The organism is Soonwooa sp. T0.1_25 (genome assembly GCF_057652215.1).
Window position 1 is genome coordinate 230,686 of sequence record NZ_JBYFBZ010000004.1, and the last position, 57,671, is coordinate 288,356.

Below are 57,671 nucleotides of genomic sequence, written 5' to 3' on the forward strand. Positions count from 1 at the left end.
CTCCCGACGCTTTTCCTCGGAAATTTCCAAAAATTGATTTTACAAATTGTTGTGCAAAACGAAGATCAAAGTCGTTCATCTCGGCAGTCATATCTAGCGTTGGTGATTTGGTATTATTGTCTACAGTACCTGTTACATGTAAATTATTACTACCAAACAATTCGCTAGATTTTGCTTGTATATCGATATCCAAAACATTAGGACGAGTGCTCTTGGTCGCATTAATAACGAAATTACCCATCGCTTCACCATTCATAAAGATATCTTCAACTTTAAGATCTATTAAAGGCTCAAGGTTTTTATCATTCATTTTGATCTTGATAGATCCGTTAGCTGTCCCTTTAATATCAAGATTATTATCGCTGTCGCCAGATGACGTTAGCGCCAGAATTTTACCAATGTCAAAATTGCTAACTTCAGCATCAGCATCGAAATCTTTAGCTGATTTAAAAATAGCATCTTTCACCAACAACGAGCTGTCATCGGAATAAACCCTTAGATTATGAACCTGAAAATCTTTCTCCTTTAATCGATAAGTTATCGAATGGTCTAACTCTGGACTTGTATCAATACTCCAAGCGACATTATTAATTTTAACCTCAGTCGGCTCAAATCTAAAGACATAATCGCCACGAGGATTGGTCGTTTGGTTAAGATTGACTGCGTACTCCTTTAATTTATCATCTGCTTCTTCATCTAAAGTCCCTAACTTGAAATTAGTCGCGATATGAAGTTTTTGATTATTCTCATTGTTGGCTTTTAATTGTAAATCCTTAATAACATTTTTATTGTATTCAGCTCTTTTAACAGAAGCCAAAACTTGTTGTTCAAGATTTGCGGTATTAACTCGAAGTCGAAGGCTGTCGACCATCGCGCTATCAATTGTTTTTTTAAGTTCGGGTTTATAATGTTCGTCGGTTTCTGCCAAGAATTTCTCTGCTTCGGTTAGCTCTTCTTGCTTGGTCATGATATATTTGATGTACGGCGCATCTGCATCCAAGACCAAATCATTAGTTGCGCCTTGATAATTTCCTTTAACTAAAGCACCTTGCGGAATTTTTAGTTCAGGCATAAAAAAAGCAACCAAACCTTGTTTAACATCGAAATCAAAATTAAAATACTGACCGTTGTAAGTCTTACGCGGTGGATTACCAACCAAAACTTTATTAATACTATTGGTCACCATCTTGCCAATATCTTCAAGATTGAAACGCCCTTCTACTCGACCATTAACAGCTCCAGGAGCATCCACAGAGACAATGCGATTCCCGTTTTCGAAAAAGGCTTTGATATCCGACGTTGGTAACACCAATTTTTGTTTTGATGATACTAAAGTCAAATTTTTAACATTAGCATCTAGGTTAAGATCATTAAGATCTGTCATAGCAATTTTCCCATCGATGTAACCGCTAACACTGTTCATATCACCAGCTGCAACACCAAAATGTTTAAGATCTACATATTGTAAATCTGCGATGATATCCGCTTTTAACCGTTTGGTAGAAAAATCAACAAGACCTTTAACTTTAGCTTTCGCGTGTGGGTCGTTAACATTTACCAAGCCGTTGTAAGTTTTACGATCTAGAACACCATCCAACACAACATTTGTGATATTTTTCCCCATCAACTCAATACGAGCAATCTCGGATTTAGTACGCAAATGCATGGTGTTGATATCAAAACTTCGTCCATCCACATTGAACTTCCCCGTAACTAGACCAACTTGTTTATTCTTTGTAAAAGCTGTTACATTAAGATCTTTAACATCAAAGTAACCACGATAACGAGGCATTTTTCCACTATAATCTGTAAGATAAAAATTCTTGATTTTCGCTTGTCCAATACCTGTAATAGCTTCACCATTGGCATAGATTTCTTCGGGCTTTGCGCTAATCGCACCTTTGTATTTTAGACGTCCAAAATCATCAGCAATATTTCCTAAACTTTTAGCAATAAAACTCGGCAACATTGCTTTAAGACCTTTATAAGTCATATCTGCGTCGAGTTGATCACTTTCTATAAGGAATTTTTTATTGAGAACTTCAGAAATTTTTAAACTTTTAGAATGCAAATTAACGTCCTGCGATCGCACTTGGAAGTTTTGCAAATGCATCTTATTAAGTGGACCAGTCATTGTCCCCGACATATTAATCGGCGTATAGTTATCCCAATTGGTTACAAAATAACTAAGGTCATAACCACTCAATTGACTTCCTGGTTTAAACTCCAAATCCCAATTAACTTTATCGCCAAAATCTGCAAAACCTGTTTTTGGATCAAGGTTAAGCGTGACGCCGCCCATTAATAAAGAATGGTCGGTATTGAAAACTAAATCCGATAATTTTAAATGTTTTTTAGTGATTTCGAAATTGGTGGAAAATTGGTCAATAACATGCTCTTTCCCCCAACGTTTAGTAATTAACGAAAACTTCCCAATATCGGCTTTAACGTCCGAACCATCAATATTTACCTCTTTAGAATGAAGATAAATATTGCGAGCATCTAACCAACGACCTTCTTCACCTGGATGATTTTCGTTAACAATACTTGCTTTACCATTGATGATATCGACTACCATTTTCATTTTGAACTTTTTGTTCGGATCCGATGGTTTATCACTACTAAAATTATCGATATAACGGATAAAATTACTGATGCTATCACCTTTATAGGTTATAACTTTGATGTCTGGTTCGATTAAAGCTACTTTATTAAATTTAAGATCACTCGTGTTAAAAGCCAAGGCAAACCAATCCGAATTCGCTTGAATTTCTTTAGCTTTCACGAATTCAAAATCCTTGTAATCGTTCATTCTAACGCCCTTCAATCGGACATCACCAAAGAAGTTAACGTCTACATCATCGATTTTAAGTTTCATTTTAAAATCGTTGTTCAGAAGTTCTATTGCTTGACTAGCAATATAACGTTTGGTAACAGGAAGATTAATTGCGATAAAAATCAACAGTACAAGTCCGAGTATCGTTAAAATAAGGTAAAGAGGAATTCTTACCCAAAGCGAACTTTTATGCTTCTTGATAACCTGCTCCGTTTTTTCCGGATTTGGTTGATTTGTGTTTTGTTTATTTTCTAACTTTGCCATTCTTATGAGCGAAACAATTATTTTAGGAATTGAGTCATCTTGCGACGACACTTCTGCTGCAATTATCAAAGGAAATCAAATTTTATCCAACATTGCTGCCAACCAAACTATTCATAATGAATATGGTGGCGTTGTGCCGGAGTTGGCTTCCAGAGCGCATCAGCAAAACATAATTCCAGTGGTTACAAAGTCTTTTTCAAAAGCAAATATACAACAAAATGATATTTGCGCCATAGGTTTTACACGAGGACCAGGACTTTTGGGTTCACTTTTGGTCGGAACGTCCTTTGCTAAATCTTTAGCAATGAGTCTTAATGTGCCTTTAATAGAGGTTAACCACCTACAAGCGCACATCTTGGCGCACTTTATCGAAGATGCCAATCCACAACCGCCGAAATTTCCATTTTTGTGTTTGACGGTTAGTGGCGGACATACGATGATCGTTTTGGTGAAGGATTATTTCGATATGGAAATCATCGGAAAAACTATTGACGATGCGGCTGGAGAAGCTTTTGATAAAATCGGAAAAATATTTGACCTCGATTATCCTGCAGGACCAATTATTGATAAACTTGCAAAAGAGGGAAATCCCAACGCGTTTGAGTTTAACAAGCCAAAACTAGACAATTACGATTATTCTTTTAGCGGTATTAAAACTTCGGTTTTATATTTTATTCAAAAAGAGGTTAAGAAAAATCCAAATTTTATCCAAGAGAATCTAAAGGATCTTTGTGCATCGATTCAAAAAGCGATTATTGAAATCTTAATGAAGAAATTGGAGAAAGCAGCAAAAGACCTTAACATCACAGAAGTTGCGATTGCTGGTGGCGTATCTGCAAATTCGGCTTTGCGCGAAGCAATGCAAGCGAATCATGAAAGACTAGGTTGGAACATCTACATCCCAAAATTTGAATACACAACGGACAACGCTGCGATGATCGCGATGGTTGCTAAGCTCAAATACGAACGTGGCGAATTCACGGATCTTCGTACAACCTCAACGTCAAAGTATGATTTGTAAGATTTTAGAAATTTGATTAAATAAAAAACACCATAAAATGAAACTTTTCTACGGCGACATATTTCCTAAAATAAAAATCAACGAAGAAGAACAGCAACACATCACAAAAGTGCTTCGTATAAAAGAAGGTGAAGAAATCTACTTGACGGATGGATTGGGAAATTTAGCTTTTGGAACTTTAAAATTAGAAGGTAAAAAAGCCAGTTTGGATATTATCGAAATTAAAGAAAAACAAACCGAGTTTTCGCCGAAACTTCATATTGCCATTGCACCAACTAAAAATATTGACCGCATCGAATTCTTTATTGAAAAGGCGACGGAAATGGGCATTTCGGAGATTACACTCATCAACACTGAAAAAACTGAGCGTAAAAATCTTAATATCGACAAACTTAGAAAGCAAAGTATTGCAGCGTCTAAACAGAGTTTGAGATTTCACTTCCCAATTGTAAATGATTTGACGAAGTTTTCTGATTTTATAAAAACTTTAAATCCTGAAACAACTTTCGTTGCCCATTGTCACGAAAATTTAGAAAGAATGGATTTAACGACAATCCAAAATTCTAATTTACAAGAACTTACATTTCTTATTGGTCCAGAAGGTGACTTCTCTGAAAGAGAAATCCAAATGCTGGCTGACAACAACATCAAAGCGGTTAGCCTTGGTCAACAAAGACTTCGAACCGAAACTGCTGGTGTTTTCGTTGCCGCTTGGAATTACTCTGTTATGTAATTTACAAGTTATTTTTAAGATATTGTTCTAAAATCTGTGGTCCGCTTTTAATAGAATTAACCGCCCAATTAATCTTAGTTTCGAGAAGTTTATCACCTGTCAATTTGTAGTCAATATTAGACTTTATTAATTTTTGTTTTAGATCGTACATACAGATTGCAGCAGCAACAGACACATTAAAACTTTGTGTAAAACCATACATTGGGATGGCTAAAGTTTCGTCTGAAAAATCCAAAAGTTCGTCTGTGGTGCCTTCCCATTCTGTCCCGAAAACCAAAGCCAAAGGCTCGTTAGGTTGATAATCGGGAAGCATCGTCGCATTACGCTCCGGCGACACCGCTACGATCTTATAACCGCGATCTCTGACTTTCTCTAATGATGAAATTTCGCGAGGCATTTTTTCAACTTGCACCCAAGTGTCTGCGCCTTTTGTAACACGAAGATTGGGATCAAAGATATTTTCTTTTTCTAAAGCGACAACTTTATGAAATCCACACGCCTCCACCGAACGAAGAATTGCAGCGGCATTCCTGAACTGATAAACATCCTCAACAACTGGCAAAATAAAATCGGAACTTTCGGCTGAAAAGTGCTCAATTTTTTGAAGGCGTTCGTCTGTTAAAAACCGTTGTAAATACTGATAAGTCGCTTCTAAATTCATCATGCAAAAATAGGATTTTTTAATATTAAAATTAAACCAAAAAAAAGCGAAACCTTTCGATTTCGCTTTTAATATAAATAGTTAAGACTATTTCTTATTTTTTTGTTGTTGCTTTTGTTGCTCTTGCGCTTGCTCCATCATCTCTCTCATACGTTTTTGGAAACGGCCTTCAGGTTTTGGTGCTTTTTGCTTGTTCTCTTGGATCTGAGCATGAATTTTCTTCTCATCCAAAATCACATATTTAATCACCAAAATGATAATGATGTTAATCGCGTTTGACACAAAATAATACCAAGAAAGACCAGATGCAGATGTATTCAAGAAGAATAAGAATGTTACTGGGAAAATGTACATTAACACCTTCATATTCGGCATACCTTCTTGTTGTGGTTGTTGCATGTTACCTGCTGTCATCATTGTATAAATTAAGATAACGATGGTACAGGCCAATGCGAAAATACTTAAATGATCTCCTAAGAAAGGAATACTAAATGGCAATTTAATTAGATCATCATAAGCTGTTAAATCTTCCGCAAACCAGAAACTTTTCCCACGAAGATCGATCATGTTCGGGAAGAAACGGAATAACGCATAGAACAACGGAACTTGCACCAATGCTGGAAGACATCCCGCCAATTGGTTAACGCCAGCTTTTCGGTAGACCGCCATGGTCTCTTGTTGCTTCTTCATTGGGTCAGCATCTTTGTACTTTTTATTAACCTCATCAATCTCTGGACGAATGACCTTCATCATGGCACTCAGCTTATGTTGCTTGTACATTACTGGTGAAAGTATTAATTTAACAATAATCGTCATGATAAAAATCGCCCAACCAGCTGCAATCCCCCAAGATGAAATAAGGTTATACATCGGCATGAAAACATGTCTGTTAAGTGATCCAATAAATGACCAACCTAACGGCAAAATTTCATCAAAGTTTTTATTGTAAGATTTTAATAAAGGCAAATCTAATGGCATAAAATACCATGTAAAGTCTTGGTTAAATTCTCCACCTGTAAAGGCAACTTGACCATCGTAAGTGAATTTTTTAAGATATTCTCCAGTTTCAATGTTGTCTTGATAGCCTTTAGATTGGGTAAAACCATGTTGCGCTTCGATAACTGCTGCGAAGAATTGTTGCTTAATACCAATCCAATTAAGCGTTTCTTTAGTTTCGTCCATTTCAGAACGTGCATCATAATCGTAAGCTTTATAATTGTCAAAAGCATAAGTAAACTCTGTATGCGTTTGTTCTTGTGCACGACCTTTCTCGGATTCTCTAACATTGTAATCCCATTTGAAAGTCGCATTTTTATCCGAAGTTAATTGGGATAAACCTTGCGTTCTTACTTTAAAATCTAAAGTATATTTTGGACTTAATGTATAGATAAACTGAATCGTTGCACCACCAAGTTGGCTTGTCAATGTTACAGTATTTCCTGTTACGCTTGGTGTAAATACTAGATCTTTTGTATTAACAATTTTGCCAGCTTTATCTTTAAACTCAAAACCATATTCAGCATTTTTGTTACTAAAAAGGTAAAGAGGTTTGTTTTTATTTTTGCCGTCGTAAGCGTTGTACTGGTTAAGTCTAACAGAAGACACTTGTCCACCGAGGCTAGAAAACTCTAGGCTAAGCTCATCATTTTTAAGATTAACTTTTTGTATAGCGTTGGGCGTAACATTTACGTTAAGCCCGGTTGCAGCATTAGCTTTAGCCGCCGTTGTTTGCTCAGTTTTTTTAGCTTGATTGGCGATGTTCTCCTGTTCTGTTGAGGCTTGTCTATTTTGGAAATAGAGCATAAAACCTATCAAAAGAAGAGAGAGTACACCGAAGCTAATTAACTGATTTTTGTCCAGTCCGTTGTTCTGTTGCATTAGTAATAATTTGAAAATTCTGAATTCGAAATCCGAAAATTTCTAGCTCTTTTTAATTAAATTTTAAGAGGACAAAAATAAGATTTATTTTTCAGATAACTACTTTTAGCTGACTAATCTTTATCATCCTGATAATAAGACGAATGACCTAAAAAAAACTTTAGGTCACTCGTTAATTTTATTTCTTTTTCTTGCTTGCTGCTGTTATCAGCGCTTTGAATAATGGATGCGGTGTTGCGACCGTCGACTTATATTCTGGATGATATTGGACACCAACATAGAAAGGATGCTCTTTTAACTCGATGGTTTCGGCAAGTCCCGTTTCAGGATTTTGACCAGAAATGATCATATCTTTATCCTCGAATTCTTTTTTGTAATCAGAATTGAATTCATAACGATGTCTGTGTCTTTCAGAAATTGTTTTAGCACCGTAGATTTCAGCTAATTTAGAATTCGGTTTTAAGGCACACTTCCAAGCGCCAAGACGCATTGTTCCGCCTTTGTCAACAACATTTTTCTGTTCTTCCATAATCGAAATAACTGGATCAACTGTCGCTGTATCAAATTCGGTACTGTTAGCTTTTGCGTGTCCAAGAACGTTACGAGCAAATTCAACAGTCATAATCTGCATTCCCAAACAAATTCCTAAAGTCGGAATATTGTTAACACGTGCGTATTCTGCTGCTAAGATTTTTCCTTCGATACCGCGATCGCCAAAACCTGGAGCGATCAACATACCGTCGATATCTTTAAACGTTTCTTGCAAATTATCTTCCGTCAAATCGCCACTGTAGACCCATTTAACATTAACATCGGTTTCCAAATCGGCACCTGCGTGGATAAAAGCTTCTGCAATCGATTTGTAAGAATCCTGAAGCGATACATACTTCCCTACCAAAGCGATATTAACGCTACGTTTCGGGTTTTTATATTTTTTAAGGAAAGTTTTCCAATCTTTAAGATCGGCTTCTTTATTATAAGGAAGATTCAATTCTTTAAGAACAACCTCATCGAAGTTTTGCTTTTGTAAATCAACTGGCACTTCGTAGATTGTGTCCATATCTTTACATTCGATCACGTTTTCTAAAGCTACGTTACAGAATTGTGCCAACTTTGCACGCAAATCTTTCGGGATTTTATGCTCTGTACGACATACCAAAACATCTGCTTGGATACCGCTTTCCATCAATTGACGAACCGAGTGCTGCGACGGTTTTGTTTTTAACTCACCACTTGCCGCCAAATATGGTAACAATGTTAAATGAATCACCATCGAATTATTTTTGCCCAATTCCCATTGCAATTGTCTTACACTTTCTATGTACGGCAAAGACTCGATATCTCCAACAGTTCCACCAATTTCGGTGATGATGATGTCGTAATTTTTCTTTGCTAAAATCTTAACACGACGTTTAATCTCGTTCGTGATGTGCGGAATAACTTGCACCGTTTTACCAAGAAATTCGCCACGACGCTCTTTTTCGATAACCGTTTGATAGATTTTTCCAGTTGTCACCGAGTTGTTTTGACTTGTTTGGCTGTCAAGAAAACGCTCGTAGTGTCCAAGGTCAAGATCGGTTTCGGCACCATCTTCCGTCACATAACATTCACCATGCTCATACGGATTAAGTGTTCCGGGATCTATATTAATGTAAGGATCAAGTTTTTGGATAGTAACGCTAAAACCTCGTGATTTCAACAAAAGTCCCAAAGAAGCAGAGACAATTCCTTTACCCAGTGAAGAAGTAACACCGCCTGTTACAAAGATGTACTTCGTTTCTTTTTTACTCATTAGATTAGGTTTGTGCAAAGTTAAAGCATACGGACTAGAAAAGCAATTTTAGACTTCTTAAATATTTAATAATTTTAGAGTCAGTTTAGAATTTTAATGAAGTTTTTTAGTCTTACTTCTAAACAGTCTTTGCTAAATTTTGATGCTCTTTCACTCTAATTTTTCATTTCATATTTTTGATTTAGCCCGCTAAACCTTTAAATATGAATCAAAAAATATATCTCAAAATAGCTATGAAAATTTTAGCAATAAAATTTAAACAGACTCTTTGTAATGTCTTACTTTAGCCACAAATTTTAAAAGATGAATTTTGACATCCAATCGGACAAAATAATTTCCGAAAGCTTTCTTAATATTGGAAAAATGACTTTTCTAGAAGCTGCACATTTTGTTCAAAATATGGATTATAAAAGGAATCTTGACAAAAATAATATGCTTGCAGTTCTTAATGATAATTTTGGAACTTGTAGCACTAAACATGCTTTGTTAAAACGTTTGGCGGACGAAAATCAAAAATTCGACTTTCAATTAATTTTAGGAATTTTTAAAATGAACGCTGACAATGCGCCACAAATTAAAGAAGTCTTGGAGCAACATCAACTCGATTACATTCCTGAAGCGCACAATTATCTAAAATTGAATCATCAAATTCTTGACTTTACAAGTCGAACTTGGCGTAAAGAAAACTTTGAATCTCAACTTTTAAAAGAAATCGAAATTCAGCCTGAGCAAATCACACATTTTAAAGTTAAATACCATCAAAACTTCCTAAAAGATTGACTCGACCAACATCCCAAAATCCCCTATTCTATGGACGAAATTTGGAAAATTCGCGAAGATTGTATTTTGGCTTTATCGAGAGATTGATTTGATTTTACAACATCCAAAATTTTAAATGAAAAAGTTCCAGCGGCGGCGCATCTTCGATGCGCCGCCACTGGAACTCCCAAATCCTACCAATAAAAAGTTCGTCCATTAACTACGGTTTCCGTTCCACCAGGATAAAAGTCATCCATTTTTGGCAACGGAATTTTCTTTTTCAAGCTTCGCGACCAAGATTTTGACGCGTTCAATTTTTCATCAGAACTAAGTTCAGATTTATAAGACGCAACAATATCGCCCGTAGAAAGGTTGTAATCGAACTTTCCAAAATAATCTTGTGGCGCACCAAAACCAACCATAGCCCCAATCAAATACCAATCGCCATTCTGAAAACGATAACGATGCGTATAAGACCATTTATCTCGACTTCCCCCAAAGTGCTGCACAACGATGGCTTTATTTTTAATAAAGATTCCATCAAACGGATTACCCATCATTCCGCCACTATCAGAGGACATAATCGCAGAAAAATTCTGATGCCACAATTTCCATTTTTCGTTGTCTTTTTTATAAATTGCTAAAACCTGTTGACCATCGCCATCGCCATCACTAGAAGGAGTTTCGTAGACGGCAACCGCTTCATCTTGCTCATCATCATTCAGATTTCCGTAGGCTATCTCTTTTAGCGTCCAATATTTAGGTGTAAAATCCTCGACTTTACCATGCTTTTCATTAGGAATTTCCAATGCATAATTTCCCGCTTTTACAGCTTCGTCACGCTCTTTTTTTTCTTTTTCAATCTTCTCTGCATAAATTGGAACACTCGTTAAATACTTGGTTGCACGTTCATCAAAAGTTGGTAATTTTTCGGGAGAAAATTCAGAAGGAGAATTATAATATTTAATTTCTCTAATAATATGTTCGACAAGTTTATTCTTTTTGGGGATTCCTTTTTCGACTTCTTGCCAGTATTTTTTAGATTCAATCCAATTTCCTTTTTCATCATAAACATAATCCCAAGTATAAATATCAAGTGGATTTCCTGTATATTCGATAGTTTGCTTAAAAACTGGCTCGCCTTTTTTATTAAATTTATTCACAAATTTGGTCGACTTTTCTGTTCCCAACATGTGGTATTGTTGCGTGATACGTTCGGTAAAATCGGCATTATAAATGTATTCTGTTCTATTTTCTAAATCTTTGTCATTAACCCAATTTTCCCAAAGCGGAAAACCTTTGTCATTATAACTGAAATTAGCAGTTCGTCCTTCCACATAATAACCATCAATCTGATAAGGAAGATATTGATCACCAAAAGCGCGGTAGTAAGACTTTCGAGCATATCGTACAGGCATATCAACAACATATTTATCTTTAAAAAAAGTATAGGTATCCACCGTCGAAAGCAAAGAATCGCTGCTGTAATTAATTAAATCAACTTTAAGAAAATCTGCCTTAATCTCCTTTTTATAATTCATCAAACTTTGGAAACGAAGCTTATTCTTTCCATTAATTTCGTAAGCCAATTCGTAGTCCAAATAATTCTTTTTGTCGTAACGAAGCCACGAATAATCTATTGAAGTATCATTATTTGTCTTGTTGGTTTTAAGAATTAAATTCCCATTAGTTTCGTAATAAAAACTGGATTGATAAATAGTGCCATTATAGTAAGTTTCATTAAAAAATATTTTGCCGTCAGGTTGATATTTAATCAATGAAATAGGAAGAAAATTTTTGTTCTGAATTTTCTTAACTAGGTTTGAAACGTAACTCGTTTTCTCGGAAGTATAGACTTTAATCGAGGAAATTAAAAATGGTGACTTAACGATGGTGTCCGCTTTTGCTTGCCGAATACTAGAATTTTTAATTTCTTTATTAAAAAACTTTGCATCAACAATCTGAGATTTAACAAGAAAAAACTGCAAAACAACTAAAAGCAAAATATATTTTTTCATCCTTAAACTTTGTCTTACTAAAATAAAAAAAACACCCGAAATGAGTGTTTTAATATGTTTAAAAATTTGAAATCTATAATTTCTATATTGAGAAAAAGTTTTTGAAAATAAAATTCTATTCTCGATACAATTTTTCTACATTTAATTTCGAAAAATTACTCGAACTGACGAATTTTATTTCAAAATGCATTACAGGTAAAACTTAGTGAATATGCTTTTCAGCGTGGTAAGAACTACGCACTAGCGGCGAACTTTCCACATGACGAAAACCTAATTCTTTTGCAAAAGCACCAAACTCATCAAACTCTTCTGGCGTGATAAATCTTTTTACTGGCAAATGCTTTTTAGTTGGCTGCAGATATTGTCCCAAAGTAATCACATCAACATTAGCGTTTCTGATGTCTTCGATGGTTTGGAAAACTTCATCTTTTGTTTCGCCAAGACCAAGCATTACACCAGTTTTGGTGCGGCGTTGTCCAGCTTCTTTCAGATAACGCAAAACATCCAAACTTCTCTCATATTTCGCTTGGATACGCACTTCACGGGTTAAACGTTTCACCGTTTCCATATTGTGCGAAATAACTTCTGGCGCAACCTCCACCAATCTGTCCAAATGTTTTGTAATCCCTTGGAAATCCGGAATTAAAGTTTCCATGGTAGTTCCTGGAGAAATACGACGAACGGCATTCACCGTTTCGCCCCAAAGAATTGAACCCATATCTTTAAGATCATCGCGATCAACCGAAGTCAAAACCGCATGTTTAATCTTCATCAATTTGATAGAACGCGCTACTTTCTCAGGTTCGTCCCAGTTAACATCCAAAGGTTTTCCAGTTTTAACACCGCAAAAACCACAAGAACGCGTACAGATATTTCCTAAAATCATAAAAGTCGCTGTCCCTTCGCCCCAACATTCGCCCATATTGGGACAACTTCCACTTTGACAAATGGTATTCAATTTATATTTATCAACCAAGTTTCTAAGCTCACGATAATTTTTACCAGTTGGCAATTTTACGCGAATCCATTTTGGTTTTTGTGTTGTGGTATCTGTCGTTAATACATCGTTACTCATTATACAACTCGTTACTTTTTAATAATTCTGCCAAGACTTTTTTTGCCCGCATAATGCGCACTTTGGTATTGGCAACTGATAGGTTAAGCTCTTCAGCTATTTCTTTAATACTTTTCTCTTCAAAAAATCGAAGTCTAATAATATCCTGATAATTGACATCCATCGAGGCAACAATTTTTAGAATTTCGTCATTTTCTTCCTCCGATATCAAAAGCTCTTCTGGTGATTTTGCAAAGTGATTTTTAACCTCATCCAAAGAGTCGCTAGCATCGGTATTTTCGCGGCTTTTCTTTCTCCAAAAATCAATAACCGTATTTTGAGCAATGGTCAAAATCCAAGTTTTGAATTGAAAATTAGGATCGTACATATCCAACTTTGACAAGACTTTCGAAAAAACATGAACAGTAATTTCGTCGGCATCATTTTCGTCCTGAACTTTCTTCATCACGAAAGAAAAAACATCCACCCAAAAGAGATTAATCAAATGCGTTTGCGCTTTTTGATCTTTATCTTTGGCTTTCTTTACTAATTCTATTAATGCTTCTTTTTTCATTTAGAGATAAGCAAAGATACGAATTAATACTTCTAAAAAAATGATATCGTATTGATAGATTGAGACAATAATTCGACGTTTTTAATTAAGTTTTGGAATCAGAATTTAGCTTAATTTAATAAATAACTTTTTCGTTTTTAATGTATTGTTGGTAGGCTTGCTCGTGGCGTTCTTTTTTATTCCATTTGTATTGATGCGTCCAATAAGCCACTTTCATGGATAAAATCCCCAATCCTGCACCAAACAAAACATCCGAGATATAATGTTTGTTATTCACCATTCTAAAAACACCAACTGTACTTGCAACGCCGTAAGCTGCATAAGGCATCCACGGAAAACGACCTTTGTATTCTTCGCTCAAAAAAGTCGCTGCTGCGAAAGCTTGCGCTGTATGGCCAGACGGAAAAGATTGACTATTAGAACTGTCAGGTCGATTCTCGTGTATAAGACTTTTCATCACAAAAACGGAGCCTAAAGTGAGAACTTCTCCTTTTATCACAATCGCCGTTCGGTTACCCAAATCGGTTTTAGATTTAACACCGAAAGCATCCAAAGCATAAGCTGTAACAATCGGCGAAAATTGTAAAAAATCATCCAAATGCGAGGTGAAGTTTAATAAATGTTCATTCCGTTCTTCAACAATTTCACTATTGAGCGATTCTAAACTTTTACTACCAAAAGCAACGCCAGCAAGCATCAAACCAGCTGGTACGTATAATTTGTTTATTTTAAAACTTTGTCTATCACTTGGTAACGAGTTCGTTTCTTTAGCAAAATCCAAACTATCAACTTGTTGTGCAAAAGCAAGATTAATACAACAAAAAATCAGTATTAAAATCTTAATTCTTCTTATCATCGGACGCATTAATTAATAAACAAATTTAGTTTTCATTTTTAAATAAAACTTTGAAACAATCATGAAAATTATTTTTGAAAATGAATTTTAATACTATTTTAATATAAGAAGATTTAAAATTAACAACTGTTTAATAATCATTATTTTACAAGAAATAAAACTATAGGAAATCATTTATTTTAAATCAAAAAATTCACAATTCTCAATAATAAATTCGAATAGGACGTTTCTATGATTTAATTAGCATTTCTTTAACACCGAATCGACACGAATTTCATTAATTTTGTAAGCTTTTTTAAAATCACTAATAAACGACTTATGAAATTTTATAAATATCAAGGAACCGGCAACGATTTTGTCATGATAGATAACCGTAATCTGAGTTTCCCCAAAGAGAATACAAAACTGGTTGAACAGCTGTGTGACAGACGTTTTGGGATCGGTGGCGACGGACTTATCCTGTTAGAAAATGACGAGCAATACGACTTCAAAATGGTGTATTACAATTCTGACGGTAACGAAAGTACGATGTGTGGTAACGGCGGAAGATGCATTGTGGCATTCGCGCATTTCTTGGATATTTTTGAAGATAAAACAAAATTTGACGCTATCGACGGCATGCACGAAGCCGAAATAAAAAACGGTGTTGTAAAACTAAAAATGATTGATGTCGAAAAAATCTTTGCCGACGAAGAAGATTTTGTGTTAAACACTGGATCTCCGCATTATATCAAATATGTTGACGATGTAGAAAACTATGATGTTTATCATAACGGTAACAAAATAAGAAATAATGAGACTTATTACAAAGAAGGCATCAATGTTAATTTCGTCACAGAACTCCCTGAAAACAAGCTATTTGTAAGAACCTACGAACGTGGTGTGGAAAACGAAACTTTCAGTTGTGGAACGGGTGTTACAGCAGCGGCTTTAACTTTTATGAAAAAGAAACATCTAAGCTCTGTGCCTGTTAAAGTACTTGGTGGCAATTTGAAAATCTACGCCGAAGAAGAAAACGGTGCTTTCAAAAATATTTGGTTAGAAGGCCCAGCAAAACAAGTTTTTACAGGAACAATAGAAATCTAAATTGTATATGAAAAAAATAGTAGCAATCATTTTCATCGCAATTCTTGCAATTGGTGCTTATTTTGGGTTTAGATTTTATTCCAAAAATTACGGTAACAACGTTGCTAAAGAAGGGTTTGTTTTAATCCCTCACAATGCACCGATGAAGCAAGTGATGGATTCTATTCGTCCGTATTTATCAAATGTTGAAAGTTTTGAAGCGGTTGCTAATGACAAAGCTTTAGCGGAAAACATCAAAGCTGGTCGCTACGAAATAAAATCTGGCACCAACAACTCTGACCTTGTCAATATGATTAAAGCTGGTAACCAAACACCAAATAATTTTAGAATTAAAGATTTTGATGACGTGTATCAAATGATTGGTCGCGTTAGCAGAAAAACGGAATTAGATTCTGCACGTTTTGCAAAAGACCTAAATGCAATAGCCGTTGAGAAAGGTTTTAACAATGCTGAAGATCTTAAGAAATTCTTTTTTAATGACACTTATCAATTCTTTTGGACAGTGACGCCTAAAGAGTTTTTTGACAAATTTAATACAGATTATAACGAATTTTGGAATGCCGATCGTGTTGCAAAAGAAAAACAATCGGGCTTGTCAAGAGACCAAATTTATGCTTTAGCTTCTATCGTTTATAAAGAATCTGGTGGTAAAAAAGATGAGCAAAAAACAATTGCTGGACTTTATCTTAACCGTTACAAAAAAGGCATGAAATTGCAAAGTGATCCAACCGTAATCTATGCGATTAACAAAGCGAGCAATTTTACAAAACAGATAAAACGCGTCTATTATAAAGATCTAAGAGCGCCATCGCCTTACAACACTTACGCCAATGCGGGAATTCCTCCAGGTCCGATTTGTATTGTTGACAAAAACTCTTTGGACGCGGTTCTTAATGCAGAACAAAATAATTACATCTATATGTGTGCGGATCCAGCGAAGTTTGGGTTTCACAAATTCACGGATAATGATGTAGAGCACGCTAAAAATGCAAAAGCCTACCAAGATTGGCTGAATGCAAAACAGATAAAATAATCCTTCTTGAGTCAAAATTTGATTCAGAAAAAAAAGAAATTATGATAAAAACAGAAATCAGAAACATTATTCAGAGAAGAACTTTAGGACTTGTGTTTGTCCTTGGAGCAGCCTCTATGGCATTTGCACAACAGCAACCAAGCGCAACGCAACAAAAATTTTCTGTCACGGGTAATGTCCAAGACAATGCGAAAAGCGGAATTGGCTACGCCTCGTTAACATTCAAAAACAAACAAACAACGCAACTAAGCGATGCAGTTCTGGCGGATGTGAATGGTAATTTTAAAATCGAATTAGCTGCAGGAAGTTACGACGTAACAATCGAAGCTATTGATTTTAAAACTAAAACACAAACAATTCAGATTGCTAAATCAGGTGCGATTCCTGCTTTTGTGATCCAAGGAAATGAAGTAGCAAATCTTGATCAAACAACGCAAATACAAGGTGTTGTTATTACTGCTGCTGCCCCAAAAGCTTACAAAGTTGAGCTTGATAAAAAGACGTACGATCCTTCGCAAGATATCGTTAGCAAAGGCGGAAACTTGCAAGATGTATTATCTAATGTACCTTCAGTTTCTGTAGATACGGACGGAACGGTATCAATGAGAGGAAATTCTAACGTTAAGTTTTTAATTAATGGTAAACCTTCTTCTCTTTTAGGAATTGATGATGGCGCCAATGCTTTGCAATCTATCCCAGCCGATCAAATCGAGAAAATTGAAGTGATCACCAACCCATCTTCAAAATTTGAAGCATCGGGAACTGCAGGTATCTTGAATATCATTCTTAAAAAAGATAAAAAAATAGGCTTCAATGGTACTGTAACTGGTACATTAGGTTATTTACCGAGAACCAATCTTAATGCTAACCTTAACTGGAGAAAAGGCAACTGGACTTGGTATGTTAATGGTGGCGGTGGTTATCAAAAAAATGAAAGTTCTAGTAAGAATTACATGACGAGAAAAGATAATCCTTCAACATGGGATTATACTAAAAACTCTTTCACACAAATTTCTAACCAAGATGGTGAAACCAAAAGAGAGGGCGACAACTACAATTTAACAGCTGGTGTTGTACATGATTTATCAGATAAAACGACGATTAACCTTTCTGGGATGATTAGAAGTTTTAATAATGATAGTAATACGTTAAATAATTACGCTGAAAAAACTTACTCTTCTGCAAGTAGCTTTGACAATTTTTTAAGAAATCGTAACAGCTTTGGAAATAACAAAAATTTTGCAACGCAGTTAGATTTCGGAGTTGATCAGAAACTTGATGATAACGGACAATTATTAACAGTTTCTGCTAGCTACCAAACCAACAAAAGTGACGGAACAAACCAAATTGTACAAAACACTTTTAAAAATCAAATTCTACAAACAACTGGTAACTCCATCAATAATGTAGATACAGATTCTAAATCTGACACCTTCATTGGTAAGTTAGATTACGAACTTCCAATTGGGGATCACTCTAAGTTAGAAGCGGGTGCGCGTTATGATTACAATAAAAACACTTACGATTATTTTGTTAATCAAAGTGATGATGGTGGCGCTTATTACACAAGATATGACTTCACGAGTAATACCGTTTACTCTGAAAATATTTTAGGAATTTACGCACAGTTCAAGAGTAAAATTGGTGAAAAATTTGGTTATCAATTAGGTTTAAGAAGCGAAACTTCAAAAATCGACATCAACTTTTTAAGTCATGATTTAATAACTGGTGCGCCAATCCAAAATCCTGAGGTTAAAAAAGATTACACGAAGTTATTCCCAAGTGTTTTCTTAAGTTATGATATCGCAAAAGGCAATCAGGTTTTATTAAATTATTCTAGAAGAATCCAGAGACCAAGGGCTTTCACGATGATTCCGTTCATGTCGTTTGACGATGACAGAAACTACTTCCGTGGTAACCCAAATCTTAACCCAACTTACGAAAACTCTTTCGAGCTAGGTTATGCAATTACTAAAAAGAAATTCACGATTAACCCAACTTTGTATTATAAAAAATCTGAGGATGAAGTTAACCGTTTCCAATATTTAGATGACAAAGGTGCGATTAACACAATGCCTTTCAACGTTGGTACAGAAACTAATTATGGTCTTGACCTTAACGGAACTTACGATCCATTCTCATGGTGGAAAATGATGTTGTCTGCAGATTTGTATGGTTACAATAATACGGGTAACATGAAACTTAACGGAAAGTACATGGACTTTTCGGGTGATGGCTTCTCTTACAGATTAAGATTAAACACAACATTTAGACCAACTAAAACTTTTAGTTTCCAAGTGCAATCGTTCTACAGAGGTGCTGAAAAAACTGTTATGAATAACCGTAAAGCAATGTATGGCGTTGACTTTGGAGCAACACAAACACTTTGGAAAGGTAATGGTACTTTAGCCTTCAACATTAGAGATATTTTCAATACGAGAAGAATGAAGAACTATACCAATACGGAGGATTTTGTAAGAGATATGGAAATGCAATGGCAACCAAGACAGTTTAGCTTATCATTGACTTACCGTTTCAAACAAGGAGAAAAGGTTGAACAACCTAAAAAGAAAAAAGACATCAACAGCAACTACGATGGTGGTGACGACCAAAGCCCAATGTAATATTTGTGGACTTTATATATAAATTAAAAACTGCTTTCGGGCAGTTTTTTTTTATGATTAAAACTAGGCTTTAGGCTTTAGGCTTTAGGCTTTAGGCTTTAGGCTTTAGGCTTTAGGCTTTAGGCAAAATTAATTCATAATTCATAATTCATAATTCATAATTCATAATTCATAATTCATAACTAAAATTTAAAAACAAAAAAGCCACATCTTGCGACGTGGCTTTTATTGTCAGATAAAATCTGTGGATTATTTACCTCCGAAAGACTTATCTTTAATTCTTGCTTTTTTACCTCTAAGATTACGGAAGTAGTAGATTCTAGCTCTTCTAACTTTACCTTCTCTGTTAACTTCAATTTTTTGAAGTGCAGGCATGTTGATTGGGAAAACTCTCTCTACACCAACATCTCCACTCATTTTTCTGATAGTAAATGTTTTAGTAGCACCAGTTCCTCTCAATTGGATAACAACTCCTTTGAAGAACTGAGTTCTTGTTTTTTGACCTTCCTTAATTTCGTAATAAACAGTGATTGTATCACCAGCTTTGAAACTTGGGAAATCTTTTTTGTCAATGTACTTCTCTTGTACGTACTTAATTAAATCCATTATTTATAAAATAAAATAATTCAAAGTCAAGCAACTTACACGTCTATCGTCAGAGGTTGGTTAACAGATTGCAAAATTAGTAATTTTTATTAATCCCACAATAGTATTTTTAAAATTTTATTTAAGTTTAAACAACAAATTGTCAAGCACTTATCAAAGCTCGTATTTATACTTATTTTCCAAAATTTGATTTAATACCAACTAAAAGTCGAACAATTAAGAATTTTTTATATTTTATAATGTATAGTATCTAAAATCTTATCACTATTTTTGCCAGATGTTAAAAAAGCTATTAGAACTTACTGTTTTGGCAATGCTCGCTTCTTGTGGAAAAGAGGTTATGCCCAAGCCAAGCGGCGATTTGAGGTTAGAATATCCCAAACCTCGCTATCAGACCTTTAATAGTGCATGTCCATTTCAGTTTGATTATTCGGATTTTGCGGTGATACAAGATGCTAAAAAACCTTGTTGGTACAACATCAACTACAAAGGGATGAAGGCAAAAATCTTCATCACATATCTTCCGATAACCAGCGACTTCCAAACCCATCTAAAGGAAGCAGAAAGAATGGTGTACGAACATACAATAAAAGCTACAGCAATCAACACCAAAAGTTTTGCTTATCCAGAAAAGAAAGTTTATGGTAATTTTTACGAATTGCAAGGGCAGACGGCGTCTAACATTCAGTTTTATGTAACGGACAGCACGAAGCATTTTTTAACAGGAAATTTGTATTTCAACACTCGCCCAAAGCCAGATTCTTTGGCGCCAGCGATAGATTATATTAAAAAAGATATGCTCCATTTGATTGACACATTCGAGTGGAAAAAATAAAATTTAACTTAAAATAAAGACCTATAGATATGAAATTACTAGCAGTAGGAACAGTAGCATTTGATGCCATCGAAACACCATTTGGAAAAACAGACAAAATCCTAGGAGGAGCAGCAACTTACATTGGACTTGCAGCTTCAGCTTTGGAGGCAGAAGTTGGATTGGTTTCTGTAATTGGTGGCGACTTTCCGCAAGGCTATTTGGATATGTTAACATCAAAAAACATCAATATCGATGGTGTAGAAATCATTAAAGAAGGGAAAACTTTCTTCTGGAGTGGAAAATACCATAACGATCTTAACTCTCGCGATACGTTGGTGACAGAACTAAATGTTTTAGAAAATTTTGATCCAAAAATCCCTGCAAGTTTTGCTGACGCTGACGTTTTAATGTTAGGAAATCTTCATCCTGCTGTACAATTAGCAGTTTTGGAAAGAATGAGCCAAAGACCAAAAATGGTTATCCTTGACACCATGAATTTCTGGATGGATCTTACTTGGGATCTTTTGATGGAAGTTATTGCCAAAACGGATGTTATCACAATTAACGACGAAGAAGCTAGACAACTTTCTGGTGAATATTCTCTGGTAAAAGCAGCTCAAAAAATCCATGCTTTAGGTCCAAAATTCGTGATTATTAAAAAAGGTGAGCACGGTGCATTATTGTTCCACGAAGGAAAAATATTTGCAATTCCGGCTTTACCATTAGAAGAAGTATTTGATCCAACAGGAGCTGGTGACACTTTCGCAGGTGGACTTGCAGCTTATATCACAAAGACTGGAGATTTCAGTTTTGATAATCTTAAAAACGCCCTTATCGTAGGAAGTGCAATGGCATCTTTCACGGTAGAAAAATTCGGAACTGTACGTCTAGAAGATGTTACTAAAGAAGAATTAAAAGGTCGTATCAACCAATTCCGTGAGTTAACAACTTTCGAATTGACAATGTAGAATGATTGTTTTCGAACATCAAAACAATATTTAATAATGAAGAAGAGCCTTTTTGTATTAGCAGCATTGGCAACACATGCTGTATTTGGTCAAAGCCTTGTTGTGGGCGACCAAAGTATCACACTTAAAGATTTTAAAGAAAAGTATAAATACGGATTAGAAAACACCGGCGTTGATGCAACCATCAACTCAACAGTAGAATTCATGCTTTTGCAACAACTGGCAAAAGAGAAAAAAGCGGATACGATTACATCTTTCCGTAATGCTGTTGGGATGCGCGTCCGTGATCTTAAAGAGACCAAACTGATCCCAAGTGCTATTCTAGATCCAATCGTTGCTAACTATGTTAAAGCCAACCAAAACGAATATCGAATTTTGGTTTTCAACATTATTAAAGAAGAAGGCGACACCAACAATTACGATCAAATTTATAAAGACGTAAAAGCGGGTACAACCAAAATGGAAGACGCGATTTTAACTTATGTTAAAAATCCAGTTCCTGCGACTTTTATTAAGGCTGGTACAGTTGACAACGAACTTTTCGACGAAATCGAAAAAACACCAGTTGGCAGTTATACAAAGCTTTTCAGCGCAAACGGAAGTATTGTTTTTGCTAAAGTTTTGGACAAAAGACCAAGTCTTGGTTATATTACTTTTGGGACTATTTCTTACCCTAACGATTTTAACACCGATGAATCCAAAGCTAAAATATATTCAGCTTTAAAATCGGGTAAAAAATTCGAAGATGTTACTAAAGAATTAGGTTCTACCGACCACGAAAGAAAAGCGGGTGGACTTGTATTTGGCTCCCCTATTCTTCCTGACGAAGTTTATGCTCAGTTCAAAGGGAAAACAAAAGGTTATTACACCACAGAACCTGTTAAAATTGATAACAAATATTTTATTTTCAACATTTATAATATTGAACCTTATCAATTAACGGCTGACAATAAAGAGTTTTTTATACGTGAAGTTAAAAACAGTACATACGCAAATCAGGTGACTGACGAAGTCCTAAAAAGCATTATGGTGGCACCCAACTATAAAGAATATGCGGATCTTGCGACGATTAAGAAAAGTTATGCAGATTTCAAAGCTTTTAAAAACCAGTCGGCGCCACTTTTCCAGTACAAAACAAAAACAGAAAAATACTCTGACCTAAAGAATTTTATTGAGAAAAACTACAAAGATCTTGACAAAATAACACCTAAAGAATGGTCAGCATTAATCGATTATCACATCGACAATTCTGTGTACAGTGCATTTGCAGAAGAGTTTACAGAACGCCCTGAGATTAAAAAAGAACTTGATGATCTTCGTCAAAACTTATATTCGCAATGGATTTTTGATGATTATCTAAAAGCTGAAATCAACAAAGATGTTGCAAAACAAAAAGCTTACTACGAAAGCCATAAAGACCAATACAAATGGGAAAAAAGTGCTAAAAGTCGTGTAGCAATTATTTCGGATCCTAAGCTAGTTTCGGAGGTTAAAAAAGAAATGTCCGATACTAAAAAGTGGGAAGCTCTTAAAGCTAAATATGATAAAAAACTTAGTGATAAGAACAAAATCTTAGTAAGCTTCGAAGAAGGAAAAGTACCATCAACAGCGGAAGTTTTCACAGAATATAAAGTGCCTTACGAAAAAGGAATTCATCAAACTAAAGTCAAAGACCGCGACGTTATTGTTGCAGTGGACGAACTTTTACCAGAAGAAACAATGACCTTCGAAGAAGCGCAAGACACTGTGAAAGATGCGATGACAGAGGCTATGTTGCAAGAGACGCTTGCCAATCAAAAAAAGAAAGTTAAAGTGGAGATTCAACCTGGTTTTGTTGAAGATTTAAAGAAGACTTTTAAGAAATAATTATAATAAAAGATTGACTACAATCCATTTATAATACTATTTTTGCAAACAAATTTTACACAAAAAATAATGTTAAATAATTTTAAAGCGGTTTTTATTTTGTTAGCCTTGGTTCTTTTCAGTACCAAAATTAATGCTCAAATAAAGCCTGGACAGTTCTTAGATGGTATTGCTGCGGTTATCGGTGACGAAATTGTATTAGAATCTGACATCGAAGAACAAGCCAACTACGCACAACAGCAAGGGACTAAAGTTGCAGATAAGTGTGAGTTTTTATCCAGCATCGTTAATAACAAAATCATTATCTACGAAGCAAAAAGAGATACTGTTATCGAAAATCGTTCGGCGCAGATCAAAGATATGGCACTACAAAAGTATAACCAAATCTTGTCTCAGTTCCCAGATGAAAAGACGATGTTGGGCATGTACAAATTCCGTACAGGATATGAAATGCGTAACGCTATCGAAAAAATTGACTCTGACCAATATTACGGACAACAAAAATATGCGAGAATTACTGACAAAACAGACGTTACACCTAACGAAGTGACGGATTTTTTCAACCAATTCAAATTTCAATTACCGCAAGTTAAAGACGAAGTTGTATTGGGTAAAATCAGTATTTTCCCAAAGTTAACGGAAGCTCACAAGCAAGAATTAATTGATAAACTTAACAAGATCAAAAAAGATGTCGAAGCTGGTGAATCTTTCGAAACACAAGCAAGAATCTACTCCGAGGATGAAGGTTCGGCTTCTAACGGTGGACTTTACAAAGCCATTAACAAAGGTCAAATGGTAAAGCCTTTCGAAGCGGCTGCGCTTAACCTGCAAGATGGTGAACTGTCAGATCCAGTAGAATCAGAGTTTGGTTTCCATTTAATTCAATTGATTAAAAGAACTGGTAACAAATACGATGCGAGACATATTTTGTTAAAAGCAACGCCAACCAAGGAAGAAATTGCTGCAACTAAAAAACAGTTGGAAGATATTCGTCAGCAGATTTTGGATAAGAAAATGACTTTCAAAGATGCAGCTTACAAGTATTCTGACGATAAGTCAACCAAATTTAATGCAGGTGTTATGCAATCTCAAGATGGTGGTGACAAAATCGAAAAACTTCACCTAGATCCTACCATTTCTTATCAAATTGCAGGTCTTAACAAAGACGATATTACGGAGCCTTTCGAAGAAACTGTTAATAGAAAACAAGCTGTATCTATCGTAAGTGTTAATGACATTATCGACGCACATACTTTAGACCTTAATACGGATTACGAAAGAGTTAAAGACTATGCTCTTAACAAAAAGAAAGGCGAAATAGTTGACAAATGGGTGAAATCTAAAATCCCAAATATCTTTATTTCAATTGATGATAAATACAACGATTGCAAAATAAAAGATTCGCTTACTAAAAAGAAGTAATTTTTATTAAAAATATAAAACCTCACTAGCAACAGTGAGGTTTTTTTTGTTTAAAAGCGAAGTCTGTCCAAAAATAAATACTTATCTTTAATGCTATTAATTTCAAAAAATGAAGAAAATAACGATTGGTGTAATCGCATTCTGCGGATTGCTAGTTAGTAATCATGCAGTAGCGCAAACAAACGGAGCTGCAAAAACTCCCGTTTCTAATAGTCCAAAACAATATCAAGAAGCAGGCATCGACCTGTCGATGATGGACAAATCTGTCAGACCTCAAGATGATTTTTTCAGTTACGTTAATGGTAACTGGGTAAAAACTGCCAAAATCCCTGCGGATAAAGCTAGTTGGGGTTCTTTTAACGAACTTCGTGAGAAAACAGACGAAGCATCGTTAGACATTCTTAATCACATTTTAACAGACAAATTTACGACTGGTACCGAAGGTAAAAAAATCCAAGATCTTTACGCATCTTATATGGATCTAAAGAAAAGAGATGCTGACGGTCTTAAGCCTATCCAAGCAGATTTTAAGAAAATTGATGCCATCAAAAATCTTAAAGATTTGCAATCATATCTTGACCAAGCGACCAAATATGGAGACAATCCGTTATACGATTGGCGCGTTGGTCCAGACCTTAAAGATTCTAAAAACAATGCCATTTATCTTGGTGCTGCAGATCTTGGTTTAGGAAAAGATTATTATCAAAAAGAAAACGAAGCCAACACAAAAACCTTAGCAGAATATCAAAAACATGTTACTGCTTTATTAAATGTTTTAGGAAATAAAAACAGTTCTGAAGTTGCAAAAAATATCGTTGATTTCGAAAAATCTTTGGCTAAATCTTATTTAACTTTAGAACAAGGTCGCGATGCTAACAAGCGTTATAACCCAAAGACAACTGCCGAATTATCAGCAATGGTTAAGAATGTTAACTTGCCAGAATATTTAAAAAATGTTGGTGTTAACACAGACCGCGTTATCATCGGAGAATTGGCTTACTATGAGAAGTTGGATAGTTTTATTAATGAAAAAAATCTTCCTTTACTAAAAGATTATATGAAGGTGAGATTGCTTTCTGGCAACGCTGGTGTTCTTAACCAAAACATGGACAAACTGAATTTCGATTTCTATAGCAAATATCTACAAGGCCAAGAAGAGCAACGTGCGCTTAACAAGCGTGGTCTGCAAATGATAAATGGTGTATTGGGAGAAGCTTTCGGAAAGTTGTATGTAGAAAAATACTTCCCAGAAGAAGCAAAAACACAAATGGAAGAGTTGATTGGTTACCTTGTAAAAAGCTACCAAAAGCATATTTCTGAGCTAGAATGGATGTCTGCAACAACCAAACAAAAAGCTTTGGAGAAGCTATCGAAATTCACTGTAAAAGTGGCTTATCCAGACAAATGGGAAGATTATTCTAAACTAAATATCGAAGGTCCAAATAAGATTTCTCTTTATGAAAATTTAAAAAATGTTTCTGCTTGGCGTTATTCCAAAAATTTAGAAAAAGTTGGAAAAGCAGTTGACAAAACAAAATGGGGCATGACACCACAAACGGTTAACGCGTACTACAGCCCATCTAACAACGAAATCGTTTTCCCAGCGGGGATTCTTCAGCCGCCTTTCTTTAACTTTAAAGCAGATCCAGCAGTTAATTTTGGTGGAATCGGTGCAGTTATTGGTCACGAAATCGGACATGGTTTTGATGATAGCGGTTCCAAATTTGATGGTGACGGAAACCTTAACAATTGGTGGACAGACGAAGATCGCAAAAATTTCGAAGCTGCTACTAAAAAATTAGGTGAGCAATACTCTAGCTACGAACCAGTACCCGGAACAAAAGTTAACGGAACTTTCACAATGGGAGAAAATATCGGTGATTTAGGAGGTGTTGCGGTAGCTTATGACGCTTTACAAATGTATCTTAAAGATAAGGGAAATCCGGGCTTAATAAGCGGTTACACGCAAGACCAAAGATTCTTCTTAAGCTGGGCAACGGTTTGGAGAACCAAATCAACAGAAAAATATTTAATCAATCAGGTTAAAACAGATCCACATTCGCCAGGAATGTACCGTGCTGTTGGGCCTTTGGTTAACGTTGATGCATTCTTCAAAGCTTTTGACATCAAAGAAGGTGATAAACATTATAAAAAACCAGAAGACAGAATTAAAATCTGGTAATAGAAAACTTACAACAAAGGCTATCCGATTTTGGATAGCCTTTTATTTTTGAATTTAGTTTAAACTAAAATTTTATTTAAATCTTTCAAAAGCAGCTCTTTCTAACATTTCGCGATCATCAGGGTGCGAAATATCGATTAAAGCTTTTGCACGTTGTTTTAGGTTTTTACCATACAAATAGGCAGTCCCAAATTCTGTACAAACATAATGCATGTGACCTCTAGTCGTCACTACGCCAGCACCTTCTTTTAAGAACGGAACAATTCTCGGAATTCCTTTTTTGGTACGAGAGCTTAAAGCCATAATTGGTTTCCCTCCTTCGCTAAGTGCAGCACCACGCATAAAGTCCATTTGTCCTCCAATGCCGCTGTATTGATAAGTCCCGATAGAGTCTGCACAAACTTGTCCTGTTAAGTCAATTTCGATTGCTGAGTTAATCGCATGCATCTTTTTGTTTTTCATGATATTGATTGGGAAATTAACATGCTGAACATCCAAAAATGCAATCGCTGGATTATCATCTACAAAATCATACAATTTTTTAGTCCCAAAACAAAAACTCGTTATACTTACATTATTATGAAAATCTTTGAATTTGTTGTTAATAACATCATTTTTGATAAGGTCGATAACGCCATCGCTCAACATTTCGGTATGTATTCCGAGATCTTTATGATTTCCTAAAGATTTAAGAACAGCATCAGGAATAGTCCCAATACCCATTTGGATTGTTGCCTTGTCATCGATAAGTTCTGCAACATATTTACCGATTTTGGCTTCTTCTTCTCCAGCTTTCGCACCATAATCAATGGTCATTAATTCCTCTTCATGCCAAACAAATTTATCGATTTTGCTAACGTGGACCATCCCGTCACCATGTGTTCTTGGCATTTTTGGATTAACCTGTGCTATAACAATTTTGGCAGTATCAACAGCAGATCTTGCTATATCAACCGAAGTTCCTAAAGTAACATAACCATGCTTATCTGGTGGCGACACAGTTATAATCGCAACATCCAAAGGCAAAATATTATTTTTAAATAAAATTGGAATTTCACTCAAAAAAATTGGAACAAAATCTCCTCTTTCCGAGTTAACAGCCTGCCGAACTGGTGTAGAGACAAATAAAGAATTTATTTTAAAACTTCCTTCATAACCGGGTTGTGCAATAGCAACATCACCTTGTTGAGTGATAGAAACCATTTCCACATTTTGTAGCCTGTGACTCTGTTTTGCCAATTCGTTTAACAAAAAGTTGGGTGTACATGCACTTCCGTGTGAAAAGATACGATCACCGCTTTTAACCACAGATACAGCCTCTTCCGCACTTACATAGTTTATCATAATTACTTTTACTTACTATTTAGTCGTATTATTTAAAATTAGCACTTTGTTAAAACATGAAAAAATGAGATTTGTCATGTAATCTAGCGAACATTCGCTATTCTAGCCAACTTGTCAAATACGATGGATCCTCAACCTTCATCGCTTCCTCTGTCAATAACAAAGGACGGAAAGGGTCAACCATTACGGCGTATTCATGCGTTTCTTTAACACCGATACTGCGTTCCATCGCGCCAGGATGTGGACCATGCACTATCCCACCAGGATGCAATGTAAAGTCCATCAAATCGATATGATTACGACTCATAAAATCGCCTTCGGTATAAAACAAAACCTCGTCCGAATCGATATTAGAATGGTTGTATGGCGCAGGAATTGCCAATGGATGGTAATCAAAAAGTCTCGCCACAAAGGAACAAACGACAAAATTGTGTGCCTCAAAAGTTTGATGTACCGGAGGCGGTTGGTGTACGCGGCCTGTAATAGGTTCGAAATTTTTAATGTTAAATTTGAACGGATAAAAGAAACCATCCCAGCCCACAACATCGAATGGATGCGTCGCATAGGTGATATCCCAAATCATGTCCTCTTTTTTAACCTTTATTAAAAACTCTCCTTTTTCGTCTTTTGGTGCGTAAAGTGTCGGTACAATAATATCGCGCTCACAGAAAGGCGAATGTTCTAACAATTGTCCGAACTCGTTTCTGTAACGTTTTGGTGTATAGATTGGCGAATTACTTTCTATGAAAAATAAAACATTGTTTTCGGTTTCAAATTCCATTTGATAGATTGTTCCGCGCGGTATAATCAAATAATCTCCAACCCCAAATTCTAAATCTCCAACAAAAGTTTTAAGAACACCTTTTCCTTCATGCACAAAAAACAACTCGTCCATATGGGCATTTTTATAAAAATATCCGGTAGATTTTCGAGGTTTGGCAAGTCCCATTTTTAGGTCATTGTTTAACATCAAAATCTTTCTGCTCTCCAAAAAATCATCTTCTGGCGTCACATCTTTCCCCTTAAACATTCTTGGTTGAATGTTTTTAGCCACTGCAATTTGTGGTGTTGCGTCCTTGTAAAGCTTCACTTCCTTTATCTGTGTAGGACGGTGGATGTGGTACAACAACGACGAAATCCCATGAAAACCTTCTGTCCCGAACAATTGCTCGTAATAGAAATTATCTTCTGGCGACTTAAAAACTGTATGTCTTTTCTGTGGAATATTTCCGGAGCTATGATATCTCATTTTTACTTTTCGCTTTTTTCAAATTTAATCATTTTCAAGCATTTCTTAAACATTAAAAATTTAGAATAAATTTTCTCACTCAAATATTTTTGTTAGATTTGTCTAACTTTAAAATAACATGGTCAAAACTTATTTAATTTTATCGCTTAGTTTATCCGCTTTTTCATATTCGCAAGAGCTTGATAGTTTGCAAATAGACAGTGATACAATAGCTGTAAGCTCAACTTTTAATTCAAAAAAAATAGAAGGTGTTAACATTATTAAACATCAAAGACCGCAAAAGAAAACGAATAGTATTATCCCAATAGAAGTCTATTCATCGGCTTTTTTACGAAAAAGTAATACTAACAACATTTTCGATTCGGTGGCGATGATTAATGGTGTCAAACCTCAACTTAATTGTTCTGTATGCAACACGGGCGACATCCACATCAACGGTATGGAAGGTCCTTACACGCTCATGCTCATCGACGGAATGCCAATTGTCAGCTCGTTATCAACCGTATACGGACTTAGCGGAATACCAAGCAATTTGGTCGAGCGCATTGAAGTTATAAAAGGTCCAGCCGACGCAACTTATGGCGCCGAAGCTATGGGTGGAATAATCAATATTATTACAAAAAATCCGTTGATATCACCAAAACTAAGCCTCGACTATTCCTCTTCATCGGATGCAGAACTGAATCTCGATCTAGCAACGAGTTTTAAAATTAATCCTAAAATATCGAGTCTACTGAGTCTCAACCATTTTTATTTTGGAAACCGAATTGATCTTAACAAAGACAACTTTACCGATACACCTTTACAACACAGAATTTCTGTTTTTAATAAATGGAATTTTAAACGAAAACTAAACAAAAAAGCAAGTCTAGGATTACGTTATTATTATGAAGACCGTTTCGGTGGCGAAATGGATTGGAACAAACAGAACCGTGGAAGTGACCAAATCTACGGTGAAAGCATCTACACCAACCGCCTGGAGGCTTTTGCGTTGTACGACTTACCAACTTCCGAAAACATCACAACCTTGTGGTCTTATAATTATCATCATCAAGATTCATATTACGGCGACACATCATTTTTGGCAGAACAACAAGTCTTTTTCGGTCAAATCCAATGGTTGAAAAAGTTAGGAAAACACCAATTAACTTCTGGCATTACAACAAAATTGACCTCTTATGACGACAATACTGTTGCTACAGAAACCAATCCAGTTACTTCATCTTTACAAAACCGAAATCTTTACGGCGCCTTTCTACAAGACGAATGGCAAGTGTCGAAATCGAATGCTTTACTTCTCGCCTATCGACTAGATTACGATAATCAGCACGGCGCGATCCATTCGCCACGTTTGGCTTGGAAATTTAATCCTAACGAAAATAACACTTTCCGAGCAAGTTTTGGTAAAGGATTTCGTGTGGTACATGTTTTTACAGAAGATCATGCAGCTTTGACAGGTTCTCGTGACGTTGTAATTTCCGAAGACCTGAAACCCGAAGAATCCTACAACGCATTTGCTAATTATTTAACGAAAATCCCGATTGGAGATTCTAAAATCAATATCGATATATCTGGTTTTTATTCTTATTTCACGAATAAAATTATCGGTGATTTTGATACAGATCCTGATAAAATTATTTTTACAAACTTGGCTGATCACGCCATTTCTAAAGGTTTGTCATTAAATATGGATCTACTTTGGTCTTCACCTTTAAAAATAAATCTAGGACTTACCTACATGGATGTTTATCAAAAATCGGACAATGAGAAAATACAACAATTGCATGCTCCAAAATGGAGTGGCATCTATAATTTGAGTTATTATTTTCCAAATAATTGGATTGCTGATTTCACAGGACAATTTTATGGACCGATGCGTTTGCCGATTTTGGAAAACGATTTTCGACCAGAATATTCTCCGTTTTTTACATTGGCGAATATCCAAGTTAGGAAGCAATTCAAGCATTTTGAAATCTATGCTGGTGTAAAAAACCTTTTGAACTTCCGACCAAAAAATCCAATTATGCGTCCAAATGATCCGTTCGACCAACAGATTGATGATCCCGCAAATAACCCAAACCATTATACTTTTGATACAACTTATGGTTATGCGCCGATGCAAGGCATCCGAAGTTTTATCGGTGCGAAATGGGAATTAAAATCAAAAAAGTTTTAAATTTAGTCTTTATTAAAAATTATGTCTAAGAAAACAAATGCTGTAAGGATTCTAGAATCGCAAAACATCACCTTCAAACTAAGAGAATATGAGGTTGACGAAAATGACCTTAGTGCAGAACACGTGGCAGAATCTTTAGGAATTTCGGCGGACAAAATTTATAAAACTTTAATTCTGAAAGGTCAAAAAGATCCATTTTTGGTGGCCGTCATTCCAGGTGATGCGCAGCTGGATTTCAAGAAGTTAGCAAAAGCTTCGGGGAACAAAAACTGCGAAATGCTTCCTCTTAAAGATTTATTGACTACAACTGGTTATATCCGAGGTGGTTGCTCGCCAATTGGCATGAAAAAAGCTTTCCCAACTTATATAGAAGAAATAGCAACTCTGGAAAACGAAATCATCATAAGCGCTGGCAAACGTGGTTTGCAAATTATTCTGGATCCAAAGGATTTACAAATTGTAACCGAAGCTAACTTTGCGGATTTGTGTAGTTAAATTATTCAGAACTGATATAAATTATTAAAAGGCTTTCAGGGTTTTGAACCCTGAAAGTCTTCTTGTCTTACAACACAACATCCCGCGTGAGGGATCGACATGGAAATCCTTTGGCTTGGCGTGAGGCGGTGGAGCGTAGCGGAGCCGTCCGAGCGCCAAGCTCAAAGATTGCAACAAAGAGCCCGACCCGAGGATTTTGGCAAAAGAAAACCTCATAGGCTTCTAAAAACCTATGAGGTTTGGCAAAGGAAAAATACGAGGGACACGCCCAAATAATTATTCTTTTAAATTTTATTTTGTTAAATCAAGCCCTCCAAAATTACCAGAACTCATCATCAAAAAGACGCCATCTTTCTTGTCCAAAGTCGCCCAATAATGATGAAGATCTTCGGCATTGGTGAAAACTTTTAAGTTTTCATTTTTGAATTTTTCTTTGATAAAATCTGGAGAAATGGCTTCCATTCTTTTAATTTTCAAAGCGTCTTCCGAATAAAAAACCACCGCATTGTCCAATCCGTCCATCGCATGGTCGTACTGTTCCAAGAAAATCGGGTTAAGACTAGAATAGGTGTGAAGCTCTAAAAATCCGTTTTTGGTTTTGTTAGGAAATTGCTCTACAAAGGCTTTAACAGCGGCTTTCACCTTGCTCGGTGCATGCGCAAAATCTTTGTATAAAATGCCGCCATCTGGACGTTCAACTTTTTCTAAACGCTTGGACGCACCTTTGAAACTCATGATCGCTTCATAGAATTCTTCTTCCATAATGCCCAGTTGCTGGCAAATATGTCGAGCGCCTTCAAGATTTAGCAAATTATGTGCTCCAAAAATCGACAACGGAATATAGCCCATTTCGGTTTTTAAATAGACTGTATCGTCAACAATCTCGTAGTCTGGCGTCTTGTAAGGGATTTTTCTGAAATAATTTTCTGCAGATTCTACAACTTTTACAACCTCAGCATCTTCTTCGTTATAAACTAAAACACCACCAGGCGTTATACTTGCCACAAATTTTCTGAACTGATCAACATAATCATCAAAGGTTTTGAAAACGTTGATGTGATCCCATGCAATTCCAGAAATCAATGCGATATTGGGTTGATACAACAAAAATTTAGACCTTGGATCAAGCGTTGAAGACAAATATTCGTCGCCTTCCAAAATCATAAAATCGTTATCCTCAGTGATTTTCACCATACAATCGAAACCTTCCAACTGTGCACCAACCATATAATCGATGTCCTTTTTATTAAAATTAAGAACATGTAAAATCATTGATGTAATGGTCGTTTTGCCGTGAGAACCGCCAATAACAACTCGTGTTTTCTGTTTGGATTGCTCGTACAAAAATTCTGGATACGAATATATTTTGATACCTAATTCTTTCGCTTTTGCTAATTCTGGATTGTCAGCGTGCGCGTGCATTCCTAAAATAACAGCATCGATATCAGATGTTATTTTTTCTGGAAACCAACCCAACTCAGCAGGAAGAATCTCTTTCTTTTCTAGTCTAGAACGCGATGGTTCAAAAATAGCGTCGTCGGAACCTGTTACTTGATATCCTTTATCTTTAAGCGCAATCGCCAAATTGTGCATCGCACTACCTCCGATTGCAATAAAATGCGTTTTCAATTCAATTTTAATTTGAAACAAAAGTACTAAAAATTAGTCTAGACATTCTCATTTAAATCTATTTTACTGAGTTGAAGAGCAGATTTAGCACCTGTTTTTCGACCAATATTTTTGCGATGGGTATCAACAGTAAAGACACTTAGTTTTAATAATTCTGCAATTTCGCGGCTACTTTTCCCGTCGATGATGAGTTTTATGATTTCAACTTCGCGTTGACTTAATTGCTTTTTCTGAAAAAATTTAGCATTAATACTACTTGGGAAATATTCTTCACCTTTTAGAATCTGATTAATTGCTGCTTGTAAATCTTCATTTTCAAAAGATTTCGGAATAAAACCGTTGACTCCTATTTTTTTCAACTTTTCTATTACGGTCAAATCTTCGTTCATGCTAACCACCAAAATCGGAATACTAGAGTATAAATTTTTAATTTTTAAAGCGGCATCTAGCCCATTTAACTCAGGCATATTAATATCCAAAATAATAAATGTTGGATGACAAGAGTTAAGTTTTTGAAGTAACTCCCGTCCATTACTTGCAGTGGCAATGACTTCGCCTAACTGATGCTCTTTGATAATATCGCTAATACCCTTGACGAGAATAGGATGGTCATCGGCGATTATAAATTGAGTTTTCATGATGTTATTTACTTTATTGGTATGCTGATGATAAATATACTACCATCTTTATTGCTTTCGATGTTAATGTTGCCTTTAAGATAATTGACGCGACTTTTTACAGATCTTATTCCGATTCCTGAAAAATCCGAATCTAGATTAAAACCAATTCCGTTATCTTCCACTGTTATTTCGAGATGTTTGTCTTCATAATAAATTTGACAGTTGATCTCTGTACATTCAGAATGTTTTATCGCATTGTCGACAAGTGCGGTAATCATCCTATAAGTGTGCAAACGCTCTGTTTGTGATAGTTTTGCACCTTCGATATTTTCCTGAAATCCAAATCTGATATTCGGAAACTGTCTTTGATATTGTTCGAACTTATTTGTCAACAAATCATTAATCTTGCTATCTTCTATAAAAGCTGGCATTAATTGATGGCTAATATTCCTCAGGTCTTCATAAATATTTTTCATTTGTCTTAAAATATCAGATTTAACATCCTCTTGAATTGGTTTTTTAGATTCAAAAATATTCTGAATATATAATTTCAATCCAGATAAATGACTTCCGACACCGTCATGAATTTCTTGTGCAATCTCTTTACGTTCTTCTTCTTGTAAATTAAGCATCATTTTGGAGAGCTTCTGGTTTTCAACACTTTTCACTTCAAACTGCTTCCTATTCTCTCGACTTTGTTTAACAATTATTACTATAAAAATGGCTGTTAAAAGAGAAACTTCCACCATCATACCAACCAAAATATTTCCTGGCTGAAAGTAGAATAACTGCATTTGCCATATGGCATCTAGCATATAATTGATAAATGCTATTAAAATAAAAAGTGATGCTACTAGAAAATAGATACTATTCTTATCGCCTTTAATGCTTTGATAAATTATTGAAACGAACACCAAAATTGATACAAGCAATAATAAACTATCAGAAAAAATGGAAAACTCGTATGCGATTGTGTCTTGTACATTAAAAAAAACACACAATAAAAATTGAATCACAACCGTAACAATAATCAAATTCCTGCAGAAAAAAAGAACCCTGTATAATCTAGGAAAATTCCTTTTTTGATCTGTAAACAACTGAAAAACTTTGATACAAAAAATCAACGAAACCAGCAGCCAAAACATCTTTGGAAAATTTAACAAAAAATGATAAAGCCACTTTGGCAGCAGTAGAACATCTACAATATTCTCATTAAGTGTAAACAAAATAATGCTGAAAACATAGAAACCATGCCATAAATGCACCTCTTGTTTTAAGATAAAAAAAAGAAAAATATTAAACAGACACATAAAACTAAAATATCCCAAAAATTGCCCAACTGTCATGGCATAATTTTGCTCCCAAAATAACATATCTTCTACCGTTGTAACGTCCGACAAAAAATAGATTTGATTAGCATTTGTAATATTAATTTTAGCCAGAATTTTTTTGAATTCTTTTGGTTTTAGAGTAAAAGGTAGACACAAAGCACGGGAGTCAAAGGGTCTTTCATCAATCATTTGCTCTGGTGAAACTTGAGCTAATAGTCTCGCATTCTTAGCTTTCGTTATGTCATAAAAATCGACCTTGAAATTGTTATTGTAAAAACTCCAAACCAATTGCAAATCTTTTTCGCTTACATTTTTAATAGGAAGGACAAACCAAAAGTCTGATCTTGTATATCTACTGTTGAATACTCGATATTCTTTCTTTTTTCTAAACTGATGATTGCGCTCTAACTTCAAAACTTCTTCTAGAGAAAGCTTTTGAGACTTATCCTCAAAAAAACTCACATAGTCAGCCATCTGCTCCCAGTTAGCACCTTTTATTAAAAAAGTGTCACGAGACTTTTGCTGTCCGAAGAAAAACGAACAACTGATAACTAAAAAAAATATGAAAAATCGACTATACGAGAACATATGTAAATCTAAACATATATTCACACATGCAACATACCGAATATTAGGTATTTCCATTAATAAAAAAACCTGCGAAAATTTCGTAGGTTTTTGATTTATTAGACTTTAGGATCGTCTTTTGCTTTCTGCGCTTTTAGTTCTTCATCGTACTCGTGGAGTAGGTTATGTTCGGGCGTTTGCTCAATTGCGACCATAATTTTGTCAAGAATTTCTGCAGGTGATTCGTTGTCGTAATCGATGTCTAAAGCAGGTTTAAACTCCAAAGTTGGCTTAGTCCCCGTGACTTTTATTTTCAAACCTTTTTTATCGAAAGCTCTACGAAAACCGTTTATTTTTATAGGAATAACAATAGGTCTTTGATTTTTCACCAATTTAGCGGTTCCTTTTCTCCCTTGCGCAAAAGCGGAAGTTGTTCCTTGTGGAAAAGTAATTACCCAACCATTATCCAAGGCTTTCATGATGTTTTCAACTTCGCTCATATCAACCATTCGGTTAACATTTTGCCCTTCGGCACGCCAAGTTCTTTTAACGGTCACCGCACCTGCAATTTTAAAAATTCTGGCAAGAAGTCCTTTGTTCATCGTTTCTTCCGCAGCAACATAATAGAAGTCAACTTTGGGATTTAACAGATAAATTGGATTTTTGATGGTGTTAAGATATCCGTTATTAACAGAACAAAAGGCATGATACATTGCAGCAACATCCGCAAAGTAAGTTTGGTGATTCGACACAAAAAGCACATTGGTTTTTGGTAGATCAACAAGGTTTTCGGAACCTGTAATTTTTAGTTTATTAAAACCATTAAAACGGCGATACGACACCAAACCTAATATAAAAATTATAAAACGTTTGAGGACATAGATATTCCCAAAAGAGTCTGTAAAAATATTTTTTTTCGCCATTTTTTGCAGTTATAACTCAGCGCTAGTCTGATTTTTTTCGAAGCGCAAATTTAAACATTTTTCAATAACAAGCTAAACTCACTCAAAATCATTGAGGTTGCCCCCCAAATAAGATAACCATTAAAATCAATAACAGGAACGTCATATCCTCTGCTGGTCGCCATTGTCATCATTTTTGGTTCGTCTGGCAACGCCAATAAAGAACTCACCGGAAACTCGATTAACTCCACAGCTTCGCTCTCTTGCAAAATGAAAGTTGGATTTTTTTTAGTAAACGAAATAAATGGATGAACATAAAAATTGCTCGGCGGAATATAGATCGGAGAAATCTCACGAATAATTCTAATGTAATGCGGATCAATACCCATTTCTTCTGAGGTTTCGCGTTTCGCAGTATCAGCAAAATTAAGGTCTTGCTCTTCCCGCTTTCCTCCTGGCAAAGATATTTGTCCACTATGGCGATCGTGCTCATTTTCGCTACGTACCATCAATGGAAAATACCACTCATCATTTTTTAAATACAACAAAATATTAACCGCCGCAAACTTAGGATTCTTGGTCAAAATATCATCGTAAGAAAACAATGGTCGGTAAGCTGGCGAATAGATACAATGTGCATCTTCGCCCTTTAAATCAGCATTTTTTAGATTTATTAATAAATCTTTTCCAAACTTTCGCATGTCTCAAATTTAATCAAATAATAAACAAAACGGAAGTTTAAAATTTAACTTTTTAAAGAAAATTATTTATAAATTTAAAGGAATCCCCGAATAGAAATCTAACAATTTTTGACTAAATAAATAATTGAATTTCGCTTGTGCAACGCTTCCTTGTGCATTTGCATAATTATTTCTAGCAATATTGAGATCATAGATGCTTGTACGACCAGCTTCATAACTTTTTTCTGCAAAATCTAAAGCCAACTTGGTGCTTTTCTCAGCTTCTACAGATGTTAAAAAAGTTTGATAGTTAGCATCCGCGTCGAAAGCAGCTTTTTGTACATTTTGTTTAACATCCAATTTTTGTTGATCAAGATTATTCTTTGCAATGTCTTGGTTGATTTTGGATTGCTCTACCTGAAGCTTCGTTATGCCTTTATTAAAAATCGGAATGTTCGCAGAAATCCCAACTTGCTGGCCGAAATTATCTTTGTATTGTTGGAAAAAACCATGCTCTTTAATTGGCGTACCATCTGGATTAATCCCAACTGTGTTGGTTGCTAAAGAATTGAAATAAAACGAACCAACTCCTGCATTAGCGGTAATCGTCGGCCAGAAAGCAGTTTTAACAACTTCAGTTTGGGCTTCCGAAGATTTGATACGGCTTTCAGCAGCTTTTATCTGAGGTTGATTTCCGTAGGCTTTGTCCAAAACTTGCTCGACACCCAAATCTGGCGCTTGTGGATCAAATAGTATCGGAACATCAGCAACGTCAAATTCTTTATAATCGGTTAACATCAAAAGTTGAGCAAGCGCAAATCGGCTTCTATCACGATTAACTTCCGCCACTTTTAGATTTTGTTTTTCTCTAGCTAAAGCAGCGTCAGCTTCTGCCAAGATCGTTTGTGCAGTTGTCCCAACATCGGTAGTTATTTTTGCTCGATCACGCAATTTTTGTGCATTTTGCAAGGCACTTTGCGAAATTTTCACAATTTCTTTATTTAATAAAATACTTAAATATTGTTGTGCAATTTGCAACGAAATATTATTCTGAATTGTTTCCACATCAAACTGCGAAGCTTCGACATCAAACTGAACTTTTCGAATATTCTTTTCTAAACGTCCATTGTTATATACTAAAATATTAGCACCGACATTCGCATTGTTATTAAAATTATCATTACGTTGCGACACTCCAAATACATCTTGGCTTTGTCCAAAAGTCGCCATATTAGAAATACTTCCGCTAACATTCGGTAAATATTCTTTTTTTGCAATCGTTAAATTCGATTCTTGTACTTTTTTATTGTAAGAATTTTGGATAACTTGAAGATTGCTTTTTGCTGCATAGTCTACACATTCTTGCAAAGTCCAAATCTTTTGACCATATCCAAAAACACCAAAACAAATAACCGAAGCTGCTAATACATTACGAAGTGTCATAATAATAGTTTATACACAATAAGACTCAAGAATTGATAATTTGTTACGCAATAATTAAAAAAAATATTTTTTTTTTAAAATAATTGTAACTTTTTAACAATCTCAATTACCTATTAGAATATAAGCCGAGAATATGTCGAATTTAATTTTAAAAATTGAAGAACTCAACAAATCCTATGATATTGGTAAGAGCAAATTACATGTTCTGAAAGGTATCAACCTGAATATTTCGGAAGGTGAGTTTGTATCGATTATGGGTTCTTCTGGTTCGGGAAAATCTACATTATTAAATATTATCGGTATCCTTGACGAAGCCGACACAGGGATTTATGAACTAGATGGCGTCCCGATCAAACATTTGACAGAAAGTCGCGCAGCAGAATATCGAAGCAAATTTTTAGGATTTATATTTCAATCCTTTAATTTGATTAATTATAAAACAGCAGTCGAAAATGTCGCTCTTCCATTATATTATCAAGGTGTTGGTCGTAAAGAAAGAAGTCAAAAAGCTTTGGAATATCTTGAAAAAGTTGGACTTGGACAATGGGCAAACCACTTACCAAGCGAAATGTCGGGAGGTCAAAAACAACGTGTGGCAATTGCTCGTGCTCTAATCACCGAACCGAAACTAATCTTGGCGGATGAACCGACTGGAGCATTGGATTCGCAAACGACGCACGATATTATGAAGCTTTTGCAAGACATTAACAACGAAGGAAAAACGATTGTTGTCGTAACCCACGAACCTGATGTTGCTGCACAAACCAAACGTAATGTTGTCTTAAAAGATGGTAAAATCGAAAGCGATGATTTTATTAAACAAATCGTTTTATAAGAATTAAAATTAAATAACTAAAGTAATATGTTTGACATAGACCGTTGGCAGGAGATATTTAGTTCCATTCGTGCTAATGTGTTACGGACGGTGCTTTCTGGCTTTACTGTAGCTTTGGGATTATTTATTTTCATTGTTCTTTTCGGTATTGGTAATGGGCTTAACAACTCTTTTGCACAGGCTTTTACAAGAGATGCGGCTAATCTTATCATGGTTTTTACGGGTCGTACCTCAGAAGCTTACGCTGGATTACAATCTAACAGGACAATTACACTTGACAATAAAGATTTTGACGATATCGAGAAAAATTCAAAAGGTAGAAGCGAATATGCGTCGCCTCGCTACACTGCCAATTGGATGGTAAAATACGGTCGCGAAAGTGGAACTTATCAAATACAAGGTGTTAATCCTGATGAAAAATTTTTGGAAAACCGAAATATGATGGAAGGTCGTTACATAACACCAATGGATATCGATCGCAAAGCTTATGTAACATCCATCGGGCGAATGGTTCAGCGTGACCTTATCAAAGATGGAAGCCCAATCGGGAAAATGATTCAGATTAATGGGACGATGTTTCGCGTTGTTGGTGTCTTTTCTGACGCAGGTGGCGACTGGGACGAGCGTCATGTAGTTGTACCGCTTTCGACTTTGCAACAGATGAAAAAAGGATCTGACAGTTTGAGTACCATCATGTTATCCTATGATCAAAAAATGTCTCCTGATCAAGCCATAAAATACGGTGACGAAATTGAGAAAAAAATAAAAGAGCGTCATAGCATTTCGCCTAATGACAAGCAAGCGGTGGTTGTGAGAAACAATGCTAAAAACAATCAAGAATCTTTTATGTTTATGTTCGTTATCTCGGCGGTTGTAGGATTCATAGGGCTTGGGACACTTTTAGCAGGAATTATCGGCATTAGCAACATCATGGTGTACATCGTTAAAGAACGTACTAAAGAAATCGGAATCCGAAAAGCGATTGGCGCCAAACCAGCAGGGATTGTGGCTCTTATTCTTCAAGAAAGTATTGTGATTACGGTAATTTCGGGATTGATAGGCGTTGGCGTTGGTGTTTTAACATTAAAATTAATCGGCGATAGTTTGGAAGATTATTTCATCACCGATCCATCTGTCGGTTTGGGATTAATATCTACTGCATTTTTCTGTTTGATTTTTGCAGGTGCAATTGCCGGATTTATCCCTGCATATCGAGCTTCTAAGATTAAACCTATTGAAGCTCTAAGAGCAGAATAATTTTTTTTTTAAATAAAAATAAAATCGAATTTTTAAATGTAATATCTCATGAGACTGGCATTTAAAATTTAATAATAAAAACAAAAAGCTTCGACCACAGAATGAAAATTTTATTCAGTTTAGATACATGGCAGGAGATTTATTATTCTTTGAGTAATAATAAACTTCGGACATTCCTCACCATGATTGGCGTAGGTTGGGGCATGTTTTTGTACGTCAGTCTTTTGGGTGCTGCAAAAGGTATGGAAAACGGTTTTAACAAAGCTTTTGCGGGATTTGCTACCAATTCTATTTTCCTTTGGGCGCAGAACACTACCATTCCGTTCGATGGTTTTCCGAAAGGTAGAACGATGAAACTTCACCTTAAAGACATTGAACTTTTAAAATCAAAAATCACAGAAATCGATTATATTTCACCGCAAAGTGCCCGTGGAAATTTTGGAAATCCACCCGAGCAAATCTCTAGAAATGGCAAGTCGGCAACTTATGTATTGACTGGTGACTTTCCTGTAGGGAATTTAATCTCGCAGAAAAAATTACTTTTCGGACGATACATCAACGATGCCGATGTGTCGAGCAGCAAAAATGTTGCGGTAATTGGTGAAGAGATTTATAAAAACTTTTTTGATGCTCAAAAAAATGAAAGCCCAATCGGGAAATCGGTTAACATCAAAGGTATGTTTTTTACGGTGATTGGCGTTTTCCGTGTTGGTAAATCTGGTGGCCCGTTAGAAAGTGATCAATCAGCCTATATCCCGTTTAGCACGTATAACAAAATGTACAATGCAGGCGATGTTGTCGACTTTTTTGCCATTGTTAGTAAACCTGATGCTGATGTAAAAATCGTTGAAAATCTAGCTAAAGACGAGCTTAAAAAAGAATATCACGCTTCACCAGAAGATACCAATGCTTACGGAAGCTTTAACCTTGGTGAAGCTTTCAAAAAGTTGACAGGCTTCTTAACTGGAATGCAATTTTTGACCATCGTTGTCGGAACTTTGACGATTTTGGCGGGGGTTATTGCGATTTCAAATATCCTTTTAATTACCGTTAAAGAACGAACTAAAGAAATTGGAATTCGTCGAGCGCTAGGTGCAAAACCAAGCGAAGTCCGTAACCAAATTTTATTAGAAAGTGTTGTCATCACCTTATCATCGGGACTTATCGGATTTCTGTTCGGAATTTTTCTACTGATGGGACTCGATTTAGCCACGAAAAACAATGACACTTTCCCATTTTATAATCCAACGGTTGATTACAGCAATGTATTTTCGGCATTAGCGATTATGTTGGTTTTAGGCTTGTTAATTGGGATGATTCCTGCACAACGCGCTGTTAAAATACGACCAATCGAAGCCTTAAGAACTGAATAATTTTTAAATAAATAAACTACTATAATGAAAAAGAAGTTCAACATCAAAAAGATTCTTTACATCCTATTTGGACTTATTGTCTTAGCAGCTTTGGCGATGGGCGTTAGCTATCTTATTAAATCGAATTCTTCAGAAAAAGAGCTTTTCTTAACCAGAAAACCATCTATATCGACGCTTGAAGATAAAGTGATGGCGACGGGTAAAATTGTACCGCGCGAAGAAATCGAGATTAAACCCAATATGTCGGGAATTATCACTGCAATCGAAGTTGAAGAAGGCGACAAAGTGGTTGCTGGTCAGCTTTTAGCAACATTGAGAATTATCCCAACAGTGTCTGATGTTAATGGTGCCATGCAAGATATTAACAACGCACAAATTCAGGTTAAAAATGCCCAAATCAACGTATCGAATCAGCAAAAACAATTTGCGATGCAAGATAAATTGTTTAAGCAAGGTGTGATTTCTAAACAAGAATATATCACGGCGCAACAACAATATGAATCCACAGTTCAGCAACAAAAAATCGCAAATCAACAACTGAATGCGGCTCAAAAAAGATTACAAATTGTAAAAACTGGAGCTACACCAGAATTGCAAGGTATGGCAACAACGCAGATTCGTGCAAAAGCTGCGGGAACAGTTTTAGAAATTCCTGTGAAAGTTGGTAGCCAAGTTATCGAAGCCAATGCTTTTAACCCTGGGACAACAATTTGTTCGATTGCAGATTTGGGATCATTAATCTTCCAAGGGACAATTGATGAAGCACAAGCCGGAAAACTAAAAGAAGGTATGGACATGAATATCGTCATCGGCGCACTTCAAAACAAGACTTTTCCTGGTAAATTGACGCTGATTGCACCAAAAGGTAAGGAAGAAACTGGTACGATAAAATTTGCTGTAGAAGGCGATGTTTACAACAAAACTAACGAATACATCCGTGCTGGTTTTAGTGCGAATGGTGAAGTTGTATTGAGCAGTCAAAAAAATGCTTTGTTACTTGACGAATCTTTGATTCAATATGAAAAAGTAAACAATGTTGACAAATCTTTTGTTGAAGTAAAACAGCCAAACGGAAGCTTCAAAAGAGTCTATGTTAAACTTGGCGCAAGTGATGGCGTGAAGGTTCAGATCCTTTCTGGTATTGATAAAAATGCAGAAGTTAAAGTCTGGAATCCTTCTGACAAAGACAAAGAAGAACTTAAAGAAAAGAAAAAATAAACTTCAGTTTTTATAAAGAAAAAAGCGATTTCGAGAGAAGTCGCTTTTTTTATTTTGTAATAATTTAATAGATTCTAAATTTCCTCAACACCTTCCGAGTCGCGCGATTGATTGTTATACAACAAAGCATAGTAGCCATTAAGCGCAAGAAGTTGGTCATGCTTGCCTTCTTCAACGATTTTACCTTTCTCCATAACGATAATTTTGTCCGCTTTTTCAATGGTTGAAAGTCTGTGTGCGATGATAATTGAAGTTCTGTTTTGCGTAATTTTTTCGGTGGCGCGTTGTATTAATTTTTCACTTTCGTGGTCGATCGAAGATGTCGCTTCATCAAGAATTAAAAGTTTAGGATCTGATAAATAAGCTCTCAAAAACGATAAAAGCTGACGTTGTCCTAACGAAATTGAAGAACCTCTTTCGCTCACCACATAATCGTATCCACCAGGAAGACTTTCGATAAAATCGTGGACTTCAATATCTTTTGCCACTTTTTTTATCTGTTCCAAAGTAATGCTTTCGTCGCCCAACGTCAAGTTTTCAAAAATAGAACCGTGAAACAAAAACACATCTTGCAACACCACACCAATATGACTTCTAAGATTGTATAGTTCGTAATCTCGGATTTCGATATCATCTAGTAAAATCTCACCAGAATTAATATCGTACAAACGCGTTAGCAAACTAATAATCGTGGATTTTCCCGCGCCAGTCGCGCCAACAATAGCAACGGTTTCGCCAGGATTAACTTTAAAACTTATCCCTTTTAAAACCTCTTGTTTTTCATCATAAGAGAAATGAACATTTTTAAATTCAATTTGTCCAGCGAATTCGTGTTTAATAATTTTACCATCATTCGGCATTGCATTGGTCTCGTCCATCACGCCTAGCACACGTTCTGCACCAACCAAACCTCGTTGGATGTTATTAAAGCGGTCCGCAATCTGTCTCAACGGACGAATCAACATATTGATAAACTGAATAAATGCGATAATAACCCCAGCTTTAACCTCGATAAAACCGCCATAAAAAAGAATAAATCCGATAAACAAGGACGAAATTAATTCAACAACCGGAAAGAATAAGGAGAAGATAAAAACCGTCCTCAATAAAGCTGCTTTCAGTTGAATATTAATATCATCAAATTTCTTAAACTCCGCTTCCTGACGATTAAAAACCTGAATAATCGACATCCCCGAAAGTCGCTCTTGTACAAAACTATTCTGGATCGCTGTCCAACTTCTTTCGTCACCAAATGCTTTCTTTAATCGCTTTTGGAAAAACCTTGTGATAACAACCATCAACGGCAATATTACTAACGAAATGTAACTTAATTCCACATTGACTTGGAACATCATAACCAGCACAAAAACCAGTCTAAGAATATCGCCAAAAACCATCAAAAAGCCGTCTGTGTAGACCACGGCAATTGTTTCGACATCGCCAACAGCGCGCGTTACCAACTGTCCCAAAGCCGTTTTGTCAAAGAAAGAAGTTTTGAAATAAATCAGTTTATTGTATAATCTCTCACGAATATCTCTGATAACATTCTGCGATATAAAATTTGAAAAATAAACCAAGAAAAAATTAAGCAACATTTCTGCAATCACCAATCCGATTAGGATGTAGACATGCTTCATCATCAAGCTTGTATCCTTGAGGCGTGTAATATCATTGTCGACAATTTCCATCGTTAGGTATGGACGATAAGTCGACACCAACGATAGCAAAATGGAGATTATCAATGTCAAAATAAACCATGACCGAAACTTCATCCCGATCATAAAAAGTCGTTTGACAATCTGCCAAGTATTTTGTTTTTCCATTCTTTAATCTAAAAAATCATAGCCAACATCTACCAAAAATAATCCGTGCGCAGGTGCCGATGTCCCCGCCGAATTGCGATGTTGCTCAGTTATCACGCGATGCATATCTTCGGGCTTCAACTTCCCATCGCCAACTTCTATCATTGTCCCAACAATCGCCCGCACCATATTTCGTAGAAAACGATCTGCCGAAACCGTAAATTTCAACAAACTTCCGTTTTGTTCCCAATTCGCTTGATAGATTTTACAAATATTGGTTTTGTTATCGGTATGTAATTTCGCAAAACTCGTAAAATCCGAATATTCAAAAAGGATTTTGCAAGCTTCATTCATTGCGTCAACATCTAATTTTTTGCGCCAAAGCTGCCATGCCAAATCTTTTGTAAACGGATCTTTTTCCGTCGATATAAAGTAATTGTAAGTTCTGTAGGTCGCACTAAACCTTGCGTGCGCATCACTTGCAACCTCAAAAATCCTTTTAATAGCGATGCTTTCAGGCAAAAAACTATTAAGTCGATGTACAAGATTGTCCATCAATTCTCCTTCAAAATCAAAATGTGCAAATATTTTTTTTGCGTGCACGCCAGTATCCGTTCTGCCCGCACCTGTTGTTTTTATCGGCTCTCGCAACAATGTTGACAACGCTTTTTCCAAAGTTTCTTGTACCGAAATTTGGTTGGGTTGTACCTGATAACCAAAGTAGGGTGCGCCATCGTAAGCAAATTCTATAAAGTATCGCATCGGGTGCAAATTTCCTGATTTTTTTTCAATTAACCTTAACTTTTTGGGCGTTCCTTTTTTGCCCAATCTTTAGCCATCGCAAAAAAGTCGGGCTGTCCGCTCTATCTTTAGGCTTGTCGCTCGGACGGCTACGCTACGCTCCGCCGCCTCACTCCAACCCCAAAGGATGCCGCTTCCATCCCTAACGCAAAATTCGTGGTACAAGACAAGAAGGCTTTCAGGGTTCAGAACCCCGAAAGCCTTTTTATTACACACATTTCTGCTTATTTAAAATATCGAAAAAGATCCATTTTCAAAACTCAGGAAAAAATAAGACCTTTGCTGTATGAAAAGGATTTTGTTGCTTTCTGACAGTCACTCTTACATCGATGATCGGATTATATCTTACGCCAAAGACGTGGACGAAGTTTGGCATGCTGGCGACTTTGGAAGTATGCAAGTCATCGAAGAACTCGAAAAACTAAAACCACTTCGAGGCGTCTACGGCAACATCGACGAAACCAAAATCCGAACAATCTTTCCAGAAGTTAATAGCTTTATGTGTGAAGATGTGAAAGTCCTAATGATCCACATTGGTGGTTATCCTAATAAATACACGCCACTTGCTAAGAAACATATTGCTGAAGAACAACCGCAATTATTCATTTCTGGACATTCGCATATTTTGAAAGCGATGTACGATGAGAAAAATAAATTGTTGCATCTTAATCCAGGCGCTTGTGGCAAACAAGGTTGGCACAAAGTCCGCACGATGATGCGCTTCTCAATTATCGGAAAAGAAATCAAAGATTTAGAAATAATAGAACTCGGACAAAAATGAAAATCGGAGACGCAGTAAGTATTTTGGACGACGATCTTCGTGGGCACATAACATCGGTTAAACCTAATGGTTATGATGTCAAAGACGAATTTGGCTTTGTTTATTTCTTTCCAAAAGATAAAGTCTTGCTTTTAGACAAAAGTCTTTATGATGACATCAAAGTTTCTGTAAAAAAGGAAAATACGAAACCAGTTTCCAAAAAGCATAAGAAGGAAGCATTTCGCATTGATTTACATTTCGAAAATCTTGTCAAAAACCCGCACGATTACGAATCTTTTGAACGACTGATGATTCAGAGAGAAAAGCTTCTAGAATCCATCGAGTTTTGTCGAAAACACAAGCTAAAACGTATGATAATCATCCACGGAATTGGCGATGGTGTTTTACAAAATATGGTGTATGATGTTATCCGCGGTTTAGCCGATGTAGAATATGACGACGACGGATTCTTCTACCATCAATCTGGCAGTATCGAACTTATTTTTAAATAATTCAAAAAATTAATTCATGGTGACATCATCTGGAGAGTTTGCGAAAATTAGGAAATCGCCACCAAGATTTTGCATAATATCGCGCCAAAGACCTTTATCATTCGGGAAAGTATAGTCAAGGTTATAGACATCAACCACTGTCCAGTATTTATTTTTGATTTCGGTTTCTAATTGCATACCACCCCAACCCGAATATCCTGCAAATACTTTCATTTGATTAACTTCCAAATCGTCTTCAACAATTGCAGCAACCACTTTTTGGATATCTTCGGTTACATAAAAATCATCACCGATAGAACTAAAATCTTCAGTCACAGGTTTTCCTTTAATAATAAAGAAAATACGGTCACGCTCCACAGGTCCACCATCATAGACTTCCACTTCAAAACCAAAAATCTCATTTAGCTTATCACTCATCAACTTGTTCTTTTTGTTGAGGATAAGTCCAAACGCACCATGCATGTCATGCTCGAGTAGCAACACCACAGAGCGCGAAAATATATCACCCGATGCGTCAGGCGTTGAGATTAAAAGTTTACCTTTGTAAGAGTTATTCATAACTCAAAACTAAGTAAAATATAATTTTTTAGCAATAATTTTTGAATCAATTGCTATTCAAATATTAATAATTCGATTATGGAAGACCTCCATCAACACAGAAAATCTTACGAGAAAGCAGAACTTACAGAAGACCAAATCCGCGATAATCCTATTGAGCAATTCCGTGATTGGTATTTGGATGCCGAAGAAAATCCTTTGGTGGTAGAAGCCAACGCAATGGCAATTTCAACTGTTGAGGCAGACGGTTGTCCACGTACAAGAATGGTTCTGTTAAAGGCTTACAACGAAAATGGCTTTATATTTTACACCAATTACGGTAGTCGCAAAGGTCAAGCGATAGAAGCGACACACAAGGCTTGTTTGCATTTCTTTTGGCCAAGCTTGGAACGTCAAATTATCATTAAAGCCAATCTCGAAAAAATTGCTCCAAATCTTAGTGACGGTTACTTTCATTCGCGACCAAGAGGAAGTCAAATCGGCGCTTTGGTTTCGCCGCAAAGTCAGGAAATTCCGAACCGTGAATATTTAGAAAATAAACTTCACAATCTAGAAAAAGAATTGGACGGTAAGGAAATTCCAAGACCAGAAAATTGGGGTGGATATCTTGCAAAACCTTATGAAATCGAATTTTGGCAAGGTCGCCCTAATCGACTTCACGACAGAATAATCTACAACTTAGAAAACGAACTCGACTGGAATATTAAAAGATTAGCACCATAAGCTAGTCTTTTTTTATGGCAATCCCCTCGCCTAGCTTATCCCACAACTCGGGTCAGGCTGTCCGCTGTATCTTTTGTTATGATGATTTCACTGCGCTCAATCACCATAACAAAAGGATGCCGCTTCCATCCTTATTGCGCCTTTCACATAGTTTAACAATTTTTACAAGAAGTTAACAAGCCGATTCGGATTCTAATCTGCATATTTGTTTCTAAATAAATTAATATGAGAAAACTTTTAACATTAACAATCGCAGCCGCACTATTAATTGGATTATCTTTTACAGGATTAAACAAAAAAATAATTATTATTGATGCTGGACACGGCGGAACTGACAACGGCGCAACGCACAATGACCTTCAAGAAAAAGACATTGTTCTCAACATCGCTAAGAAGATTAAAGAACTTAACAAAGATGAAAACATCGAAATTTTATTGACACGTGATGGCGACAGTTATCCAAGTCTAGCTGATCGTTCTGGCTATGCCAACAAAGTGAAACCAGATTTATTGATCTCTCTTCACATGAATAAGGCTTTAAAAAACACTGATAAAAAAGGTGCAGAAATCTATTATCAAGACAACGAAAATTCTAAAAATATAGCAAGCCAACTAGCTACTTCTTTTGATAACTGCTTAACTAAACATCTTAATCTTCATATTTTAAGAGAAAGCACATCGCCAGCATTGTTACTAGAATTGGGTTTTATCTCAAATGAAGACGACAGAAACTACTACAGCAGCGAAAAAGGTCAAACTGAAACTGCTGAAAAAATCTTAAAGTTTGTTTCGCAAAAGTAATTGAGATTTTAGAACAAATAAAAAATGCTTCCGAATGATCAGAAGCATTTTTTTGTGTATTAATTTCTAGAAACTCGCTTTCCAAGCTTCTAGCATTTCTGTAAATCTTGTGGATTCAAAAGTTTTATTTCTAATTTTTGAAACGGTGTGTATTCCTTTTTCATCCGAAATCCTGATAATCTCATCCGATTTTTGAGATTCGAAAGCGATAACTTCAGCTTCTTCGATTTCTGCCAATTTGTTTTTATGAACGAAAGTTACAAAATTCTCCATCAATGGTGAAATATAAGCGCCTTCGGTCTGCTTCGGAACTTTAATCGTATTACCTTGTAAAAATAAAAGATTCCCGTAAATGCTTCTCGCAATACGTTTGTTCGGATTTAATAAAATCAAATCGTCCAAATCATTGTCTTTTGCGTAGATGCTTGCATAGATATTCTCTGGAGAATGCACACGAATGTTGCTCAACAAATTTGAATTGACATTGATTTCTTTAATCATATCCAACTCTATTGACGATTGGATAGACAAAGGATCTGCCATTCTTTTAACCTCGAAATAGAAAGATGTTGTCGCTTTTGGAAGATCGTCAGTATTATCTTGTTGACGATACACCATCAGGTTAATAATCGCATTCTGAACGTCTTTTTGTAAAACTTCTTTTTTAAATAGCGCCTGAAAAAACTCCAAGGTGTAAGACAACGGAATATTGAAACGCATTTTTCGCATCGACGCCATCAAAAAGAAATAAGATTCTTCTGACATTATCAACTCCGAATTTCGAACAAAAAATGACACCCAAACCGCATCTCCAAAAAGAAAAGCGCGGTTAACAGTCTGTAGATTGTCTTCTATATATTCTAACTTTTGCATCATAATAAAAAAACAATGAACGATAAAAATCGTCCATTATATAATAAGTTTGTTAGGCTGCTCCTAATTTTATTTTAAGGTTTTCTACGAGGTTTTCCCAGTATAGACGATTCTCTTCCTCGTCGCCATCGTCGCAGAAATCTGTAATATTAAGTGACAAATCTTCAGTAAGCTCGTCGATAACAATAGTCAACTCGAAGAAATATTTTGTCCCTTCGTCTTCTTCCCAACGAAAACGAACAAAACTCTCCGGCTTGTAACGGATTAATGTTGCTTTTTCTGCAGGTCCACCACCCCAGCTAAAATAAAAATCATCTCCTCGCTCAACCACTTCATCGGCAAACCATTCTGACAGACCTTCCGCACTTGCTAAATACTCGTACAATATCTCTGATAGACAGTGCATATTATATTCGTAATGAACTTTCGTTTTTGCCATAAATCGTATTTATAATCAGGGCGCAATATATAAATTAATTTCTTATTTGCAAATGCTTTATGTTACTGAAATATAAAAAAAATGACAAAAAAATATGTTTTTTGTCATCTATTCTTTAATTCTGTAAAACTTTGATTTAATAGTTTTTATCTAATTCTAAAACCTCATCGATAGCTTCCAAAATTATTTGGCATCCTTTCGTGATTTCTTCATTAGAAATCGTCAATGGTGGCGAAATTCTTAAAAACTCATTGCGATACAATTGCCAGAAAACTATCAAACCTTTTTCCATACAACGTTTGGCTACAGCAAGTGTAAAATCTGGCGTTCCTAAATCTACTGCCAACATCAAGCCTTTACCATTTACTTTTTTTATCTGTGGATGAACAAGCAATGTTCTGTAAAGTTGCTCCTTTTCATCTGTTAAAGTCATCAAACCACTTTCTAAAACCTCTTCTAAAGTTGCGAGACAAGCCGCCGCAATTAATGGATTTCCGCCAAACGTCGTGATATGTCCTAACTTTGGTGAGTGTGATAAACTTTCCATAATCTCGCGAGAACTCATAAACGCCCCAACAGGAACGCCACCGCCCATACCTTTGCCCATCACCAAAATATCTGGAACAATGCCATAATGCTCGAACGCGAATAATTTTCCAGTTCTACCAAATCCGGGCTGAATTTCATCCAAAATTAAAAGCGCTCCAACTTCAACGCAACGCTTCTTTAAATTAATGAAATAATTTTCGGATGGTGTTATAAATCCTGCCGCACCTTGGATGGTTTCGACAACAACGCAAGCGGTTTTTTCTGTTATCTTTTCTAAATCTGATTGGTTGTCATATTCGATAAAGTCGATCATTGGTAACAAAGGACGGAATTCTCTTTTGTGAACTTCGTTACCTGCCACGCTCAATGCGCCATGCGTATTGCCATGATATGCATTTTTGAACGCGATGATTTCTTCTCTTCCTGTATATCTTTTTGCCAACTTTAATGCACCATCGATAGCTTCCGCACCACTATTAACCAGATATGTTACTTCTAAAGGTTCTGGTGTTGCTTCCGCTAAAAGTTGACAAAGTTTAACAGGTGCTTCTTGCGCATATTCGCCGTAGACCATTACATGAAGATATTTGTCGGCTTGGTCTTTAATAGCCTTTACAACTTTGGGATGAGAATGTCCCAATGTATTAGCCGAAACGCCCGCCACGAAATCTAAATAAGCTCTGCCATCTTTACCGTATATGTAACTTCCTTGTGCTCTTTCTACTTCGAAACCTGCTGCATAAGGCGTTGTCTGCGCCTGATATTTAAAAAAATTGTTTTTGATATCCATAGTCTTAATCATAAGTCTTTCGGATGCAAATTTACGACCTAGTTTCGGAATGGAAAACGAAGTTGTGGTTTTAATTCTATTATGTTTTTTTAACCACAAAAGATTTTAAAGTAAAATGCAGAATTTAGGTTTCGCATTGAGTTCAAAAAGGGATAATAGAAAATATACTTTTGAAAGAAGTTGGGTTGCGTCTTGGGAGCAGAATGTTAATAGAATTTTCTATGTGTAGAATTACAAGAATATTTGTTCGTCCTTTCTTCGATGTTTGTTCGTCCTTTGTTCGTCCATTGTTCGAAGGTGAAAAATTGTATTATTTGGATGTTTAAACATAAAAGAGTGAAAAAGAGTCACACATTTCGAAGATAAAGTTTAAGATTAAAACCTTCGTTTATAATCTTCAATGATAAATAACTTTTAATCGTTTTAGAATATTGTTTTTTGGATTCGAATATTAACTGGGAACACGAATCTGCGCCCCGATGTAGGCGGAACTCCTTTTGCGAGAGGCTATGCCGAGCAAAAGAGTGGGAGCTGAAGACGGAAATGGCGCCCAAATAAAAATTCGAGTTAAAGTAAAAAGCCTGAAAGCCTTTAGAAGACTTTCAGGCTTGGATTTTATATTCCTGAAACTTATCGCTTTTCGCGAACTGGTGTTTTGGGTTTGTTTTTTTCTTCTAGCTTGAGGCGTTCGGCTTCAGCTTTTTCGTACAAGCTGTTATCGGACTCATAGACCGTTTCGGGATAATTGGGTGTATCTTCGAAGATGTCTTTCCACTTTTGCGGTCGGTCTTTTGTGTTCCAATTAAAGTCTGGGAAAAAGCGTTTTTCTTTGGACATAAAACTCATCGGATAGATGTCGGACTGCGCACCAACACGGCAAGTTACGGTCTCCACACGCTTCTCGATAAAGTCAGCGATAATCTCGCCACACACCGAAACAGCAACGCCAATACGGTTGACTTCTTTTGTTTTTTCGTCCTGATCGTCGGCATAAGCGATGGATTGTGCATTTTCCACAGCGACGGCCTTTTTTATTTGCCCTTTCTCAAAATAGATGCCCATCCATTTGCTTTTGATCTGGTTGAACTCGTCTTTCATGTTAAGCGAATCCGCCTTGCTAATCGCATATGCATTACCGATAACCTTAACGGAGTCGATGTCTTGCGTCGTGGTATTCATGTAAACCATAACCTCTTCGCCCGTAATTTGCTTCGTGCCCGACCAAAGAATTGGTTTTTTCATAAGATGCAAAATGCCATCGGTCTCGTTGTATGACAAAGAGTCGGCGCGGGCTTGCATATTGGTTTTGAAAATTCGGACTTTGCGGTAAGCGCGCAAATAGCTTTTCTTCTGTTTGGTAGAATCGGGTTTTTGAAAACTTAAAAACCTGTCAGCTGCGATGTATAAAGAATCTTTCTCGAAAATCTTAACTGCGTAAGCTTTATCCGTGATCATCGCAGAGTCTTTTTTCTCATAGATTTCGCCATAACCACCTTTGATGTAACGGTTTTCTTTTGGATCGTTAAGTGTAACGTTTCCTGTTCCTTTTCCGAAACCTGTGTTACGATTGTATTCTAAATTATCTCCTGTAAGTATCTTGTCGTTATAATGAATTCTAGAATTCTTTTTAAGATGCGAAATACCCGTTTTTGCATTATAATCGCCCAATTCGGTGTAGACGTAGTTGCGTGGATTTTCTTTACTACGAATGGTTGTCGCTGCTAAAAATTGAGAAATCTGTGTTGTCTGGTTGGTTTTGATGTTATCACTTTCGATGGTGTAATCTTTAGCATCAATGGTCGAATGTCCAATAAAGTCAATATCCTTAGTATTTACATAATAAGTCGCGGACTTGGTGTACATAATATTTTGACCATCAGAGATTGTTCCGCCAGTGTTAAAATAAGCAGTATTTGGGACACGATCGTAATAAAGTGTTTCTGTTTTGATGGTTTGTTTTGGATCGGTAAGGACGACATTTTTGCGGGCAATACCGCGTTCTGTATTACCATCGTATTCCATTTCTTCAGCAGTGATTTTGGTACCATCGGCATTTAATAGCACAACGTTACCAATGGCTTTTAGGAAGTTCTCCTTTTGATACAAAACCACTTTGTCGGCAGTAAGAACAGAGCCTTGATGTTCAAATTTAACATTCCCTGAAAACACCAAGTTACCTTCATATTGATCTGGCTTTACACCCGACTCGTCCGAGTGGATGTGTTGCACTTTTGAAGCTTGTTCTTGCTGTGATTTTGGAGCAAAGAAAGGGTCTTTCGGATTACTATTGTCAGGTGTCTGCGCATCTATCCGAATAAATCCAAAAAGGATAATTATAAAAGTTAAAAGAAAAGTTTTGTTCATTCCTTATGACTTCTTATGGCCATAAAAATAAAGTGAATGTGTATCTATTTTTACCCCAAAAGCTTGTTCGATAGATTCTTTAATACCTTGGATCCTTGGATCGCAAAACTCGATAATCTCTTCAATCTCTTTATCAGAACCTTCTTTATATATCACCAAATGGTCATGCTGCTTATCAAAATATGATTTTTCATAAGATGATGAGCTCAAAGTTTTTTCTCCAAATTGGTGCTTTCTGATAAGTCCAGCATCTAAGAAAATCTCGATCGTGTTATATATCGTTGCTTTGCTAACATGATACTTTTTTTGCATCATGATAAGGTATAGATCATCAACATTGAAGTGATGATCCAGATTGTATATTTCTTCTAAAATAGTATAACGTTCTGGCGTGTTTCTAAAACCTTTTTCGAGTAGATATTGTCTTAGTACATCCTTAATAGTTGTAATGTTTAGGTCTTTCTGTGTTGTATCCATAATCGATTCGATAGGACAAAATTACGATTAATTTTTGTAATGTCTGCCTTTGCTTAAGCCTAGACTTTTTTGATTTTGTCATGTACATAACCTTGCTCCAATAATGGTGCCGATTCTACAACTACGTTGTGTGACGCCACACCGTAGGCTTTGAAGTCGCTGCTTCCCATTTTTCTCACAAAATTATAAATATTCATGATCATCTTATCGCGGATATTTAATAAATAATCGTTGATATAGATGTTATCAATAATGACATATTTAAGATCTGGCGGAATGTTATGTGCTCTCAATGACGGATAACTACTCTTCGAAGGAATCATACCATCGTCCATCATATCATCTAATACTTGTCCAAAATAATCGCTAATTCTTCGATCTATTTTGAAACCAAGCATGAAGTTAACTTTATAAATTGTCCCAGGCAAAATCTCTTCAAGATGATATTTGAAGGTATAAGGTTCTTCTTGGTTGATAACACTCAAGATAAAATAATGATCGGCACGCTTCGGTTGAGATTTAATAATAGAATAAATAATTTTTGATTCTACCTCATCTTCTTTTTGAGCGCGACTAAAAAAGGCTAAGTTGGTTGCATATTTGGGAATGGTGTTGTCCAACTTCATATCCATAATCGTTGACACATAGTTGTTAAGCTTCACAAACTTGACAAATTGCGTTTTGATTTTTCTACCGTTATACCAGCCGTACATACAAATCCCGATAAAGCCAGCTAGCAATACAGAAATCCAACCACCTTCGAAGAATTTAATAATGTTTGCACTAAAAAATCCTAACTCTATGATTAAATAAACAACTGCAAATATACCAATCCATATTTTCGGTGTTCTTGTTTTGAAGAACCAGAAAATCAACAAAATTGTAGTCATCAACATCGTTACCGTAATGGAAAGTCCATAAGCTGCTTCCATCCTACCTGACTCTTTGAAGAACATTACAATAATTGCACACATTATAAAAATGCCCCAGTTGATTCTTGGGATGTACATTTGTCCTTTAATACCCGATGGATAATCGATTTGTTGATTCGGCCAAAGGTTAATAGACATCGCCTCAGAAAACATTGTAAACGCTCCTGTAATTACCGATTGGCTGGCAATAATGGCTGCACAAGTTGCGATAATAACTCCTGGAAGGATAAACCAGTCTGGCATGATTCCGAAGAAAGGATTTTTACCATTAAATACTTCGTGATAGTTATTCAGCAACCAAGCGCCTTGACCTAGATAGTTAAGAATAAGCATGGCTTTTACGAAAATCCAAGAAATTCGGATATTGCTTTTTCCGCAGTGTCCAAGATCCGAATATAAAGCTTCGGCACCCGTTGTACAAAGGAAAACCGCGCCTAAAATAACAATAGCCGACGGCGAATTGTATATTAATTTAATTGCATAAATAGGATTAAAAGCTTTTAAAATATACGGTGCTTCCAATAGATGATAAAAACCTAAAGTCCCCAATGTTAAAAACCAAATCACCATAACTGGCCCAAAAAATTTACCAATAAAGCTAGTCCCAAATTGTTGCACTATAAATATGATAAACAAAATAGCCAATGTAATAGGCACAACAGGTGGTTCATGAACAACCAATTCTAAACCTTCGATAGCCGACATCACGGTAAGCGAGGGTGTAATAATACTATCCGCCACCAAGGCTGCTGCACCAATGATTGCGATGATGTAAAGCCATTTTTTACGAATTCTTTTTACTAAAGAATAAAGAGAAAGTATCCCACCTTCTCCCTTGTTATCAGCTCGCAGTGCAATGATGACATACTTAAGTGTTGTCTGCAAAGTAATTGTCCAAATAATACAAGACAATGCTCCTTCGATGTATTCTTCCGAAATAAAACCTCCAGATTTCCCTGCATTAATGATGGCTTTCATAACGTACAATGGTGAGGTACCAATATCGCCAAAGACAATACCTAATGATACGATAACGCCTAAAAACGATAGCTTCTTGATGTCAATATGACCGCCTGATGTTTGTGACATAGTTTGAAAAAATAAAGTGCAAATTTAATTTT

The 57,671-nt window shown here is 35.9% G+C and carries 48 protein-coding genes (1 of these 48 running past the window's edge); 22 read left to right on the plus strand and 26 right to left on the minus strand.

The features are described 5' to 3' along the window. Positions 1-3,100: the 5' portion of a translocation/assembly module TamB domain-containing protein gene (locus AC23MB_RS07890; protein WP_487786938.1), read on the minus strand. The gene continues 1,568 nt to the left of window position 1, outside the view; the window shows 3,100 of its 4,668 coding nt (coding positions 1-3,100); it begins with the start codon at positions 3,098-3,100; its stop codon lies beyond the left edge, outside the window. 4 nt (positions 3,101-3,104) lie between these two features. Here AC23MB_RS07890 and tsaD point away from each other — a divergent pair, with 4 nt between their 5' ends. Together tsaD and AC23MB_RS07900 are read left to right on the plus strand one after the other, a co-directional pair. Continuing rightward, positions 3,105-4,121 carry a tRNA (adenosine(37)-N6)-threonylcarbamoyltransferase complex transferase subunit TsaD gene (gene tsaD, locus AC23MB_RS07895; RefSeq protein ID WP_374329057.1) on the plus strand — a complete coding sequence of 339 codons (1,017 nt, stop codon included), beginning with the start codon at positions 3,105-3,107 and terminating at the stop codon, positions 4,119-4,121. A 37-nt stretch (positions 4,122-4,158) separates the two neighbouring features. After that, positions 4,159-4,854, plus strand: a complete 696-nt coding sequence (locus tag AC23MB_RS07900) for an RsmE family RNA methyltransferase (RefSeq protein ID WP_374329058.1) — start codon at positions 4,159-4,161, stop codon at positions 4,852-4,854. Between the two features lies 1 nt (position 4,855). Here the strand turns inward: AC23MB_RS07900 and AC23MB_RS07905 are convergent, their stop codons facing one another. The 3 genes from AC23MB_RS07905 to pyrG form a co-directional block, all read right to left on the minus strand. Continuing rightward, entirely contained in the window at positions 4,856-5,518 is a 663-nt protein-coding gene (locus AC23MB_RS07905; RefSeq protein WP_409456515.1) for a TrmH family RNA methyltransferase, read from the minus strand. Between the two features lie 84 nt (positions 5,519-5,602). Continuing rightward, positions 5,603-7,393 (minus strand): membrane protein insertase YidC, encoded by a 1,791-nt coding sequence (yidC, locus tag AC23MB_RS07910; protein WP_487786939.1) that lies wholly within the window; start codon positions 7,391-7,393, stop codon positions 5,603-5,605. 178 nt (positions 7,394-7,571) lie between these two features. Further along, positions 7,572-9,185, minus strand: coding sequence for a CTP synthase (gene pyrG / locus AC23MB_RS07915; RefSeq protein WP_487786940.1), 1,614 nt, complete (start codon positions 9,183-9,185; stop codon positions 7,572-7,574). Between the two features lie 303 nt (positions 9,186-9,488). On the opposite strand from pyrG, the gene AC23MB_RS07920 reads away from it, so the two are divergent. Continuing rightward, on the plus strand, positions 9,489-9,965 hold the full coding sequence (locus tag AC23MB_RS07920; protein ID WP_487786941.1) for a hypothetical protein: 477 nt from the start codon (positions 9,489-9,491) through the stop codon (positions 9,963-9,965). Between the two features lie 173 nt (positions 9,966-10,138). On the opposite strand, the gene AC23MB_RS07925 is transcribed toward AC23MB_RS07920, so the two are convergent. From AC23MB_RS07925 to AC23MB_RS07940, 4 genes are all read right to left on the minus strand, one after another. Next, entirely contained in the window at positions 10,139-11,962 is a 1,824-nt protein-coding gene (locus AC23MB_RS07925) for a hypothetical protein (protein WP_487786942.1), read from the minus strand. A 202-nt stretch (positions 11,963-12,164) separates the two neighbouring features. Continuing rightward, the gene (lipA, locus tag AC23MB_RS07930; protein WP_312322952.1) at positions 12,165-13,037 is read right to left on the minus strand and encodes a lipoyl synthase; all 873 of its coding nucleotides are present in this window, start codon (positions 13,035-13,037) and stop codon (positions 12,165-12,167) included. Next, positions 13,030-13,590, minus strand: a complete 561-nt coding sequence (locus AC23MB_RS07935) for an RNA polymerase sigma factor (protein WP_313028286.1) — start codon at positions 13,588-13,590, stop codon at positions 13,030-13,032. The genes lipA and AC23MB_RS07935 overlap by 8 nt, the downstream gene beginning before the upstream one ends. A gap of 115 nt (positions 13,591-13,705) precedes the next feature. Continuing rightward, complete coding sequence (locus AC23MB_RS07940) at positions 13,706-14,455, minus strand: phosphatase PAP2 family protein (protein WP_487786943.1); 750 nt, start codon at positions 14,453-14,455, stop codon at positions 13,706-13,708. Between the two features lie 309 nt (positions 14,456-14,764). On the opposite strand from AC23MB_RS07940, the gene dapF reads away from it, so the two are divergent. Genes dapF through AC23MB_RS07955 form a run of 3 tightly spaced genes read left to right on the plus strand, consistent with a single transcriptional unit; the run spans position 14,765 to position 19,189 of the window. Next, positions 14,765-15,532 (plus strand): diaminopimelate epimerase, encoded by a 768-nt coding sequence (gene dapF / locus AC23MB_RS07945; RefSeq protein ID WP_487786944.1) that lies wholly within the window; start codon positions 14,765-14,767, stop codon positions 15,530-15,532. A 7-nt stretch (positions 15,533-15,539) separates the two neighbouring features. After that, positions 15,540-16,565, plus strand: coding sequence for an endolytic transglycosylase MltG (gene mltG, locus AC23MB_RS07950; RefSeq protein ID WP_313028283.1), 1,026 nt, complete (start codon positions 15,540-15,542; stop codon positions 16,563-16,565). A gap of 41 nt (positions 16,566-16,606) precedes the next feature. Beyond that, on the plus strand, positions 16,607-19,189 hold the full coding sequence (locus AC23MB_RS07955) for a TonB-dependent receptor domain-containing protein (protein ID WP_313028282.1): 2,583 nt from the start codon (positions 16,607-16,609) through the stop codon (positions 19,187-19,189). 249 nt (positions 19,190-19,438) lie between these two features. Here the strand turns inward: AC23MB_RS07955 and rplS are convergent, their stop codons facing one another. Next, entirely contained in the window at positions 19,439-19,795 is a 357-nt protein-coding gene (gene rplS, locus AC23MB_RS07960) for a 50S ribosomal protein L19 (RefSeq protein WP_487786945.1), read from the minus strand. Positions 19,796-20,072: 277 nt separating this feature from the next. Here rplS and gldD point away from each other — a divergent pair, with 277 nt between their 5' ends. The 5 genes from gldD (at position 20,073) to AC23MB_RS07985 (ending at position 27,050) form a co-directional block, all read left to right on the plus strand. Then, complete coding sequence (gene gldD / locus AC23MB_RS07965; RefSeq protein WP_313028280.1) at positions 20,073-20,630, plus strand: gliding motility lipoprotein GldD; 558 nt, start codon at positions 20,073-20,075, stop codon at positions 20,628-20,630. A gap of 29 nt (positions 20,631-20,659) precedes the next feature. Further along, positions 20,660-21,580: a PfkB family carbohydrate kinase gene (locus tag AC23MB_RS07970; protein ID WP_079666157.1), complete on the plus strand. Its 921-nt coding sequence runs from the start codon at positions 20,660-20,662 to the stop codon at positions 21,578-21,580. 36 nt (positions 21,581-21,616) lie between these two features. Next, positions 21,617-23,446, plus strand: a complete 1,830-nt coding sequence (locus AC23MB_RS07975; protein ID WP_487786946.1) for a peptidylprolyl isomerase — start codon at positions 21,617-21,619, stop codon at positions 23,444-23,446. Between the two features lie 69 nt (positions 23,447-23,515). Next, the gene (locus AC23MB_RS07980; RefSeq protein WP_313028275.1) at positions 23,516-24,868 is read left to right on the plus strand and encodes a peptidylprolyl isomerase; all 1,353 of its coding nucleotides are present in this window, start codon (positions 23,516-23,518) and stop codon (positions 24,866-24,868) included. 109 nt (positions 24,869-24,977) lie between these two features. After that, entirely contained in the window at positions 24,978-27,050 is a 2,073-nt protein-coding gene (locus AC23MB_RS07985; RefSeq protein WP_313028274.1) for a M13 family metallopeptidase, read from the plus strand. 72 nt (positions 27,051-27,122) lie between these two features. Here AC23MB_RS07985 and AC23MB_RS07990 read toward each other — a convergent pair whose 3' ends face one another. Both AC23MB_RS07990 and AC23MB_RS07995 read right to left on the minus strand, forming a co-directional pair. Next, positions 27,123-28,394, minus strand: a complete 1,272-nt coding sequence (locus AC23MB_RS07990; RefSeq protein WP_313028272.1) for an acetyl-CoA hydrolase/transferase family protein — start codon at positions 28,392-28,394, stop codon at positions 27,123-27,125. 97 nt (positions 28,395-28,491) lie between these two features. Further along, the gene (locus tag AC23MB_RS07995) at positions 28,492-29,643 is read right to left on the minus strand and encodes a homogentisate 1,2-dioxygenase (RefSeq protein ID WP_313028271.1); all 1,152 of its coding nucleotides are present in this window, start codon (positions 29,641-29,643) and stop codon (positions 28,492-28,494) included. A 118-nt stretch (positions 29,644-29,761) separates the two neighbouring features. Here AC23MB_RS07995 and AC23MB_RS08000 point away from each other — a divergent pair, with 118 nt between their 5' ends. Both AC23MB_RS08000 and ybaK read left to right on the plus strand, forming a co-directional pair. Further along, positions 29,762-31,819 (plus strand): TonB-dependent receptor plug domain-containing protein, encoded by a 2,058-nt coding sequence (locus AC23MB_RS08000; protein ID WP_487786947.1) that lies wholly within the window; start codon positions 29,762-29,764, stop codon positions 31,817-31,819. A gap of 21 nt (positions 31,820-31,840) precedes the next feature. Then, positions 31,841-32,314 (plus strand): Cys-tRNA(Pro) deacylase, encoded by a 474-nt coding sequence (gene ybaK / locus AC23MB_RS08005; RefSeq protein ID WP_487786948.1) that lies wholly within the window; start codon positions 31,841-31,843, stop codon positions 32,312-32,314. 291 nt (positions 32,315-32,605) lie between these two features. On the opposite strand, the gene AC23MB_RS08010 is transcribed toward ybaK, so the two are convergent. The 6 genes from AC23MB_RS08010 to AC23MB_RS08035 all read right to left on the minus strand — a co-directional run bounded on the left by AC23MB_RS08010 (position 32,606) and on the right by AC23MB_RS08035 (position 39,486). Further along, complete coding sequence (locus AC23MB_RS08010) at positions 32,606-33,943, minus strand: UDP-N-acetylmuramate--L-alanine ligase (protein WP_312322763.1); 1,338 nt, start codon at positions 33,941-33,943, stop codon at positions 32,606-32,608. Between the two features lie 38 nt (positions 33,944-33,981). Beyond that, complete coding sequence (locus tag AC23MB_RS08015; protein ID WP_312322762.1) at positions 33,982-34,581, minus strand: response regulator; 600 nt, start codon at positions 34,579-34,581, stop codon at positions 33,982-33,984. An 8-nt stretch (positions 34,582-34,589) separates the two neighbouring features. Further along, positions 34,590-36,368, minus strand: a complete 1,779-nt coding sequence (locus AC23MB_RS08020) for a sensor histidine kinase (protein WP_487786949.1) — start codon at positions 36,366-36,368, stop codon at positions 34,590-34,592. Between the two features lie 212 nt (positions 36,369-36,580). Further along, positions 36,581-37,384, minus strand: a complete 804-nt coding sequence (locus AC23MB_RS08025) for a lysophospholipid acyltransferase family protein (RefSeq protein ID WP_487786950.1) — start codon at positions 37,382-37,384, stop codon at positions 36,581-36,583. A gap of 50 nt (positions 37,385-37,434) precedes the next feature. Further along, a complete protein-coding gene (locus tag AC23MB_RS08030; protein ID WP_487786951.1) occupies positions 37,435-38,064 on the minus strand; it encodes an NUDIX hydrolase in 630 nt (209 codons plus the stop codon). 66 nt (positions 38,065-38,130) lie between these two features. Then, positions 38,131-39,486 (minus strand): TolC family protein, encoded by a 1,356-nt coding sequence (locus AC23MB_RS08035; RefSeq protein ID WP_487786952.1) that lies wholly within the window; start codon positions 39,484-39,486, stop codon positions 38,131-38,133. Positions 39,487-39,631: 145 nt separating this feature from the next. On the opposite strand from AC23MB_RS08035, the gene AC23MB_RS08040 reads away from it, so the two are divergent. From AC23MB_RS08040 to AC23MB_RS08055, 4 genes are all read left to right on the plus strand, one after another. After that, on the plus strand, positions 39,632-40,321 hold the full coding sequence (locus AC23MB_RS08040; RefSeq protein ID WP_487786972.1) for an ABC transporter ATP-binding protein: 690 nt from the start codon (positions 39,632-39,634) through the stop codon (positions 40,319-40,321). A 27-nt stretch (positions 40,322-40,348) separates the two neighbouring features. After that, positions 40,349-41,578, plus strand: a complete 1,230-nt coding sequence (locus AC23MB_RS08045) for an ABC transporter permease (RefSeq protein WP_487786953.1) — start codon at positions 40,349-40,351, stop codon at positions 41,576-41,578. Positions 41,579-41,679: 101 nt separating this feature from the next. Next, positions 41,680-42,951 (plus strand): ABC transporter permease, encoded by a 1,272-nt coding sequence (locus AC23MB_RS08050; protein ID WP_312323125.1) that lies wholly within the window; start codon positions 41,680-41,682, stop codon positions 42,949-42,951. 24 nt (positions 42,952-42,975) lie between these two features. Continuing rightward, positions 42,976-44,169 carry an efflux RND transporter periplasmic adaptor subunit gene (locus AC23MB_RS08055; RefSeq protein ID WP_312323127.1) on the plus strand — a complete coding sequence of 398 codons (1,194 nt, stop codon included), beginning with the start codon at positions 42,976-42,978 and terminating at the stop codon, positions 44,167-44,169. A 74-nt stretch (positions 44,170-44,243) separates the two neighbouring features. Here the strand turns inward: AC23MB_RS08055 and AC23MB_RS08060 are convergent, their stop codons facing one another. Continuing rightward, positions 44,244-45,992 carry an ABC transporter ATP-binding protein gene (locus AC23MB_RS08060; protein ID WP_487786954.1) on the minus strand — a complete coding sequence of 583 codons (1,749 nt, stop codon included), beginning with the start codon at positions 45,990-45,992 and terminating at the stop codon, positions 44,244-44,246. A 3-nt stretch (positions 45,993-45,995) separates the two neighbouring features. Further along, complete coding sequence (gene truA, locus AC23MB_RS08065; protein ID WP_487786955.1) at positions 45,996-46,733, minus strand: tRNA pseudouridine(38-40) synthase TruA; 738 nt, start codon at positions 46,731-46,733, stop codon at positions 45,996-45,998. A 325-nt stretch (positions 46,734-47,058) separates the two neighbouring features. On the opposite strand from truA, the gene AC23MB_RS08070 reads away from it, so the two are divergent. After that, complete coding sequence (locus AC23MB_RS08070) at positions 47,059-47,553, plus strand: metallophosphoesterase family protein (protein ID WP_487786956.1); 495 nt, start codon at positions 47,059-47,061, stop codon at positions 47,551-47,553. Further along, on the plus strand, positions 47,550-48,044 hold the full coding sequence (locus AC23MB_RS08075) for a Smr/MutS family protein (protein WP_487786957.1): 495 nt from the start codon (positions 47,550-47,552) through the stop codon (positions 48,042-48,044). The genes AC23MB_RS08070 and AC23MB_RS08075 overlap by 4 nt, the downstream gene beginning before the upstream one ends. Before the next feature lie 9 nt (positions 48,045-48,053). Here AC23MB_RS08075 and AC23MB_RS08080 read toward each other — a convergent pair whose 3' ends face one another. After that, positions 48,054-48,602, minus strand: coding sequence for a YqgE/AlgH family protein (locus AC23MB_RS08080; RefSeq protein WP_312323642.1), 549 nt, complete (start codon positions 48,600-48,602; stop codon positions 48,054-48,056). Between the two features lie 78 nt (positions 48,603-48,680). Here AC23MB_RS08080 and pdxH point away from each other — a divergent pair, with 78 nt between their 5' ends. Together pdxH and AC23MB_RS08090 are read left to right on the plus strand one after the other, a co-directional pair. Beyond that, positions 48,681-49,325 (plus strand): pyridoxamine 5'-phosphate oxidase, encoded by a 645-nt coding sequence (gene pdxH / locus AC23MB_RS08085; RefSeq protein ID WP_312323643.1) that lies wholly within the window; start codon positions 48,681-48,683, stop codon positions 49,323-49,325. A gap of 225 nt (positions 49,326-49,550) precedes the next feature. After that, the gene (locus tag AC23MB_RS08090; RefSeq protein WP_312323644.1) at positions 49,551-50,126 is read left to right on the plus strand and encodes an N-acetylmuramoyl-L-alanine amidase family protein; all 576 of its coding nucleotides are present in this window, start codon (positions 49,551-49,553) and stop codon (positions 50,124-50,126) included. Between the two features lie 66 nt (positions 50,127-50,192). On the opposite strand, the gene AC23MB_RS08095 is transcribed toward AC23MB_RS08090, so the two are convergent. From AC23MB_RS08095 to AC23MB_RS08105, 3 genes are all read right to left on the minus strand, one after another. Beyond that, entirely contained in the window at positions 50,193-50,999 is an 807-nt protein-coding gene (locus tag AC23MB_RS08095) for an aminotransferase class IV (RefSeq protein WP_487786973.1), read from the minus strand. Between the two features lie 52 nt (positions 51,000-51,051). After that, on the minus strand, positions 51,052-51,438 hold the full coding sequence (locus AC23MB_RS08100; protein WP_079668351.1) for an START-like domain-containing protein: 387 nt from the start codon (positions 51,436-51,438) through the stop codon (positions 51,052-51,054). Positions 51,439-51,574: 136 nt separating this feature from the next. Continuing rightward, positions 51,575-52,771: an aspartate aminotransferase family protein gene (locus AC23MB_RS08105; RefSeq protein ID WP_487786974.1), complete on the minus strand. Its 1,197-nt coding sequence runs from the start codon at positions 52,769-52,771 to the stop codon at positions 51,575-51,577. A 176-nt stretch (positions 52,772-52,947) separates the two neighbouring features. Here AC23MB_RS08105 and AC23MB_RS08110 point away from each other — a divergent pair, with 176 nt between their 5' ends. Then, complete coding sequence (locus tag AC23MB_RS08110; protein WP_313028251.1) at positions 52,948-53,103, plus strand: hypothetical protein; 156 nt, start codon at positions 52,948-52,950, stop codon at positions 53,101-53,103. Positions 53,104-53,407: 304 nt separating this feature from the next. Here the strand turns inward: AC23MB_RS08110 and AC23MB_RS08115 are convergent, their stop codons facing one another. Genes AC23MB_RS08115 through AC23MB_RS08125 form a run of 3 tightly spaced genes read right to left on the minus strand, consistent with a single transcriptional unit; the run spans position 53,408 to position 57,639 of the window. Continuing rightward, positions 53,408-55,141, minus strand: coding sequence for an OstA-like protein (locus tag AC23MB_RS08115; protein WP_487786958.1), 1,734 nt, complete (start codon positions 55,139-55,141; stop codon positions 53,408-53,410). Between the two features lie 3 nt (positions 55,142-55,144). Next, a complete protein-coding gene (locus tag AC23MB_RS08120; RefSeq protein ID WP_312322668.1) occupies positions 55,145-55,618 on the minus strand; it encodes a Fur family transcriptional regulator in 474 nt (157 codons plus the stop codon). A gap of 59 nt (positions 55,619-55,677) precedes the next feature. Further along, a complete protein-coding gene (locus AC23MB_RS08125) occupies positions 55,678-57,639 on the minus strand; it encodes a KUP/HAK/KT family potassium transporter (protein ID WP_487786959.1) in 1,962 nt (653 codons plus the stop codon). Positions 57,640-57,671: the final 32 nt, after the last annotated feature.

Coding starts and splice junctions, on each gene's coding strand:
- AC23MB_RS08055 (WP_312323127.1), top strand. CDS start 42,976: ATGAAAAAGAAGTTCAACATCAAAAAGATTCTTTACATCCTATTTGGA.
- AC23MB_RS08115 (WP_487786958.1), bottom strand. CDS start 55,141: ATGAACAAAACTTTTCTTTTAACTTTTATAATTATCCTTTTTGGATTT.
- lipA (WP_312322952.1), bottom strand. CDS start 13,037: ATGAGTAACGATGTATTAACGACAGATACCACAACACAAAAACCAAAA.
- AC23MB_RS08090 (WP_312323644.1), top strand. CDS start 49,551: ATGAGAAAACTTTTAACATTAACAATCGCAGCCGCACTATTAATTGGA.
- AC23MB_RS08035 (WP_487786952.1), bottom strand. CDS start 39,486: ATGACACTTCGTAATGTATTAGCAGCTTCGGTTATTTGTTTTGGTGTT.
- dapF (WP_487786944.1), top strand. CDS start 14,765: ATGAAATTTTATAAATATCAAGGAACCGGCAACGATTTTGTCATGATA.
- AC23MB_RS08025 (WP_487786950.1), bottom strand. CDS start 37,384: ATGGCGAAAAAAAATATTTTTACAGACTCTTTTGGGAATATCTATGTC.
- AC23MB_RS08045 (WP_487786953.1), top strand. CDS start 40,349: ATGTTTGACATAGACCGTTGGCAGGAGATATTTAGTTCCATTCGTGCT.
- AC23MB_RS08050 (WP_312323125.1), top strand. CDS start 41,680: ATGAAAATTTTATTCAGTTTAGATACATGGCAGGAGATTTATTATTCT.
- AC23MB_RS07990 (WP_313028272.1), bottom strand. CDS start 28,394: ATGATAAACTATGTAAGTGCGGAAGAGGCTGTATCTGTGGTTAAAAGC.
- AC23MB_RS08030 (WP_487786951.1), bottom strand. CDS start 38,064: ATGCGAAAGTTTGGAAAAGATTTATTAATAAATCTAAAAAATGCTGAT.
- AC23MB_RS07900 (WP_374329058.1), top strand. CDS start 4,159: ATGAAACTTTTCTACGGCGACATATTTCCTAAAATAAAAATCAACGAA.
- pdxH (WP_312323643.1), top strand. CDS start 48,681: ATGGAAGACCTCCATCAACACAGAAAATCTTACGAGAAAGCAGAACTT.
- AC23MB_RS07935 (WP_313028286.1), bottom strand. CDS start 13,590: ATGAAAAAAGAAGCATTAATAGAATTAGTAAAGAAAGCCAAAGATAAA.
- gldD (WP_313028280.1), top strand. CDS start 20,073: ATGTTAAAAAAGCTATTAGAACTTACTGTTTTGGCAATGCTCGCTTCT.
- mltG (WP_313028283.1), top strand. CDS start 15,540: ATGAAAAAAATAGTAGCAATCATTTTCATCGCAATTCTTGCAATTGGT.
- AC23MB_RS08120 (WP_312322668.1), bottom strand. CDS start 55,618: ATGGATACAACACAGAAAGACCTAAACATTACAACTATTAAGGATGTA.
- AC23MB_RS07995 (WP_313028271.1), bottom strand. CDS start 29,643: ATGAGATATCATAGCTCCGGAAATATTCCACAGAAAAGACATACAGTT.
- AC23MB_RS07940 (WP_487786943.1), bottom strand. CDS start 14,455: ATGCGTCCGATGATAAGAAGAATTAAGATTTTAATACTGATTTTTTGT.
- AC23MB_RS07980 (WP_313028275.1), top strand. CDS start 23,516: ATGTTAAATAATTTTAAAGCGGTTTTTATTTTGTTAGCCTTGGTTCTT.
- AC23MB_RS08070 (WP_487786956.1), top strand. CDS start 47,059: ATGAAAAGGATTTTGTTGCTTTCTGACAGTCACTCTTACATCGATGAT.
- AC23MB_RS08020 (WP_487786949.1), bottom strand. CDS start 36,368: ATGGCTGACTATGTGAGTTTTTTTGAGGATAAGTCTCAAAAGCTTTCT.
- yidC (WP_487786939.1), bottom strand. CDS start 7,393: ATGCAACAGAACAACGGACTGGACAAAAATCAGTTAATTAGCTTCGGT.
- truA (WP_487786955.1), bottom strand. CDS start 46,733: ATGCGATACTTTATAGAATTTGCTTACGATGGCGCACCCTACTTTGGT.
- AC23MB_RS08015 (WP_312322762.1), bottom strand. CDS start 34,581: ATGAAAACTCAATTTATAATCGCCGATGACCATCCTATTCTCGTCAAG.
- AC23MB_RS07975 (WP_487786946.1), top strand. CDS start 21,617: ATGAAGAAGAGCCTTTTTGTATTAGCAGCATTGGCAACACATGCTGTA.
- AC23MB_RS08075 (WP_487786957.1), top strand. CDS start 47,550: ATGAAAATCGGAGACGCAGTAAGTATTTTGGACGACGATCTTCGTGGG.
- AC23MB_RS08060 (WP_487786954.1), bottom strand. CDS start 45,992: ATGGAAAAACAAAATACTTGGCAGATTGTCAAACGACTTTTTATGATC.
- AC23MB_RS08095 (WP_487786973.1), bottom strand. CDS start 50,999: ATGCAAAAGTTAGAATATATAGAAGACAATCTACAGACTGTTAACCGC.
- AC23MB_RS07905 (WP_409456515.1), bottom strand. CDS start 5,518: ATGATGAATTTAGAAGCGACTTATCAGTATTTACAACGGTTTTTAACA.
- AC23MB_RS08100 (WP_079668351.1), bottom strand. CDS start 51,438: ATGGCAAAAACGAAAGTTCATTACGAATATAATATGCACTGTCTATCA.
- tsaD (WP_374329057.1), top strand. CDS start 3,105: ATGAGCGAAACAATTATTTTAGGAATTGAGTCATCTTGCGACGACACT.
- AC23MB_RS08000 (WP_487786947.1), top strand. CDS start 29,762: ATGGTCAAAACTTATTTAATTTTATCGCTTAGTTTATCCGCTTTTTCA.
- AC23MB_RS07955 (WP_313028282.1), top strand. CDS start 16,607: ATGATAAAAACAGAAATCAGAAACATTATTCAGAGAAGAACTTTAGGA.
- AC23MB_RS07970 (WP_079666157.1), top strand. CDS start 20,660: ATGAAATTACTAGCAGTAGGAACAGTAGCATTTGATGCCATCGAAACA.
- AC23MB_RS07985 (WP_313028274.1), top strand. CDS start 24,978: ATGAAGAAAATAACGATTGGTGTAATCGCATTCTGCGGATTGCTAGTT.
- rplS (WP_487786945.1), bottom strand. CDS start 19,795: ATGGATTTAATTAAGTACGTACAAGAGAAGTACATTGACAAAAAAGAT.
- AC23MB_RS07920 (WP_487786941.1), top strand. CDS start 9,489: ATGAATTTTGACATCCAATCGGACAAAATAATTTCCGAAAGCTTTCTT.
- AC23MB_RS07925 (WP_487786942.1), bottom strand. CDS start 11,962: ATGAAAAAATATATTTTGCTTTTAGTTGTTTTGCAGTTTTTTCTTGTT.
- AC23MB_RS08080 (WP_312323642.1), bottom strand. CDS start 48,602: ATGAATAACTCTTACAAAGGTAAACTTTTAATCTCAACGCCTGACGCA.
- ybaK (WP_487786948.1), top strand. CDS start 31,841: ATGTCTAAGAAAACAAATGCTGTAAGGATTCTAGAATCGCAAAACATC.
- pyrG (WP_487786940.1), bottom strand. CDS start 9,185: ATGAGTAAAAAAGAAACGAAGTACATCTTTGTAACAGGCGGTGTTACT.
- AC23MB_RS08125 (WP_487786959.1), bottom strand. CDS start 57,639: ATGTCACAAACATCAGGCGGTCATATTGACATCAAGAAGCTATCGTTT.